Annotated in this window: 54 protein-coding genes, 2 tRNA genes, 1 rRNA gene and 1 pseudogene (1 of these 58 running past the window's edge); 31 read left to right on the forward strand and 27 right to left on the reverse strand. The window is 66.5% G+C overall.

Features of this window, described 5'->3' with window-relative positions:
- Positions 1-205: 205 nt before the first annotated feature.
- Together rrf and H0B54_RS03105 are read left to right on the forward strand one after the other, a co-directional pair.
- Positions 206-321: ribosomal RNA gene (gene rrf, locus H0B54_RS03100) — 5S ribosomal RNA — on the forward strand.
- A gap of 160 nt (positions 322-481) precedes the next feature.
- On the forward strand, positions 482-769 hold the full coding sequence (locus tag H0B54_RS03105; RefSeq protein ID WP_188259204.1) for a YkgJ family cysteine cluster protein: 288 nt from the start codon (positions 482-484) through the stop codon (positions 767-769).
- Here the strand turns inward: H0B54_RS03105 and H0B54_RS03110 are convergent.
- Positions 741-1,541, reverse strand: coding sequence for a hypothetical protein (locus tag H0B54_RS03110; protein WP_188259205.1), 801 nt, complete (start codon positions 1,539-1,541; stop codon positions 741-743). The two genes, H0B54_RS03105 and H0B54_RS03110, sit on opposite strands and share 29 nt — an antisense overlap.
- A 95-nt stretch (positions 1,542-1,636) precedes the next feature.
- On the opposite strand from H0B54_RS03110, the gene H0B54_RS03115 reads away from it, so the two are divergent.
- The 9 genes from H0B54_RS03115 to H0B54_RS03155 all read left to right on the forward strand — a co-directional run bounded on the left by H0B54_RS03115 (position 1,637) and on the right by H0B54_RS03155 (position 9,656).
- The gene (locus H0B54_RS03115; protein WP_188259206.1) at positions 1,637-2,407 is read left to right on the forward strand and encodes an SDR family oxidoreductase; all 771 of its coding nucleotides are present in this window, start codon (positions 1,637-1,639) and stop codon (positions 2,405-2,407) included.
- A 401-nt stretch (positions 2,408-2,808) separates the two neighbouring features.
- Positions 2,809-4,776 (forward strand): excinuclease ABC subunit UvrC, encoded by a 1,968-nt coding sequence (gene uvrC, locus H0B54_RS03120; RefSeq protein WP_188259207.1) that lies wholly within the window; start codon positions 2,809-2,811, stop codon positions 4,774-4,776.
- Positions 4,777-4,824: 48 nt separating this feature from the next.
- On the forward strand, positions 4,825-5,436 hold the full coding sequence (pgsA, locus tag H0B54_RS03125) for a CDP-diacylglycerol--glycerol-3-phosphate 3-phosphatidyltransferase (RefSeq protein ID WP_094302046.1): 612 nt from the start codon (positions 4,825-4,827) through the stop codon (positions 5,434-5,436).
- Positions 5,437-5,599: 163 nt separating this feature from the next.
- Entirely contained in the window at positions 5,600-6,127 is a 528-nt protein-coding gene (mobB, locus tag H0B54_RS03130) for a molybdopterin-guanine dinucleotide biosynthesis protein B (protein WP_094302047.1), read from the forward strand.
- 72 nt (positions 6,128-6,199) lie between these two features.
- Positions 6,200-7,453 carry a molybdopterin molybdotransferase MoeA gene (moeA, locus tag H0B54_RS03135; RefSeq protein ID WP_188259208.1) on the forward strand — a complete coding sequence of 418 codons (1,254 nt, stop codon included), beginning with the start codon at positions 6,200-6,202 and terminating at the stop codon, positions 7,451-7,453.
- Positions 7,453-7,704 (forward strand): molybdopterin converting factor subunit 1, encoded by a 252-nt coding sequence (gene moaD, locus H0B54_RS03140; protein ID WP_188259209.1) that lies wholly within the window; start codon positions 7,453-7,455, stop codon positions 7,702-7,704. Before moeA ends, moaD begins: the two co-directional genes overlap by 1 nt.
- Before the next feature lie 16 nt (positions 7,705-7,720).
- The gene (locus tag H0B54_RS03145; protein WP_094302050.1) at positions 7,721-8,179 is read left to right on the forward strand and encodes a molybdenum cofactor biosynthesis protein MoaE; all 459 of its coding nucleotides are present in this window, start codon (positions 7,721-7,723) and stop codon (positions 8,177-8,179) included.
- 89 nt (positions 8,180-8,268) lie between these two features.
- Positions 8,269-8,946, forward strand: coding sequence for an MORN repeat-containing protein (locus H0B54_RS03150; RefSeq protein ID WP_188259210.1), 678 nt, complete (start codon positions 8,269-8,271; stop codon positions 8,944-8,946).
- Between the two features lie 74 nt (positions 8,947-9,020).
- On the forward strand, positions 9,021-9,656 hold the full coding sequence (locus tag H0B54_RS03155) for a LysE family translocator (RefSeq protein ID WP_188259211.1): 636 nt from the start codon (positions 9,021-9,023) through the stop codon (positions 9,654-9,656).
- A gap of 13 nt (positions 9,657-9,669) precedes the next feature.
- On the opposite strand, the gene H0B54_RS03160 is transcribed toward H0B54_RS03155, so the two are convergent.
- Positions 9,670-10,824, reverse strand: a complete 1,155-nt coding sequence (locus H0B54_RS03160) for an alpha/beta fold hydrolase (RefSeq protein WP_188259212.1) — start codon at positions 10,822-10,824, stop codon at positions 9,670-9,672.
- Positions 10,825-11,046: 222 nt separating this feature from the next.
- On the opposite strand from H0B54_RS03160, the gene H0B54_RS03165 reads away from it, so the two are divergent.
- Positions 11,047-11,517 carry a hypothetical protein gene (locus H0B54_RS03165; protein ID WP_094302054.1) on the forward strand — a complete coding sequence of 157 codons (471 nt, stop codon included), beginning with the start codon at positions 11,047-11,049 and terminating at the stop codon, positions 11,515-11,517.
- Here H0B54_RS03165 and H0B54_RS03170 read toward each other — a convergent pair.
- Positions 11,495-12,070, reverse strand: coding sequence for a GNAT family N-acetyltransferase (locus tag H0B54_RS03170; protein ID WP_094302055.1), 576 nt, complete (start codon positions 12,068-12,070; stop codon positions 11,495-11,497). The two genes, H0B54_RS03165 and H0B54_RS03170, sit on opposite strands and share 23 nt — an antisense overlap.
- Before the next feature lie 317 nt (positions 12,071-12,387).
- On the opposite strand from H0B54_RS03170, the gene H0B54_RS03175 reads away from it, so the two are divergent.
- On the forward strand, positions 12,388-12,558 hold the full coding sequence (locus tag H0B54_RS03175) for a hypothetical protein (protein WP_188259213.1): 171 nt from the start codon (positions 12,388-12,390) through the stop codon (positions 12,556-12,558).
- A 97-nt stretch (positions 12,559-12,655) separates the two neighbouring features.
- Here the strand turns inward: H0B54_RS03175 and H0B54_RS03180 are convergent, their stop codons facing one another.
- Positions 12,656-14,002 (reverse strand): globin-coupled sensor protein, encoded by a 1,347-nt coding sequence (locus tag H0B54_RS03180; RefSeq protein WP_188259214.1) that lies wholly within the window; start codon positions 14,000-14,002, stop codon positions 12,656-12,658.
- Between the two features lie 231 nt (positions 14,003-14,233).
- Complete coding sequence (gene rpoH / locus H0B54_RS03185; RefSeq protein WP_038527871.1) at positions 14,234-15,124, reverse strand: RNA polymerase sigma factor RpoH; 891 nt, start codon at positions 15,122-15,124, stop codon at positions 14,234-14,236.
- Positions 15,125-15,635: 511 nt separating this feature from the next.
- Here rpoH and H0B54_RS03190 point away from each other — a divergent pair.
- Positions 15,636-16,160, forward strand: a complete 525-nt coding sequence (locus tag H0B54_RS03190; protein ID WP_188259215.1) for a GNAT family N-acetyltransferase — start codon at positions 15,636-15,638, stop codon at positions 16,158-16,160.
- A gap of 97 nt (positions 16,161-16,257) precedes the next feature.
- Here the strand turns inward: H0B54_RS03190 and H0B54_RS03195 are convergent, their stop codons facing one another.
- Positions 16,258-16,668 (reverse strand): Ros/MucR family transcriptional regulator, encoded by a 411-nt coding sequence (locus H0B54_RS03195; RefSeq protein ID WP_188259216.1) that lies wholly within the window; start codon positions 16,666-16,668, stop codon positions 16,258-16,260.
- A 68-nt stretch (positions 16,669-16,736) separates the two neighbouring features.
- A complete protein-coding gene (locus H0B54_RS03200) occupies positions 16,737-17,063 on the reverse strand; it encodes an HU family DNA-binding protein (protein WP_281389950.1) in 327 nt (108 codons plus the stop codon).
- Positions 17,064-17,384: 321 nt separating this feature from the next.
- Between H0B54_RS03200 and H0B54_RS03205 the strand changes: the two genes are divergently transcribed.
- On the forward strand, positions 17,385-18,374 hold the full coding sequence (locus H0B54_RS03205) for a TerC family protein (protein WP_188259217.1): 990 nt from the start codon (positions 17,385-17,387) through the stop codon (positions 18,372-18,374).
- A gap of 13 nt (positions 18,375-18,387) precedes the next feature.
- Here the strand turns inward: H0B54_RS03205 and H0B54_RS03210 are convergent, their stop codons facing one another.
- Positions 18,388-18,855, reverse strand: coding sequence for an HAD family hydrolase (locus H0B54_RS03210; RefSeq protein WP_094302060.1), 468 nt, complete (start codon positions 18,853-18,855; stop codon positions 18,388-18,390).
- A gap of 193 nt (positions 18,856-19,048) precedes the next feature.
- On the opposite strand from H0B54_RS03210, the gene H0B54_RS03215 reads away from it, so the two are divergent.
- Together H0B54_RS03215 and H0B54_RS03220 are read left to right on the forward strand one after the other, a co-directional pair.
- A complete protein-coding gene (locus tag H0B54_RS03215; protein ID WP_188259218.1) occupies positions 19,049-20,191 on the forward strand; it encodes a polysaccharide pyruvyl transferase family protein in 1,143 nt (380 codons plus the stop codon).
- Between the two features lie 15 nt (positions 20,192-20,206).
- Positions 20,207-21,631 (forward strand): FAD-dependent oxidoreductase, encoded by a 1,425-nt coding sequence (locus H0B54_RS03220; protein ID WP_246472297.1) that lies wholly within the window; start codon positions 20,207-20,209, stop codon positions 21,629-21,631.
- A 13-nt stretch (positions 21,632-21,644) separates the two neighbouring features.
- Here the strand turns inward: H0B54_RS03220 and H0B54_RS03225 are convergent, their stop codons facing one another.
- The 3 genes from H0B54_RS03225 to H0B54_RS03235 all read right to left on the reverse strand — a co-directional run bounded on the left by H0B54_RS03225 (position 21,645) and on the right by H0B54_RS03235 (position 25,471).
- Complete coding sequence (locus H0B54_RS03225; protein WP_188259219.1) at positions 21,645-22,985, reverse strand: ferredoxin reductase family protein; 1,341 nt, start codon at positions 22,983-22,985, stop codon at positions 21,645-21,647.
- 144 nt (positions 22,986-23,129) lie between these two features.
- Positions 23,130-24,122, reverse strand: a complete 993-nt coding sequence (locus H0B54_RS03230; protein WP_246472299.1) for a hypothetical protein — start codon at positions 24,120-24,122, stop codon at positions 23,130-23,132.
- A 68-nt stretch (positions 24,123-24,190) separates the two neighbouring features.
- The gene (locus H0B54_RS03235) at positions 24,191-25,471 is read right to left on the reverse strand and encodes an NAD(P)/FAD-dependent oxidoreductase (RefSeq protein ID WP_188259221.1); all 1,281 of its coding nucleotides are present in this window, start codon (positions 25,469-25,471) and stop codon (positions 24,191-24,193) included.
- Between the two features lie 165 nt (positions 25,472-25,636).
- Between H0B54_RS03235 and H0B54_RS03240 the strand changes: the two genes are divergently transcribed.
- The 8 genes from H0B54_RS03240 to H0B54_RS03275 all read left to right on the forward strand — a co-directional run bounded on the left by H0B54_RS03240 (position 25,637) and on the right by H0B54_RS03275 (position 34,088).
- Positions 25,637-26,980, forward strand: a complete 1,344-nt coding sequence (locus H0B54_RS03240) for a glutamine synthetase family protein (protein WP_094302065.1) — start codon at positions 25,637-25,639, stop codon at positions 26,978-26,980.
- 219 nt (positions 26,981-27,199) lie between these two features.
- Complete coding sequence (locus tag H0B54_RS03245) at positions 27,200-28,300, forward strand: extracellular solute-binding protein (RefSeq protein WP_188259222.1); 1,101 nt, start codon at positions 27,200-27,202, stop codon at positions 28,298-28,300.
- Between the two features lie 97 nt (positions 28,301-28,397).
- Entirely contained in the window at positions 28,398-29,561 is a 1,164-nt protein-coding gene (locus tag H0B54_RS03250; protein ID WP_038527850.1) for an ABC transporter ATP-binding protein, read from the forward strand.
- Positions 29,558-30,481 carry an ABC transporter permease subunit gene (locus H0B54_RS03255; RefSeq protein WP_094302068.1) on the forward strand — a complete coding sequence of 308 codons (924 nt, stop codon included), beginning with the start codon at positions 29,558-29,560 and terminating at the stop codon, positions 30,479-30,481. Before H0B54_RS03250 ends, H0B54_RS03255 begins: the two co-directional genes overlap by 4 nt.
- The gene (locus H0B54_RS03260; RefSeq protein WP_188259223.1) at positions 30,478-31,311 is read left to right on the forward strand and encodes an ABC transporter permease subunit; all 834 of its coding nucleotides are present in this window, start codon (positions 30,478-30,480) and stop codon (positions 31,309-31,311) included. Before H0B54_RS03255 ends, H0B54_RS03260 begins: the two co-directional genes overlap by 4 nt.
- A gap of 403 nt (positions 31,312-31,714) precedes the next feature.
- Entirely contained in the window at positions 31,715-32,731 is a 1,017-nt protein-coding gene (locus tag H0B54_RS03265; RefSeq protein ID WP_188259224.1) for an agmatine deiminase family protein, read from the forward strand.
- A gap of 149 nt (positions 32,732-32,880) precedes the next feature.
- On the forward strand, positions 32,881-33,150 hold the full coding sequence (locus H0B54_RS03270) for a hypothetical protein (protein WP_246472301.1): 270 nt from the start codon (positions 32,881-32,883) through the stop codon (positions 33,148-33,150).
- Positions 33,151-33,293: 143 nt separating this feature from the next.
- Complete coding sequence (locus tag H0B54_RS03275) at positions 33,294-34,088, forward strand: PP2C family protein-serine/threonine phosphatase (protein ID WP_188259225.1); 795 nt, start codon at positions 33,294-33,296, stop codon at positions 34,086-34,088.
- A 24-nt stretch (positions 34,089-34,112) separates the two neighbouring features.
- Here the strand turns inward: H0B54_RS03275 and H0B54_RS30390 are convergent, their stop codons facing one another.
- Complete coding sequence (locus H0B54_RS30390) at positions 34,113-34,976, reverse strand: DUF4384 domain-containing protein (protein WP_188259226.1); 864 nt, start codon at positions 34,974-34,976, stop codon at positions 34,113-34,115.
- Between the two features lie 234 nt (positions 34,977-35,210).
- Between H0B54_RS30390 and H0B54_RS03285 the strand changes: the two genes are divergently transcribed.
- On the forward strand, positions 35,211-36,389 hold the full coding sequence (locus H0B54_RS03285; RefSeq protein ID WP_188259227.1) for a lysozyme inhibitor LprI family protein: 1,179 nt from the start codon (positions 35,211-35,213) through the stop codon (positions 36,387-36,389).
- A gap of 35 nt (positions 36,390-36,424) precedes the next feature.
- On the opposite strand, the gene H0B54_RS03290 is transcribed toward H0B54_RS03285, so the two are convergent.
- The 8 genes from H0B54_RS03290 to H0B54_RS03325 all read right to left on the reverse strand — a co-directional run bounded on the left by H0B54_RS03290 (position 36,425) and on the right by H0B54_RS03325 (position 44,569).
- Positions 36,425-37,225 carry an MBL fold metallo-hydrolase gene (locus tag H0B54_RS03290; protein WP_188259228.1) on the reverse strand — a complete coding sequence of 267 codons (801 nt, stop codon included), beginning with the start codon at positions 37,223-37,225 and terminating at the stop codon, positions 36,425-36,427.
- Positions 37,222-38,019 (reverse strand): TatD family hydrolase, encoded by a 798-nt coding sequence (locus H0B54_RS03295; RefSeq protein WP_188259229.1) that lies wholly within the window; start codon positions 38,017-38,019, stop codon positions 37,222-37,224. The genes H0B54_RS03290 and H0B54_RS03295 overlap by 4 nt, the downstream gene beginning before the upstream one ends.
- A gap of 6 nt (positions 38,020-38,025) precedes the next feature.
- Positions 38,026-39,576, reverse strand: a complete 1,551-nt coding sequence (metG, locus tag H0B54_RS03300) for a methionine--tRNA ligase (protein WP_188259230.1) — start codon at positions 39,574-39,576, stop codon at positions 38,026-38,028.
- Between the two features lie 73 nt (positions 39,577-39,649).
- The gene (locus H0B54_RS03305; protein ID WP_188259231.1) at positions 39,650-40,768 is read right to left on the reverse strand and encodes a DNA polymerase III subunit delta'; all 1,119 of its coding nucleotides are present in this window, start codon (positions 40,766-40,768) and stop codon (positions 39,650-39,652) included.
- Between the two features lies 1 nt (position 40,769).
- Complete coding sequence (gene tmk / locus H0B54_RS03310; protein WP_188259232.1) at positions 40,770-41,402, reverse strand: dTMP kinase; 633 nt, start codon at positions 41,400-41,402, stop codon at positions 40,770-40,772.
- Positions 41,403-41,471: 69 nt separating this feature from the next.
- The gene (locus H0B54_RS03315) at positions 41,472-42,638 is read right to left on the reverse strand and encodes a D-alanyl-D-alanine carboxypeptidase family protein (protein WP_188259233.1); all 1,167 of its coding nucleotides are present in this window, start codon (positions 42,636-42,638) and stop codon (positions 41,472-41,474) included.
- A gap of 89 nt (positions 42,639-42,727) precedes the next feature.
- Positions 42,728-43,672: a septal ring lytic transglycosylase RlpA family protein gene (locus H0B54_RS03320; RefSeq protein ID WP_188259234.1), complete on the reverse strand. Its 945-nt coding sequence runs from the start codon at positions 43,670-43,672 to the stop codon at positions 42,728-42,730.
- Positions 43,673-43,744: 72 nt separating this feature from the next.
- Positions 43,745-44,569: a YdcF family protein gene (locus H0B54_RS03325; protein ID WP_343068899.1), complete on the reverse strand. Its 825-nt coding sequence runs from the start codon at positions 44,567-44,569 to the stop codon at positions 43,745-43,747.
- A gap of 1,077 nt (positions 44,570-45,646) precedes the next feature.
- Between H0B54_RS03325 and H0B54_RS30465 the strand changes: the two are divergent.
- Positions 45,647-46,696: pseudogene (locus tag H0B54_RS30465) on the forward strand (methyl-accepting chemotaxis protein); the annotation flags it as partial.
- A 94-nt stretch (positions 46,697-46,790) separates the two neighbouring features.
- Here the strand turns inward: H0B54_RS30465 and H0B54_RS03335 are convergent.
- From H0B54_RS03335 to H0B54_RS03355, 5 genes are all read right to left on the reverse strand, one after another.
- Positions 46,791-49,442, reverse strand: a complete 2,652-nt coding sequence (locus H0B54_RS03335; RefSeq protein ID WP_188259236.1) for a valine--tRNA ligase — start codon at positions 49,440-49,442, stop codon at positions 46,791-46,793.
- Between the two features lie 56 nt (positions 49,443-49,498).
- Positions 49,499-50,179: a DUF2497 domain-containing protein gene (locus H0B54_RS03340; RefSeq protein ID WP_188259237.1), complete on the reverse strand. Its 681-nt coding sequence runs from the start codon at positions 50,177-50,179 to the stop codon at positions 49,499-49,501.
- Between the two features lie 141 nt (positions 50,180-50,320).
- Positions 50,321-51,679 (reverse strand): TolC family outer membrane protein, encoded by a 1,359-nt coding sequence (locus tag H0B54_RS03345; protein WP_246472302.1) that lies wholly within the window; start codon positions 51,677-51,679, stop codon positions 50,321-50,323.
- A 35-nt stretch (positions 51,680-51,714) separates the two neighbouring features.
- Positions 51,715-52,023 (reverse strand): rhodanese-like domain-containing protein, encoded by a 309-nt coding sequence (locus H0B54_RS03350; RefSeq protein WP_246472303.1) that lies wholly within the window; start codon positions 52,021-52,023, stop codon positions 51,715-51,717.
- Positions 52,024-52,150: 127 nt separating this feature from the next.
- The gene (locus H0B54_RS03355; protein WP_188259239.1) at positions 52,151-52,807 is read right to left on the reverse strand and encodes a protein-L-isoaspartate O-methyltransferase family protein; all 657 of its coding nucleotides are present in this window, start codon (positions 52,805-52,807) and stop codon (positions 52,151-52,153) included.
- Between the two features lie 217 nt (positions 52,808-53,024).
- On the opposite strand from H0B54_RS03355, the gene H0B54_RS03360 reads away from it, so the two are divergent.
- The 3 genes from H0B54_RS03360 (at position 53,025) to H0B54_RS03370 (ending at position 53,819) form a co-directional block, all read left to right on the forward strand.
- A tRNA-Cys gene (locus H0B54_RS03360) sits at positions 53,025-53,098 on the forward strand.
- A 218-nt stretch (positions 53,099-53,316) separates the two neighbouring features.
- A tRNA-Asn gene (locus H0B54_RS03365) sits at positions 53,317-53,392 on the forward strand.
- Positions 53,393-53,588: 196 nt separating this feature from the next.
- Complete coding sequence (locus H0B54_RS03370; protein ID WP_188259240.1) at positions 53,589-53,819, forward strand: hypothetical protein; 231 nt, start codon at positions 53,589-53,591, stop codon at positions 53,817-53,819.
- Between the two features lie 62 nt (positions 53,820-53,881).
- Here H0B54_RS03370 and H0B54_RS03375 read toward each other — a convergent pair whose 3' ends face one another.
- A complete protein-coding gene (locus tag H0B54_RS03375) occupies positions 53,882-54,121 on the reverse strand; it encodes a hypothetical protein (RefSeq protein WP_188259241.1) in 240 nt (79 codons plus the stop codon).
- 131 nt (positions 54,122-54,252) lie between these two features.
- A complete protein-coding gene (locus H0B54_RS03380) occupies positions 54,253-54,429 on the reverse strand; it encodes a hypothetical protein (protein ID WP_188259242.1) in 177 nt (58 codons plus the stop codon).
- A gap of 189 nt (positions 54,430-54,618) precedes the next feature.
- Between H0B54_RS03380 and H0B54_RS03385 the strand changes: the two genes are divergently transcribed.
- Positions 54,619-55,448, forward strand: the 5' portion of a protein-coding gene (locus H0B54_RS03385) for a S1C family serine protease (protein WP_188259243.1). It continues 193 nt past the right edge of the window; the window shows 830 of its 1,023 coding nt (coding positions 1-830); it begins with the start codon at positions 54,619-54,621; the stop codon falls past the right edge of the window.

Raw genomic sequence — 55,448 nt, forward strand, 5'->3', positions numbered from 1 at the left:
GATAGGAGGCATGTGGACGGGCGGCAACGCCTGAAGCTGAGCCTTACTAATCGCTCGATCGGCTTGATCCTCTCCAGACGGCGGCCCGCGCGCAGCGGCAAGCCCTGGACGCAACGAGCCAACACCGCAAGAACAAGAACGCATACGTCCTCGCTCATTGACACCTCTGCCGTCCGGTCCGGATGGTTCGCGTGTGCCTTGGTGACCTGGTGGTCATGGCGAGGCTCCCAACACCCGATCCCATCCCGAACTCGGCCGTGAAACGCCTCAGCGCCGATGGTACTGCGTCTTAAGACGTGGGAGAGTAGGTCGCCGCCAGGTCACCACGGCACACGCCACACCACACCGGAGTGGACGCAGCAAGGCGTCAGTCACACTCGACAATCGGCTTCATGAACGGCAAAGCCGGCGCTTTCCCCCACGGAAGGCGCCGGCTTTTCGTCGTGTCCGGGGTGAACGGGGAAGAACGGGAGATGCTCTGATGACTGAGGATGGCGCACCGGATTGCGAGAGCTGCGGGGCCTGTTGTGCCTATTCCTGGGAATGGCCGACCTTCATCGGGGATTGGGATGGTGAGGGAATCATGGAGCACCTGAAAGAGGACGGTCGCATGCGATGCAACGGGAATCGCTGCGCCGCCTTAATGGGAACTCTCGGTGAGTCCGTCTTTTGCAGCGTTTATGAGCACCGTCCCCTGGTGTGCCGTGAATTCACGGCGGGAAGCGACGCCTGTCACACCGTCAGGTCCCAATTGGGGCTGCGAGATTGAACCACGCGCCGACCCGGTGACGCAGGCTGCGCCGACGGTCCTCCTCCGGGGCCGGGGCGATGTCCCAATCCCAGGCCCGGTCGGGACGAGGAAGGTCGAGGCCCAGAAGGGAGTCCTCGCGCTCCTGAATCGCTCCGTCCTCCAACCAGAGACTTTCCGTATCGGTGAAGAGCGTGGCCTGTTCGGCGACGCGGGCGAGCCAGGAGCGGTGCGTGTGCGCCAGGGTTCGGGCGAAGCGATCCCGCTCCGCCTCCGGTGTGTTCGGTGCCTTGCGGTCGATGGCGTCCAAGGGCAGAAGGGGCAGCTGCGACAGGAGATTGCAAGACACGCCGAACGCGAACCGCTCCCCCGGCAGGTTCGGCGGGGACGGAGAGGGAAGCGGCGAGCCGTCGGAGAGGGCGGCGTCCAGCGGCGCCAGCGCACCGGTGACGTCGAGAGTGAGCAGACGGACGTTGGAATGGCGCCGCGCTTGTCGGCGGGCGGTACGAGTGTGCACCATATCGATCAGCACCACTTCGTCGAATCGCTCGGCCAGGGCCGGCAGTGGGACCTCGATCAGCAAGCCGGACCCTGCAACCAGCGCCCGCCCGCCCCGCGGCGCTCGCTCGGCGGCCTCCTGGATGAAGTGGCGGCAGGCCTCGACGTGGGGCGCCCAGGCCCGCCGTTGGCGCCGGTGGCGGGCGCCGAGGGCCAGCGCTTCCGCCAGATAGCCGTAGCGGCGGGCCAGGGGCGGGCAGGGCGTGGTCAGATACTCGAAGGCTTCCCTCAGCATGGCCGTCTCCCACTCCGCGCGTCATTCGCAAGTCCGGGCCTTGACCCGAAGGGAACCCCCTTGACCGGAACGGGTGGCAGGGTACCTATGGCGGCATGGTGGAGATCAAGAGGAAAGCGGCCCTGGTCACCGGGGCAGGAAAGCGGATCGGACGCGCCATCGCGCTCGATCTCGCGGCGCGTGGCTGGCGGGTGGGGGTCCATTTCGGGCACTCGCGCAGTGAGGCCGACGCGGTGGTCGCGCAGATCGTCGGGCAAGGTGGCGTCGCCGTCGCGCTCCAGGCCGATCTGGAACGCGAACGGGATGCGCAGGCGCTCGTGCCTGAAGCGGTGGAGCGGCTGGGCACGCTGTCGCTGCTGGTCAACAACGCCTCCCGCTTCGAGCGGGACGAGGTCAGGGACGTGACCCGCGAGTCCTGGGACCGCCACATGGAGGCGAACCTTCGTGCCCCCTTCGTGCTGAGCCAAGCCTTTGCGGCGCAGGTGCCGGGCGACGCGGAGGGGCTGATCGTCAACATGATCGATCAGCGGGTGTGGAACCTGACCCCGCATTTCATCTCCTACACTCTGTCAAAGGCCGGTCTGTGGACGCTGACCCAAACGCTCGCCATGGCGCTTGCCCCGCGCATCCGGGTCAACGCCATCGGGCCGGGGCCGACGTTGAAGAATGTCCGGCAGACGGACGAGGAGTTCGCCGCGCAACGCGACGCAACCCCGCTCAAGCGCGGCCCTTCGCCCGAGGAGATTTGTGCGGCCCTGCGCTTCCTGATCGACGCGCCGTCGGTGACCGGGCAGATGGTCGCGCTCGACGGCGGTGAGCATCTGGGATGGGCGCAGCCGTCCCTGGGGTTTGTTCCCACGGAATAGGCGGTTTGGCCAGAGCGTGCTTCGCCGTTCAGCCGTCGGCGCCCCGATCGGTTGGGCACCCTGGCAGAAGGACCGCGCGTTGTACACACCCGGCCCGATTGGCGCAAGGGGCTGTTTGCGCGATACGGAAAAATGGCGGCACAGCGCCAAAGTGCCGACTTGACTCAAGGCGAATCCAAAGAAAACAGTAGCTTAGATGAAATGCCCAATTTTTATGCATAGCTTTGGAATCCCTTGGCTCGCCTTGGTTCCGATGGGGTAACCCTTGGGTTATCGACACACTTATCCACAGGAGTCGTGGATATCCTGATGAGTGACCGCCGATGAGGTGAGTCGTTCGTCTTAACCATTCAGGACAGGGGGTGGTTGACCCGCTCCCCGTACCCGACGACATTCGAGACATGGCCGACACCGCAGACACCCCCACGGACCTCATCCTCCCGGAGACGGACGGCGCCGACGCTCCAGGCACCGACACTCCAGGTGCGGACGCGTCTCCACGCCCACGCCGACGCCCGGCCGACCTCGCCCGCGGGGCGGAGGTGATCCGCGACCACCTGAAAACTCTGCCGCAGACGCCGGGCGTCTACCGCATGCTGGCGGGCGACGGGGCCGTACTCTATGTCGGCAAGGCCAAGAACCTGAAGCGGCGGGTGTTCAACTACACCCAGGTCAACCGCCTGCCCGTGCGGCTGCAACGCATGGTGTCGGAGACGGAGACCATGGAGTTCGTCACGACCCACACCGAGGTCGAGGCGCTGCTCCTCGAATCGAACCTGATCAAGCGGCTGATGCCGCGCTACAATGTGCTGCTGCGGGACGACAAGACCTTCCCGCACATCATGATCACCAAGGACCATGACTATCCGCAGTTGACCAAGCACCGGGGTGCGCGGTCGCGCGATGCCGATTACTTCGGCCCCTTCGCCTCCGCGGGGGCGGTCAACCGGACGATCACGGCGCTTCAGCGCGCCTTCCTGCTGCGCAACTGCGCCGACACCGTGTTCGCCGCACGCACACGGCCTTGTCTCCAGTTCCAGATCAAGCGTTGCACCGCGCCCTGCGTGGAGCGGGTCAGCCCGGCGGAGTATCAGGCGCAGGTCGATCAGGCTCGCGCCTTCCTGTCCGGCAAGAGCCGTGACATCCAGACGGAGTTCGTCGCCAGGATGACCGAGGCGGCGGAGAATCTCGACTATGAGACCGCAGCCCGCTACCGCGACCGCATCCGGGCGCTGACCGCGGTGCAGGCGCACCAGGACATCAATGTGGAAGGGGTGATCGAGGACGCCGACGTGATCGCCGCCTATGCGGAGGGCGGGATGACCTGCGTGCAGGTGTTCTTCTTCCGCGGCGGGCGCAACTATGGCAACCGCGCCTACTTCCCGAGCCACGACAAGAGCGCCGAGACTCCGGAGGTGCTGGCCGCCTTCATCGCCCAGTTCTACGAGAACAAGGCGGCTCCCGGCCTCGTCCTGGTCAGCCACGACCTGCCGGAACAGGAGTTGCTGACCGAGGCCCTGGCGCTGCGCGCCGGCCACCGGGTGGAACTGGCCGCGCCCAAGCGGGGCGACAAGCGCCGCATCGTCGAGCACGCCCTGACCAACGCGCGTGAGGCGCATGGGCGGCGGCTCGCCGAAAGCTCATCCCAGGCCCGGCTGCTCGACGGGGTGGCGTCCGTCTTCGGGTTGGACGGCCCGCCGCAACGGATCGAGGTGTACGACAACTCCCACGTCCAGGGCGCCCACGCCATCGGCGCCATGATCGTCGCCGGGCCGGAGGGCTTCATCAAGAACGCCTACCGCAAGTTCAACATCAAGACCGAGGGCGCCGCCGGCGACGACTTCGCGATGATGCGCGAGGTCATGGCCCGCCGCTTCGGTCGGGCGATCAAGGAGGACCCGGAGAGGACGCAGGGCACGTGGCCCGATCTGGTGCTGATCGACGGCGGCATCGGGCAGCTCAACATGGCGCTGGGTGTGCTGGCCGATCTGGGGATTGACGACGTGACGCTGGTCGGCATCGCCAAGGGGCCGGACCGCGACGCCGGGCGCGAGCGCTTCTTCATGCCGGACCGCGCGCCGTTCCAGCTGGAAATGCGGGACCCGGTGCTCTATTTCCTGCAACGGCTGCGGGACGAGGCGCACCGCTTCGCCATCGGCACCCATCGGGCGAAGCGCACCAAGGCGTTGGGCAAATCGATGATCGACGAGATTCCCGGAATCGGCCCCAGCCGGAAGAAGGCCCTCCTTCATCATTTCGGCAGCGCCGTCGCCGTTTCCCGCGCCGGTCTGGCGGATTTGGAGTCGGTCGAAGGGATCAGCAAGACAGTGGCGAAAAAGATATACGATCATTTCCATTCAGACGGTTAGAATGACGCCGCCCACCGCGCGTTCCCCCCGATTCCAGAGTTGCGACCGATGCTGACCAGCCTGCCGAACCTGCTCACCCTGTCGCGCATCGCGGTGATCCCCGTCGTGGTCGGGCTGTTCTACGTGCCGGAGGCGTGGGCCGCCTACACGGCCTGCGCGCTGTTCGCCGCGGCCTGCATCACCGACTGGTTCGACGGCTATCTGGCCCGCGCCTGGGAGCAGGAAAGCGTCATCGGCAAGTTCCTCGACCCCATCGCGGACAAGCTGCTGGTCGCCGCGACGCTGATCATGCTGGTCGCCTTCGCCCGCCTGTCCGGGCTGTCGGTGCTGGCGGCCGTGGTCATCCTGCTGCGCGAGGTCCTGGTGTCCGGCCTGCGCGAGTATCTGGCCGGGCTGAACGTCGGGGTGCCGGTCACCTGGATGGCCAAGTGGAAGACGACGATCCAGATGGTGGCGATCGGCTTTCTGATCGTCGGTGATTACGGCCCGGCCCACATCCCGGTCACGCTGATCGGCACGCTGGGCCTGTGGGTGGCGGCAATCCTCACCTTCGTCACCGGTTGGGATTACATGCGCGCCGGGCTGAAGCACATGATGGCCCACCAGCCGGCCAAGCCCCGGAAGGGCGCCCCGGGCAACCCGGCCCGCACGCCGGGCTGAGCCGCGTCTCGGGCCGTGTCGCCTTTCATCGCGAAGGCTTTCCGGCTGGCGGCAGAGCGGACCACAAATCCGGTTTGTCCGTTCGCATGCCCGTGTGTTTCTGCTATGTGACCGGGGAACGCCCGCGCAGCGATGGGCGGCAAGGCGGAGGATAGGGGCTTCCATGAAGATGTTCGGCCTGACGGGGTGGAGCGGCAGCGGCAAGACGACGCTGATCGTTCGCCTGATCCCGGCGCTGATCCGGCGCGGCCTGACCGTTTCGACCATGAAGCACGCGCACAAGGGCTTCGACATCGATCATCCCGGCAAGGACAGCCACAACCATCGCGAGGCCGGCGCCACGGAGGTCCTGGTCAGTTCGCCCCGCCGCTGGGCGCTGATGCACGAGATCCGCAACGACGAGCCGGAACTGTCCCTGGCGGAACTGCTGCCGAAGCTGTCGCCGGTCGATCTGCTGCTGATCGAGGGGTTCAAGCGCGAGCCGCACGAGAAGATCGAGGTGTGGCGCGCCTCGGTGGGCAAGTCGCTGATCGCGCGGGATGATCCGAGCATCGTCGCGATCGCCAGCGACGGGCCGGTGCCGGACGCCGGGGTGCCTGTCTTCGACCTGAACGACGAGGAGGCCATCGCGTCCTTCATCATCGAGCGATGCGCGCTGGACCGGTGCAAAGCAACGGGGCAGGCTGTCTGAGACGCCGGGTGGTCTGATCAAGGCGGACTGGAACAAGGCCGTCGGGCAGCGGTGTGCAGGGTGGAGTGGGCGATGGCTCAGCTTAGCGACGATTGCTTCGCCTTCGGCGGGGAGATGATGGCGGTGGACCGGGCGCTGGAGCTTCTCTCCGGCCGCCTCCATCCCGTCACGGAGACCCATCGGATCGGTCTTGCCGACGCGCTGGGCCATGTGCTGGCCGAGGACGTCGTCGCTCCGTTCAACGTGCCGCCCCACGACAATTCGGCGGTGGACGGCTACGCCGTGTTCTTCGACGATCTGACGCCCGACGCGGCCACGCTGCTGCCGGTCACGGCCCGCGTCGCCGCCGGCCATGCGCTGGACCGTCCGGCGCGGCGCGGGGAGGCGGTGCGCATCTTCACCGGCGCCCCGATGCCCGAGGGCTTCGACACGGTGCTGATGCAGGAGGACTGCAAGGTGGACGAGGGCTTCGTCGCCATTCCTCCCGGGATCCGCCGCGGCGCCAACCGCCGCCGCGCGGGGGAGGACATGGCACAGGGCAGCACCGTCCTGACCGCCGGCCGTCGGCTGCGGGCGGAGGACATCGGCCTGCTCGCCTCGCTGGGGCGGCGGGAGGTGACGGTGCGCACGGCCCTGCGCGTTGCCGTCTTCTCCACCGGGGACGAGGTGCGGGAGCCGGGCGTGCCGCTGGAACCCGGATGCATCTACGACGCCAACCGCTTTGCCCTGATCGCTTCGCTGCGCCAGCTCGGCTGCATTGTGACCGATCTGGGCATCCTGCCCGACCGGCTCGACGCCGTTCGCGGTGCTTTGGCCGAAGCGGCGGAGGCTCATGACGTTCTCATCACCTCCGGTGGCATGTCCACGGGGGAGGAGGACCACGTCAAGGCGGCGGTGGAGGTTCTGGGCGGGCTGCATTTCTGGCGGCTGGCGATCAAGCCGGGGCGCCCGGTGGCGCTGGGCACGGTCAAGGGGGCGGTTTTCGTCGGTCTGCCGGGCAACCCGGTGGCGGTCATGGTGACCTTCCTGCGCATCGCCCGCCCGATCCTGCTGCGCCTGATGGGGGCGGCCGACGAGGCGCCCGCCTTGTTCCCGCTGCGCGCGGGCTTTACCTACAAGAAGAAGGCGGGGCGGCGCGAATATGTGCGGGCCACGCTCGCCCACGCGGCCGACGGGGTTTTGACCGCGGTCAAGCACCCGCGCGACGGGGCGGGCATCCTGTCGTCGATGGTCGAGTCCGACGGGCTCGTCGAACTGCCGGAAGAGATCACCCGCGTCGAGCCGGGGATGATCGTGGATTTCCTGCCTTTCAGTGAGGTTCGGTGATGAAGATCCTCTATTTCGCCTGGCTGCGCACCAAGATCGGCGTGGCGACCGAGACGGTGGACCTGCCGGCGGAGGTCCGGGACGTCGGCGCTCTGGTGGAGTGGCTGAAGACCCGCAGCCCGAAGCACGCCGACGCGCTCGCCAACAGCACGGTGGTCAAGGTCGCGGTGAACCAGGAGCATGTGCCCTACGACCACCCGGTCGGCCCGGCCGACGAGGTGGCTCTGTTCCCGCCGGTGACCGGCGGCTGAAGAAGGACCGTATGCCGTGACCGTGAAGGTGCAGAGCGAGGATTTCGACGTCGGGGCGGAGCTGGCCGCGATGACCGGCGGCAAGACGGGAATCGGCGGAGTGACCCTGTTCGTCGGGCTGGTGCGCGACATGGCCGGCGGCGAATCCGTTAGCGCCATGACGCTGGAGCATTATCCCGGCATGACCGAGCGGCAACTGGAGGCCATCGAGGCGGAAGCGCGGGCGCGGTGGCCGCTGGACGATGCGCTGATCATCCACCGCTACGGGCGGTTGGAGCCGGGCGATCGGATCGTGCTGGTCGCCACCGCCAGCGCCCACCGCGAGGCGGCCTTCGAAAGCTGCCACTTCCTGATCGATTGGTTGAAGACCAAGGCGCCCTTCTGGAAGATGGAGGCCACTCCGGACGGCGAGCGCTGGGTGGAGGCCAAGGAGTCCGATGACGAGGCGGCGGCCCGCTGGGCGAAATCGCCGTGAGGTGAGAGGCAGGGCACAGACGGCGCCCTTCCCAAGGTGATTGGATCCGCTCCCGCGCAAGGCTGTGCGCGCATGCGGAGTGTCCGATCATGCGAACCCGGTTCCTGCTCACCGGATTGGCCGTGCTGCTGGGCGCGTTCCTGTCGTGCCCTGCCCAAGGAAAGGAGCGGCGACCAGCGGAGCGGGTTCTGACCGACCCGGTCAGCGGCTGCCGCGTCCGCGACCATGACCTGAGCCTGCGGAGGACCGTCCGATGGAACGGTTCCTGCCGCAACGGCTTCGCTCACGGTGCCGGTGTTCTTGAAGCGTTCGATGGTTCGGAACCGGCGGACTGGACTGAGGCGGTCTTTGTCGATGGCCGAGCCGAAGGGCCTGGACGCAGCGGGCGCGAGGACGGGACGATCTTCCAGGGCCGCTTCCGGCGCGGCCTCGCCACCGGCCCGGGGACGCTGACGCTGCCGGACGGTCACCGCTACGTCGGCGCATTCGCTTCCGGGCGCCCGACCGGGCAGGGGGAGTTCGTCGCCTCCATGGGGTTGCGCTACCGTGCGCGGGTCGACCGGGACGGGCGGGTGTGGCCCGGCGCGCTTCTCGGCGCGAAGGCTGCCGAGCCCATCCAGGCGGCCGAGCGGCCGGATAGGAAAGGTCCGGCGGCGCCGGGAAGCCTGGAGGAGTGGCTGCGCACGCCGCCGTGGGATTACCATGCTCCGGTTGGGAGCAATCCAGGCCGGCCCAATCGGGACCGGCCCAATCGGGACCGACGTTGACCTGCTCTGCACAGGCGGCGTTTGCCAGACGCGCCGCACCGTGGTGACATCGTGGCCCCCTTCGGAAGACGGCGATGACCTGGCAGACCCTCGGATTCTTCTTCGCGACGGCCTTCGTGCTGTCGATGACCCCCGGCCCCAACATGCTGCTGGCGATGAGCCTCGGCCTGCGCTACGGCGTCCGCCGCGCGGCCTGGGGCGGACTCGGCATGTGCGTGGCGCTGACGACGATGGCCACCCTGTCGGTGCTGGGCCTCGGCGCCCTGCTGGCGGCGTCGGAGCCGGCTTTCCAGGCGGTGAAGTGGGCGGGCGTGGCCTATCTGACCTGGCTCGGCATCGCCGCGTGGCGGGCGCCCGTGCCGGACGGCTCGCCGCGCGTCAACGGCGCCGCGGCGGCGGAGGAAGCCCCGGCCCATCGCCTGTTCCTGCGCGGGCTTCTGGTCGCCTTCAGCAACCCGAAGGCGCTGGTTTTCATGGCCGCCCTGTTTCCGCAGTTCATCGACCCGGCGGCCCCGCTGATGCCGCAACTGGTGGCGCTGGTGGCGATCATGGTGGTGATCGAGTTCGGCTGGATCATGGCCTATGCCACCGGCGGCAACAGCATCGGCGCCCGCCTGACCAGCGGGTCCGCCGCCCGCACCCTCAACCGTCTGACCGGCGGCCTGATGATCGGCGCCGGCGGGCTTCTGGCGCTCGCCCGCCGGCTGTGATCGGGCGCGGCGTTCAATCCATCCGGCGGAGGGTCGTTTCCAGACGGCCCTTGCCGGAGCGGTCCAGCCACGTGGCGGACAGGCGCCCGTCCGTCCGGACGCTGTAACGCAGCACGTTGCGTCCCTTCTCGTCGAACACCAGCTCGTCGTTCTCGATGCGGCCCTTGCGCTGCGCGCGCTCCATCGGCTGGTCGGCTTCCATGCCCGGTCCCAGCACATAGTCGGCATAGACGGCGTCGCCTTCGACGCGATCCACCGCCAGCGCAATCTCCCGCCCGTTGATGTAGGCGCCGTACCAGACGCCGAGGAAGGAGCGGGCGCCCGTTCCCGCCGGGGAGGAGGTGCCGCTGCCGGTGCGCGGCTCCGGGGCCGCTGCCCGCATCAGCTCGGCGCTCGGCGTGCGGCCCCAGGATTCGTCGCAGGACGGGTCGCCCCGGCGCGGCGGCGCTTCGGCGAACCGCAGGATGCAGGAGCCGAAGCGCCGAACGAACATGCCGGTCGTCGCCGCGCCGTGGCCGGTCAGCAGGGCCGGCTGATCCACCACGATGTGGTCCAACCCGCGCGAGGACAGGATGCTGCGCGCCGACTCCCCGCGTCCGCCGGGGTCGAAATCATCGCCGTGGAAGAAGAACAGCATCACGCGCGCGCTGTGGATGCCGCGCAGGATCGGCCAGAGCTGCGCCGCGTTGTCGCGGAAGCTGTCATAGGAGTCGGAGAAGTTGCCGAAGGCGGCGGGGGCGGTGCCGACGACGGCGTCGACGCGCTCGCTCTGCCCGGCGGCCATCAGCGAGATGAAGGCGCCGAAGGACTGGCCGGTCAGCACAACCTTGCGGTAGCCGCGGTCCTTCAACTGGTCGGCATAGCCCGCCAGAGCGCGGGAACTGTTCGGCAGCGTGTCGCTGACCCGCATGCGGTCCAGCCGGAACACGTCCCACCCCGCGTCCTTCATGGTTTTCATATAGAGCGGAGTGGGGGCGTTCGAATCCTCCACGTCCACCGACCGGCCATGGCTCCACACCACCGCGCCTCGGGCCGTCGTCGGGCCGAGCAGGGTGCCGTCGCCATAGGCCGGGTTCAGGTGAATCTGGGCCGCCGCCGTCTGCGCCGTGCCGAGCATCGCCAACGCCACCACCAATCCGAGCAGCGCCTGTCCGACTGTCCGCCTCATCCTTCCACGCTCCTGTCTGCGGGCGTGGAAAGGGTCCCGGAATATGGTTAACCCGACCTTTCCATCATGACGGGCCGGCTGTTGTCACGGTGCTTTGTCACAGCCTCCTGCGGTGGGCTTGCCCTGCGTCAGACGGTCCACGGGATGCAAATGCGAATGACTCGCAAATCTGGCCCGGATCGGTTAAGGTTGGCTCCGTCACTATAGTCGGGAGGGGTCAGCATGTGCGATTCGGTGGGCGAGGGGCGGCTGTCCCCTTGGACGGTGTCCGATCTGACAACGGCGGAGCGCGCGCTTCTGACCGGCTTCCGGCAGTGGTTCCGTCACGGCACCGCCGGCGCGATGGCCGCCATGCGGGCCAGCTTCGGCGTGGCCGGCGTGCCCTCGTCGGCTCTGTTGCCGCTGTTCGCCCTTTTGGGAAGCTTCGCCGTGACCAACGCCGGCCGGCCGGCCTTCCGCTGCCCGTCCTGCTCGCGGGTCGGTATGGACGAGATGGCGGTGCTGGACGCGCTGGCCGCCATGCAGGCCGGGGAGGGTGACGTGACGACCCAGGTGTTCGACCGCTGGCTTCCCCTGGTCGCCCTGACCATGGCCACCGATTCCGCAAGGGAGTTGGCGGATATTCTGGACGGCGCGCGCATCCGTCTGCCGCGGCGCCGTCCGGCTCGGCTCATAGCGCTGGCGGCGGAATGACCGGCGCGAAGCCGGCCCCGGTCTGCCACGCTGCCTGCCTGAACAGGGGCTTGCGCATAATCCATTGATCGATGGGCACCTGGACCAGTTCGCCGGCCGGGGTGCGGTAGGAATAGCGTCCCCGTTCGGTCCCGCGCAACTCGTAGCCCAGCCGTTCATAGAAGGCGAGAACCCCGGCGTTGTCACGGTCCACGCCCAGTTCCGATTCCGAATAGCCGTGGTCGAGCGCGGTGCCCTCGGCGGCGGCCATCAGCCGCGTGGCGATGCCCCGGTTGCGGAAGGGCTGGAACACGCGCAGCGCCCACAGGGTGGCGCGGCGCAGATGCCGTTTGCGCTGGAAGTCGATGCAGATCTGGCCGGCGGGAAAGCCGTTGACCTCCGCCACCAGAAGGGCGCCGCTTCCGCGTTCCTGGGCACGGAAGGCCGTGGCAAGGATCTCCCGATGCGGCGTGTGCAGCCCGAACCATTCGAGATCCGGCAGATCGGTCCGGCAGGCCGGACGAATTGTGACGGGCAGGCTGATGACATCCTGCGACGCGGTGGCGGCGTCCATTCCTCCTCCGGGCTTCAAACCATCTGATGAAATGAACGGACCGACGCTGGCGGCGTTCCTTGCGCCCGATGAAAGTCTTGCCGGGTAAAGCCTGTCGGCGAGCCGCAGTTCAAAGAGAGATGTTTAGAAAAATTTTCCAAAAAGGTGAATTTTCTACGCGCGCTTAACAACTCCCAGGATATGACGATCAGCCTTGTTGACGAATTACGATGGTTGTTGATAACCCTTTAAACGAATTGGAGTGAAGAGGCGGCCGTTCTGTGCTTGAGGCGCGATCCTCATGCCGAAACGTGCTGGCTGACAGGGAGGACCGTGCGATGATCAAGATTGTCAACCTGGGGCGCACCGGCCTTTTCGTGGCGATGCAGAACGGTGCTTTGACCACCATCAACGGCCGCAGCCATTGGCGCTCGCTCGACGATATCCGTTCGGCCGCCAAAGCGGCGAAGATCAAGGTCAGCGATACGGTTCTTCGCACCGTTCCCTGACGGCAACGCCTGCGCCCTCCGTCCACCACAGCGGGCTGGTCAATCCTATGAGCCGGCGGCACCGTCTCGGGCCGCCGGCTGCAACTCGTTTCGGCGATCAGCCGGCCCGAACCCGCGCCAGGAAACGGTCGACCTCTGCCCGCAGATTGTTCGATTGAAGGGACAGCTCGGTCGTTGCAGACAGGACGCTGCGCGCTTCCGAGCCCGTGTCCGATGCCGAAGAATTGACGCGCACGATGGTCTCGCTGACCTCGCGGGTGCCGATCGACGCCTGCTGGACGTTGCGAGCGATCTCGGTGGTGGCCGCACCCTGCTCCTCCATGGCCGAGGCGATGGAGGTCGAAATGTCGTTGATCCGCGCGATGGTTTCGGAAATCGAGCGGATGGCGAGCACCGCATCCTGCGTGGCTCCCTGAACCGCGCCGATCTGGGAGTTGATCTCCTCCGTCGCCTTGGCGGTCTGGTTGGCGAGGCTCTTGACCTCGCTCGCCACGACGGCGAAGCCCTTGCCGGCCTCGCCGGCGCGGGCCGCCTCGATGGTCGCGTTCAACGCCAGCAGGTTGGTTTGGCTGGCGATGTCGTGGATCAGCTTCACCACTTGGCCGATGCGGCTGGCGGCGTCGGCCAGCCCCTGTACGGTGGTGTTGGTGCGCTCCGCCTGTGACATGGCCTCGCCGGCGATGGACGCCGATTGGGTCACCTGATGGCTGATCTCGCTGATGGAGGCGGTCAGTTCCTCCGCCGCCGCGGCGACCGTCTGGATGTTGACGGAGGCTTCCTCCGCCGCCGCCGCGACCTGGGTGGATTGCGCGCTGGTTTCCTCGGCGGTGCGGCTCATGTTCTGGGCGGTGCCTTGGAGTTGATGCGCGGCCGAGGCCACGGCCTGCACCACGCTCTTCACTTCACGTTCGAACGAATCGGCGGTGGTTCCCAACTCGCGCGAGATGATCGCGGCGGTGTTCAGGTCGACGTAGACGGAGGTCGCCAGATCCATGTCCAGGAAGACGGCCTTGTTGATCGCCTGCATCAGCTGGGCGAGCTTCTCCGGCTTCTTGCGGTAGACTTGATAGGCGAGGTCGATCAGCTTGTTCAGCGTGAAGCAATAGGCACCCGTGTACCAGCGCGGTTCCAGACCGATGCGCTGGTGGGCCTGCCCGATCTTCAGCACCTGCACCATGTAGGCGTCGTCGAAGGTGCCGGTGAAAACGTTCTTCAGCCAATGCTGCTTCTGCATGTCGCGCGCCCGGCTGACCACCGTAGGATTGGCGAGCAGCGTCGCGACCTGCGGAACCGAGCGCAGATAGCCGTAGAAATCCTCAAGGATCTGATCGATGCGCTGAGCGAGATAAGGTTGGAATTCCCGAAGGACAGCCTTCGTGGGTTCGTCGATTCGCAAGAAGGAGATTCGGTCGAGAATGGATTGCGTCTGGGTAGAATGCGACATGGATCGACTTCCCCACGAAAATAGGACCGCATCAGATTAGCGCAATTTGTTTTTAATGCAAAGTAACTAACCTGCGGGCGGCACTATGGAGGGTTACGGTCGGTGTGAAAACCGGCAGCGTTGTCGCAGGTCGGCAAATCATTAAGCGCATATAAAAATAGAAAACCGGCGGAGCCGCTTGGCATCCGCCGGTATGTTGTGAGCCGTCGTGGAAATGTCTGCTTGTCTACATCAGGCGGCCATGTGGGCCGGCGCGCGACGCAGAGCCTGGGCGGCGCTCAGGACGGCCTTCTGGAGCTTCTCGAAGGCCCGCACCTCGATCTGGCGCACCCGCTCTCGCGACACGCAGAACTGCTGGCTCAACGATTCCAGGGTGGACGGATCGTCCTTCAGGCGGCGCTCGAACAGGATGCGGCGTTCACGATCGTCCAGACGCTCCAGGGCCTGTCCAACCAGCCGGCGGCGAAGCGCCAACTCGTCGGCGTCGGCGATCACGCTTTCCTGCGTCGGGCGGTCGTCGGCCAGAAGCTCCAGCCAGTTGGTTTCGCCGTCACTGGACAGAGCGGCGTCGAGCGAGCTGTCGTTGGACGAGAGCCGTCGGTTCATCTCGATCACCTCCTGCTCCGGCACATCCAGCTCGGTCGCAATGGCGGTGACGGTGGAGGGCGACAGGTCGCCCTGCTCCAGCTCCTGCATCTGGCTTTTCAGGCGGCGCAGGTTGAAGAACAGCTTCTTCTGGGCGGCGGTCGTGCCCATCTTCACCAGCGACCAGCTGTGCAGGATGTATTCCTGGATGGAGGCGCGAATCCACCAGGTGGCGTAGGTCGCGAAACGGAAGCCGCGTTCCGGATCGAACTTCTGGGCGGCCTGCATCAGACCCACATTGCCTTCCGCGACGAGGTCGGGCAGCGGGAGGCCATACCCGCCGAAACCGCGGGCGATCTTGATGACCAACCGCAGATGGCTGCCCACCAGACGTTCCAGCGCATGGCCGTTCCCGCGGTCGCGCCAAGCGACGGCCAGCTCGCGCTCTTCGTCGGGGGCCAGGATGGGGAACCGCTTCGACTCCTCGACGTAACGGGTCAGGCTGGCGTTTTCACCAGTCAGGAGTTTCTTGAGCACACCGGCCTCCTCTCTCCAACGCTCCACCGTCTCTTGCCGCGGAACCCTTTCGATGGTCGTTCACAGACGCCCACCGTTCCGGCATTTTTTTTGTGGGGGATTTGCCGAAATTATCCGGGAACACGTCAATCAGACATTGATACTGTGCCGCCACCACCAAGTCGGATCAAGCCTTGAAACGGCGCTGCAGCAATATTTTTCGGCCTATGTCCGGACTATTCGGTCCTTATGAATGCCGAAAAGATCGGAAGAACTTTTGGAAGATTGGCGAAAAGGTGACGATATTCGTTTGGAGTTAAGGCAGATACGGTTCTCTCCGCTTGGTCATCACTCAGCCGCATGGATGTGTCTTTTGCATGAGTCATGGCCATACAGGCTAGTTGATCCGGCTTCTTGGCATACGACGTTCCTCAGGGTGCGGCGGTGAGGCGCGATCCGAGAGCGGCAACGGCTGTGTTCCTCAGGGTTGCGGACATGCTATTCCAGGTCCGAACAAGGCGAGAGGCCATCCATGCACATCCGCGACAGCCGGCCGGACGATCTGCGGCGCATCCAGACGATCTACACTCATCATGTCCTGACCGGCACGGCCAGCTTCGAGGAGGCGCCTCCCGGCCTGGATGAGCTTGCCCGCCGGCGGGACGACGTGCTGGTGCGGGGCATGCCCTATGTCGTTGCGGAGACGGACGGCCGGGTCATAGGATACGCCTATGCGGGTCCCTACCGGCTGCGCAGCGCCTACCGTTACAGCGTTGAGGATTCGATCTATCTCGACCCGGAGTGCACAGGCCGCGGCGCCGGCCGGGCATTGCTCGCGGCGCTGATCGACCGCTGCACGGCGGCGGGCTGCCGCCAGATGATCGCGGTGATCGGCGACAGCGACAACGCGGCGTCCATTGGTTTGCACCGGAGCCTGGGTTTCGAATCGGCGGGCCTGCTGAGGGCCGTCGGGTTCAAGTTCGGGCGCTGGGTGGACAGCGTCCTGATGCAGCGTCCGCTCGGTTATGGGAACGCGACACCGCCTGACGATCGTTGACGGAGCCGCTTCCCGGCCGTCCAGCGGCAGTGCTGAAAGAAGAAAGGCGCATCCTGAGGATGCGCCTGCTGTTGGGTGCAGGGTGAAGGGCAGGGGGTCAGTCCTGCACGACCCGCTTGCGACCCAGTCCGAGCTTCGTGGCCATTTCCGACCGGGCCTTGGCGTAATTCGGGGCGACCATCGGATATTCCGCGGGCAAATTCCATTTGGTGCGGTAGTCGTCCGGAGACATGTCGTAAACGGTCTTCAGATGCCGCTTCAGCATCTTCAGCTTCTTTCCGTCCTCGAGGCAGACGATGTATTCCGGGGTCACCGATTTCTTGATCGGCACCGCGGGGACCAGTTCGGCCTTGGCCGGTGCGGCCTTTTCCTCGCCCAGGCCGTTGAAGGCCGCCTGCACGTTGAGGATCAGCGCCGGCAGGTCGGCGACGGGCACCGTGTTGTTGCCGACATAGGCCGCAACGACCTTGGCGGTCAGGGCCTGCAATTCCGATGCTTCGATGGTCATGGCCGCGTTCAGCTCCGTTCCCCTGTGAGTCGGCTGATTTGAATCAGCCTTGATTCGGGCAATGTCGATCAGACATTCACCACGTCGCGCAACTGCTTGGCTGGTTTGAATCGCGGCGCTTTGGACGCGGCGATCCGCACCGCCTCGCCGGTGCGCGGGTTTCGCCCTTCGCGGGCGGCGCGCTCGGCAACCTCAAAAATGCCGAACCCGGCAAGACGCACCTCTTCGCCGCGGGCGAGTGCCGAGGAAATGCCTTCGAACACCGACTGGACGACCTTCGCCGCGTCGGATTTGCGGATGCCGGCGTTGGTCGCGATGGTCTCGATGAGCTCAGCTTGGTTCATGCGAAACTCCTGGTGCCTTCGCGCGTGTGGATTTTCACGTGTTCTTGGCAGATCGAATCCATTAGCACAAGAGCGATGGCCGGAAAGGCAACCCTAAGTGTTTTTCCAGTCATGAGTTCTTGCGGTCACTGTGGCCCGGATGCATCAAAAGGACCATCCGGTGCGGCACAACGGTGCCGCGTGACTGCCAAAGGAAGGATGTTCTCTGGGAAAAGTCGATCGACTCGCGGACTGCGGATCTTGAACGGACTATGGGCAACACCATTTGCGTGGCGTTCGGGTCCGGGCCCCTCTGACGGCTGAGGCGTCGGCCGTGATGTCGGATACCGCTTGAATTCACTGCAGACGCAGCGCAATCAAGTGGGTCTTGTTATGGATTCCCTTATCGCTCCCGTCTTTCTCGATTTCATGGGAAAGCCGGCGTGGGTTTGGCTGACCTTCATCGGCCTCGTCCTGGCCCTGCTCGCCTTCGACCTCGGCATCCTCAGCCGCCGCGACCGTGAGATCGGCGTGAAGGAAAGCCTTCGCCTCTCCGCATTCTACATCTCCGTCGCCCTTCTGTTCGGCGGCTGGGTCTGGTGGTCGATGGGCGACACCGCGGCGGCGCAGTACTACACGGGCTTCTTCATCGAAAAGAGCCTGTCCCTCGACAATGTCTTCGTCATTTCGCTGATCTTCACCTACTTCGCGGTCCCGCGCGCCTACCAGCACCGCGTGCTGTTCTGGGGCATCCTGGGTGTGATCGTGATGCGTGGCCTGATGATCGCCGCCGGCGCCGCCCTGGTCAGCGAGTTCCACTGGGTGCTCTATGTCTTCGGCGCCTTCCTGCTGATCACCGGCTTGAAGATGCTGTTCGCAGTGGACAAGGAGCCGGACCTCGCCAACAACCCGGCGCTGCGCTTCCTGAACCGGCACCTGCGGATCACCGACGGCTTCCGCGGCCAGAACTTTTTCGTGCGGGAGACGGGTCCTGACGGGCGGTCCACGCTCTACGCCACGCCTCTCTTCCTGGCGCTGATGATGGTCGAATTCGCCGACCTGATCTTCGCGGTGGACAGCGTCCCCGCCATCTTCGCCATCACCACCGACCCCTACATCATCTACACCAGCAATATTTTCGCCATCCTCGGCCTGCGCGCGCTCTACTTCGCGCTGGCGGCGATGGTGCACCGCTTCCGTTACTTGAAATACGCGCTGGCGCTGGTGCTGGTCTTCATCGGCGGCAAGATCTTCTACACCCAGCTCTTCGGCAAGCCGGACCCGCTGATCTCGCTCGGCGTGACGCTGACCCTGATCGCGGGCGGCGTGGTCGTCTCGCTTCTCAAGACGCGCAGCGAGGGGAAGCGGCTGCCGGCGGAGTGACCACCGGCCTTCGTCAGCCGGTGAAGCCCAGGCGCTTCAGGGCGGCAATGCTCTCCTTCGCGCTGGTGTGGAGGATGAAGTCGCCGCCCGCCTGCGTCCAGGGGTCACGGGCCTTCTCGCGGTCGTCCACCAGAACGGTGCCCGGCCCGCCGTAGCGATGCTTGTCGCGGGCCATGCAGGTGATGACGCGCACATGGGAGCCCAGCATGTGGGCAACCCAGCGCCGCTTCTGCTCCGGCGCCCAGGAGCCGAGCGGCAGCCCGGTCAGGATGGTCGGCGCGTAAGGTTCGCAGAATCGCCAGAGGTCCTGCGCGTCGTGCATGAACTCCAGCGTTCCGAAAAAATCGGGGTGGCGGGACAACTCGCGCCACATGACCTTCATCGGGATCTCCTCGGGGCGTTTTCCGGTGACCGCCTTCACGCCGCGATCGAAATCCGCCAGAACGCCGTCAAGGTCGAGAAACAGATCGGGTCTTTGCATCGTCTGCCTTGTCTTGTCCTTCCAGCTCACCGCCCTTCCAACCCCGGGGCGGCCGGTGCGTCGCGCGGCGCCACGAACGGAAGGGTGTTGGCGACCGCGAAGGAAGAATACCGATCACCCGGAACCTTCGCCAGCCGGTCGGGTTGCACCCGAAGGCATAGGCGCATGGGACCGGCGCGGCAGGGGGGCATGGATGACGGTCATAGGCATTTCCGGATCTTACGGCGGCTTGAATCTGGGTGACGAGGCGATCCTCACCTCGGCCATCCAGCAGCTGCGCGCCACGGTGCCCGGGGTTGAGGTGGTTGTCTTCTCCCGCAACGCCGCCCACACGCGCGAGAATCACGCGGTGGACCGCGTATTGAATCCGCGGGAAGCCATGCGGGACGAGATCACTCCGGAGGTCGAGCGGCTCGACCTGCTCCTCCTGGGCGGCGGCGGCATCCTCTACGACAGCGAGGCGCAGACCTACCTGCGCGAGGTCACCATCGCGCAGAGGCTGGAGGTCCCGACCTACACCTTCGCCATCGGTGTCGGTCCGCTGAGTGACCGGGTGGAGCGCGACGCGGTGCGCGAGGGGCTGAACCGCATGACCGGCATCACCGTCCGCGAACCGAGCGCCAAGCGGCTGATCGAGGAGATCGGCGTGCAGGTGCCCGTGACGGTCACCGCCGATCCGGCGCTGCTTCTGAAGCCGGAGCCCTTCACCGAGGAGATGCTGGCCGAAGCCGGCATCCCGCGCGGCCGCCCACTGGTCGGCTTGTCGGTGCGCGAGCAGGGTGCCGCCGCGCCGGAACTCAGCGACGCGGCCTATCACCAGCTTCTGGCCGAGGCGGCGGACTACATCGTGCAGCGCTTCGGTGCCGACGTTGTGTTCGTTCCCATGGAGCGCGCCGACGTGCGGGAGGCGCACCGGGTGATGGGCCGCATGGCGGTGTCGGAGCGTGCCCATCTGCTGCAGTACCGCTACACGCCGCGCCAGATCATCGGATTGATGGATCACTTCGAAATGGCCGTGGGGATGCGGCTGCATTTCCTGATCTTCGCGGCCATCACCGGCACGCCGCTGATCGCGCTGCCCTACGCCTCCAAGGTGTCGGATTTCCTGTCCTCGGTGGGGCTGGAGCCGCGGGCGACCGTGTCCCACACCACCGCCGGAACCTTCCTCGCCGACCTCGACCGCCTGTGGGATCACCGCGCGGAGCAGAAGGGACTGCTGCGCGACCGGATTCCCGTGCTGATGGAGCGCGCCCGTGAGACGGCGCCGCTGGCCCTGCGGACGGTGGCGCCGCGCGCGGAAGCGGCGGCCAAGGCGGCGGTCGAGCCGGCGGAATGACGAAAGGAGTCAGTCTTGCCAGTCCTGCCATGTCCCCCGAACCCTGAAACCGTCACCCTGCCGCCGCGCCGCGCCATGAAGGTGGCGCGCTGCCACGTGCTCGTCGTCGGCGGCGGCCCGGCCGGCATGGGGGCGGCGATCGGCGCCGCCCAGTCGGGAGCCGACACCATCCTGGTGGAACGCTACGGTTTTCTCGGCGGCAACGCCACGGCGGCGCTCGTCATGCCCTGGATGAGCTTCTACACGCAGCGCGGTTCGGTGGCGGTGGTCGACAACACGCGCCTGATGCCGCAGGACCATGGACCCGGCGAGCCGGTGGTGGGCGGGGCGCTGGCCGTCTTCCTGGGGCGCCTCTACACCAACCAGGGGGCCATTCCGCCCTCGCCCGACACCGGCTTCACCGTTCCCTTCGATCCGGAGGTGCTCAAGGTCACCGCTCAGCAGATCCTCGACGAGGCCGGGGTGAGGGTGCTGCTGCACGCGTTCGCCTCCACCGTCCTCGGCGAGCCGGGGAAACCCGACGCGGTGGTCTTCGAGACGAAGTCCGGCCCGGTGGTCATCGAGGCCGACGTGATCGTGGACTGCACCGGGGACGGCGACATCGCGGCGCTGGCCGGCTGCGACTACGAGGTCGGGCGGGAGGAGGACGGGCTGACCCAGCCGATGACTCTGATGTTCCGCATGGTCGGCTTCGACCACGACGCCTTCAGCGGCTATGTGCGGGAGCATCCGACGCAATGGCGCGGCGTGCACGGGCTGTGGGACCTCGTGTCCAAGGCCACCGCCAACGGCGACCTCGATCTGGCGCGCGAGGACATCCTGTTCTTCGCCACCACCCACCCCGGAGAGATCGCCCTGAACTGCACGCGCGTGACCGGCGCTCTGGGCACCGACGTCTTCGACCTGACCCGCGCGGAGTGGGAGAGCCATCGGCAGGCCGCGCAGATCGCCAATTTCCTGCGCAGGTACGCCCCCGGATTCGCCGAAGCCTACACCTGCCAGACCGGCACTGGAATCGGCATCCGCGAGACGCGGCGCATCGTCGGCGACTATGCCATGACCGCGGACGACGTGCTGGGGGCGGCGAAGTTCAAGGACGCCATTGCGCGGGGCACCTATCCGGTGGACATCCACAGCCCCACGGGCCGCGGCACGGTGCTGAAGCGCGTGCCCTCCGGCGAATGGTACGAGGTGCCGATGCGCGCCCTGCTGCCCAAGGGAACGGAGAAGCTGCTGGTGGCCGGGCGCTGCATCTCCGGCAGCCACGAGGCCCACTCCTCCTACCGGGTGACGCCCACCTGCATGGCGACGGGGCAGGCCGCCGGGGTCTGCGCGTCGATGGCGGCGCGGCGCGGCGAGCGCACCCGCGACATTCCGGTCGGCGCCATCCAGCGCGAGCTGCTGCGCCAAGGCGCCCTGCTGCGCGAGCCGGAGGCGTAAGGCTTCCTTGGGATCAGCGCATCGCGAAGAGTTCCTGGTGGAAGCGCTGGTCCACCGGCAGGCCGTGGGCCGCGAAGTCCTGCCGCTGCGCCTGCCCGAAGCCGACCGGGCCGCAGAACCAGACGCTGGCGTCACGCCATTCCGGCGCCACGGCACGGATGCGCTCGCCATCCAGCCGGCCATCGCGGCTGTCGACCAGGACATGCGGGCGAACCCCCGCCGCCGCGGCGTCGGCGGTGAGCTTCGCCATCGCTCCTTCATCGTAATCGCTGGTGGTGTGGAAGAAATCGATGGTTTGCGGCGGCCGTTCAGGGAGTGTCGCCAGGAACTTCATGCGGGCGATGAAGGGCGTGACTCCGATGCCGCCGCCCACCCAGATCTGGCGCGGGCAGGAGTCGTCGAAGGTGAAACACCCATAAGGTCCCTCTATCGTCACCGCTTGGCCAACCGTCAGCCGCTCCCGCAGCCGCCGGGTGTGGTCGCCCAGTTCCTTGACCACGAAGGTGATGCGGCGGTCGGTGTCGCTCCAGGCCGAGGCGATGGTGTAGGGATGGGCGCCCTCCGCGGTGTCCGAGGTCGCAAAGGCGAATTGGCCCGTCTTGTGCCCCGGGCAGCCCTGGGGAACGTCGATCGCGACCTCAAGCGTGCGCACGCCCGGAAAGTAATGAAGCGCGCTGATGGTGCCGGAAATCCGCCGGTCGGCGGCGACACGGCCGAGAAGCACGACGGCGGCGGCCCAGGCGCTGGCGGTGAGCAACAGCGCCATGATCCAGCCGATCGGCGAACTCCAACAGGCGAATTTGGTCAGCACGACTGCGTGGAAAACCAGCACGAGATTGGCAATCGCCAGCAAACGGTGCGTCTTGAAGAACAGCCGGTAGGGAAGGCGCTTGAACAGCGCCAGCGCGATCAGCAGCACGGCCGCGTAGAAGGCCCATTCGCCGAGCCATTCGGCGGTGCCACGCAGACTCTGGAACGACTGCTCAAGGGGATTTTCGGGAATGGCACGCGGACCCCGTTGCGGCCGGGTCAGCCATCCCCAGCCCACCGCCCATTTCGGCCCCTGGGCCCAAAGCCAATGGACAATCGCACCAACGAGCGCGGCGATGCCCAGCCATTTGTGCAGGCGGTACATCTTGTCGAGACCGCCGAACCACGCTTCCGGCCATTGCGGCCGCAGCGCCAGGATCATCGCCATAGCCATGCAACCGATGGCAATGATCCCGCTGTACTGAACCAATTGGGCGCGAAGACCAAAAAATCCGTCCGGCAGAAACACTCCAGGTTCGGCGGCAAGCCACAGAATCGTCAAAAGCGCTAAAACACCCGATAAAGACAGTTTGATTCTTGTCATGGCGACATCCTCCGTGTCGGCCACCGTCAAGGTGTGGATGGAGGGGTGTTTTGCTGCGACCCTCGCGGTGACAAGCCAATTATGATCATCCCAGCCATTCGGATGTCTGGCCACGGCTCCAGCGGGGGATGTCGAAGAATCCGGCTACTTGCGAATCCAGACCTTGGTTTCCATGAAGCGGTTGGCGAGGAAGCGGTAGGTCTGCTTCTGCAGCTGCTCGATGGCGGTGGACTTTTCCAACGGGGTTGTGTCCCAGGCCTGGAGTATGTCCTCCCACTCCAGAAGCCGGGCGCGCAGGTCGTCGCGGATCTTGCGGATGAAGGTCACGGTGGTGTCGAACGCCTTCAGCGCGCCGAAGATCTCGCCGGTCTGCGCATCCGCCTGTTCGAAGACGGCGTCGTAGTCCTTCAGCGGCTTGCCCAGCAGGCCCTGCATGCGCGCGACCTCGTTGCACAGGGTGCGGTCGGTCCGGTAGATCTGGGTCAGCCGGTTCAGCTTGCCGCTGATGGCACGGATGGCGTTGAAGCGGTCACGCAGCGCCTCGATGTAGGACAGCTCCTGAGTCAGATCCTCGATGCGGTCGGTCAGATACTGTTCGTAATTGTCCTTGAGATCGAGCTTTGCCGCGATGTCCGTGAAGGCGGCTTTGACGCGCTGCTTGGTCTGGGGATCCTCGACAATCTGTTCCAGCTCGTCGGCGTTCACCACGATCATCTCGCTTCCGGAGATCGAGGAGACGAGCTGCACCGTCAGGCGTCCCCGCGCGATGTTCCGGTGCTTCTCCTCCACCGACCAGGAGGCGCGGCCGTCCAGCAGCTCTCCCGGAATCTGCTCGCCGGGGCGGATCTGCTTCACATAGGCCAAGCCCTTTTCCACCACGTCCAGCAGCTTGGAGTCGCGGCTGTCCTCCTTGATGTCGAAGGATTCCATCAGCGTGTTGAAGGGCAGGGCGGCCTTCAGATCGCCCAGCAGGATGTGGAGCACCGGTTGCTTGGAGGACGGGTCGATGCAGAAGAAGGCGCCGGATAGGCTGAACACTTTGTGTTCGAAATCGAAATGCGTATCCCGCATCGGCGCCGCGGGCGTTGCATCGGGCGGCGTTGCCGCGGCGGGTGTCGCCTCGGCGGCAGCTTCCATGCTTCCGGTTTCGGGATCGGGGACGTCGGGCATGAGCGGGGACCGGAAGCGGGAATGGGACGGGCAGGTTACAGCAGATCGCGCAGCCGGAACCAGAGCATCGCGAGGACAAGCGCCGGCGTGCGGAAACGTCGCCCTCCGGGGAAGGGGTGGTGAGGCAGGCGGGCGAACACGTCGAACCGCTCCGCCGTGCCTCGGATCGCCTCCGCCATCACCCGCCCGGCCATGCCGGCCAGCGCCACCCCGTGGCCGGAATAGCCGTGGGCGAAATAGGTGGTGGGCGTCAGCCGCCCGACATGCGGCAGGCGGTTCATGGTGATGGCGACGTGGCCACCCCAGAAATGATCGACGGCGGCGCCGCGGAGTTGCGGGAAAACCGCCAGCATCTTGGACCGCATGGCGATCTTCAAGCCCGGCGCGTCCAGCCCGGAATAGCTGACGCCGCCGCCGAACAGCAGCCGGTGGTCGGCGGAGCGGCGGAAGTAATTCAGCACGAAATTCATGTCGCTGGCCGCCACATTGGTCGGCAGCAGGGACGCCGCGGTCGTTTCCCCCAGCGGCTCGGTGGCGATCATGTAGGTGGCGACGGGCATCACCACGGCCGACAGGCGCGGCGCCAGCGCCCCCAGATAGGCGTTCCCGGCCAGCACGAGGAAGCGCGCCGTCACCTGTCCCTTCGCCGTGGTTGCGCCGGGACGGTCCCCGGTGTCGATGGCGGTGACTCGGCTGTCCTCGAAAATGCGCACGCCGGCCCGAGCGGCGGCGGCGGCGAGGCCCAGCGCGTAGTTCAGCGGGTGCAGATGGCCGCTTCCGTCGTCGGCCAGCCCGCCGACATAGGCGTCGCTGCGCACCACCGCCCGCATGGCCTCGCGGTCGAGCGCGCGGACCTTCCCATAGCCGTAGCGGTCGCGCATCTCGTGTTCCATCGCCGCCACGTCGTCCATGTGGCGCGGTTTCACGGCCGCGTGGACGAAGCCCCATGTGAGGTCGCAGGGAATGGCGTGCTTCGCCACCCGCTCCGCCAGCAACGCCTTGGACTCCTCGCCGAGGTCCCACAGCCGCCGGGCATCCTCCGCCCCGACCCAGCGCTCGATGGTGCTCATCGACTTGTTGTAGCCGGTGATGATCTGCCCGCCGTTGCGGCCCGACGCCCCCCAGCCGACGCGGTTGGCCTCCAGCAGAACCACGTCGTAGCCCCGCTCGGCCAGTTCCAGCGCGCTCATCAACCCGGTGTAGCCACCGCCGACCACGCAGACGTCGCAGGTCAGCGCTCCCTCCAGCACGGGGTGCTGCGGGTGCGGAGTCGCGGTGTCGGCGTACCACGAGCGAATGTGGGATGATGTCGGCATGACTGCCGAGTTAGGGGAGGGACCCCCGCCCCGTCAATGATTCCAGCGGTCATATGGGCAGGATCTTTGTTCCCCTCTGGCGCGAGGAGGGGGTGCGGGATCATAGTGTGCGGGTCATCCACTGCAGGGAGGGGCTGCCCACCGTCCGGTGCGGTCCATACGTTCATGGGTTTCATGGAAGACTTCATCAAGAAGAACCGCATCACCGAAGTGGAATGCCTCGTGCCCGACATGTCGGGCATCGCGCGCGGCAAGATCGTGCCCGCCGAGAAGTTCCTGCGCATCCTGCGCGACCGCGGTCTGCGGCTGCCCGAGGCAATCTTCGTCCAGACCGTGACCGGAGAGTATCCGGAGGACGACTCGGTCACCTCGGATGAGAATTCCGACATCTACATGATCCCGGACGAGCGGACGATCCGCTTCGTCCCCTGGTACGAGGAGCCGACCGCGCAGGTCATCACCGACTGCGTCTATGCCGACGGCAGCCCAGTGAACTTCTCCCCCCGCCATGTCCTGAAGCGGGTGCTGTCGCTCTACGAGGAGCGCGGCTGGAAGCCGATGGTGGCGCCGGAGTTGGAGTTCTTCCTCGTCCAGATCAACAAGGACCCCGACTATCCGCTGGTACCCCCGGTCGGGCGCAACGGGCGCGTGGAGAGCGGGCGGCAGGCCTTCGGCATCGACGCGGTGAACGAGTTCGATCCGATCTTCGAGATGGTCTACGATTTCTGCGAGGCGCAGGACATCGACATCGACACCCTGACCCACGAGGCCGGGGCGGCGCAGATCGAGATCAACTTCAACCACGGCGACGCGCTGGAGTTGGCCGACCAGGCCTTCCTGTTCAAGCGGACGGCGCGCGAAGCGGCGCTGCGCCATCAGGTCTACGCGACCTTCATGGCCAAGCCGATGCAGAACGAGCCGGGCAGCGCCATGCACATCCACCAGTCGGTGGTCGACGCGGATTCCGGGCGCAACCTGTTCTCCGACGCCAGCGGGGCGGACACGCCCCTGTTCATGTCCCACATCGCCGGGCTTCAGAAGTATCTGCCCTACGCGATGCCGCTGCTGGCGCCGAACGTGAACTCCTACCGGCGGCTGGTGCCGAACTCCGACGCTCCGATCAACGTGCATTGGGGTCGCGACAACCGCACCACCGGATTGCGCGTTCCTGTCTCGCCCGCCGATTCGCGCCGGGTGGAGAACCGGGTTGCCGGCGCGGACGCGAATCCGTACCTCGCCATCGCCGCGTCGCTGGCCTGCGGCTATCTCGGCATGGCGCAGGGGCTGGAGCCGACCGACCCGGTGAAGGGGTCCGCCTATCGGCTCGCCTTCACCCTGCCGCGCCATCAGGGCGACGCGCTCCAGAAGTTCAACGCCTGCAAGCCACTGAAGGAAGTGCTGGGCGAGAAGTTCTTCGACGCCGTGACCTGCGTGAAGGAGGCGGAGTACGAGGCCTATCACCGCGTGATCAGCTCCTGGGAACGCGAGAATCTTCTGCTGAACGTTTGAGCATTTTTCCGCCCCCTTCCGCCGCTGCCGCGGAAGGGGGCATTTCCGTTCCGCAAAACCCCGCGAACCACCGGCAAACCGTTGACAACCAACCTCCCCGTGAGTGCAATAGCGCTCGCGCCGGGGACGCCGTGCAACGCACGCCGCCCCTCACGTCGAATGGAAAAAAGTCGACCAGTTGCGAACTGACGAACGATCCAGAATTCGGGGGCTTTCTGCATGAAACGTTTCGCTCTCAGCGTCATCGGCGCCGTCGCGGCGATCGCCATCGCCGGCCCGGCGCTGGCCCAGGCCAAGAAGCCGGTCAACATCTACATCTGGAACGATTATCTGGGCGAGTCGACGCTGGCGGACTTCACCAAGGCCACCGGCTACGACACCAAGGTGGACCTGTACGACAGCCTGGAGCTGCTCGAGCAGAAGGTGCTGGTCGGCAAGTCGGGCTATGACGTGATCGTCCCCACCGCCGAACCGACCCTGTCGCGCATGATTCAGGCGAAGGTCGTGGCGCCGCTCGACAAGGCGAAGATCCCGAACCTGAAGAACGTCGATCCGAAGGTTCTCAAGCTCCTCGAGAACTCGGACCCCGGCAATAAGTTTGCCGTGCCCTATCTGGGCGGCACGGTCGGCATCGCCATCATCCCGGAGAAGATCAAGGCCGTCGCCCCCGACGTCCCGCTCGACAGCTGGGACCTGATCTTCAAGCCGGAGGTGGCGAAGAAGGTCGCGGCCTGCGGCATCACCGTGATGGATTCGGCCATCGACGTGATCCCGTCGGTGCTGAACTACCTCGGCCTTGATCCGAACTCCGAGAAGAAGGAGGATCTGGACAAGGTCGAGAAGACGTTGCTGGCGGTCCGCCCCTACATCAAGCAGTTCGTCACCGGCCAGAACATCAACATCCTGGCGGGCGGCGACGCCTGCGTCGTCATGGCCTACAACGGCGACGCCATCCAGGGTGCGGCCCGCGCCGAGGAAGCCAAGAACGGCGTGAAGGTCGAATTCATCACGCCGAAGGAAGGCGTGCAGGTGTGGTGGGACACGCTGGCCGTTCCGGCGGATGCGCCGAACAAGGACGGCGCGCACGCCTACATCAACTTCATCCTGGACCCGGCGAACATCGCGGCGGTGTCCAACACGGTCAGCTACGCCAACGCCGTTCCGGCCTCGCTGGCCTCGGTCGACGAGGGCGTGAAGACCAACCCCGCCGTCTTCCTGCCGGAGAACAGCAGCGTCAAGCTGTTCGCCCTGAAGTCGATCAAGCAGACCACCGACCGCGCCCGCACCCGCGTCTGGACCAAGGTCAAGACCGGCAAGTAAGCGCGCCGTCTACCGGCATGCGCGACACGCGCCCCGGTCGCTCCCTGTCGGGAACGGCCGGGGCGTTCCCATGAGAGAGGACGCCGAGAGGAGCCGCATGGCCGTCCAGCCGATCCGCAAGCCCACGCGCCTGGAACCCTGGCAGGACCCGGGACAGAAGCCTTATGTGCGAATCGAGAAGGTGACCAAGACCTTCGGCGATTTCGTCGCCGTGGACGAGGTCAGCCTGTCGATCTACCGGGGGGAGTTCTTTGCCCTGTTGGGCGGCTCCGGGTCCGGCAAGACGACCCTGCTGCGCATGCTGGCCGGGTTCGAGACGCCGACCGAGGGCAAGATCTTCATCGACGGCGTCGACATGGCCGGCATCCCGCCGTACGAGCGGCCGGTCAACATGATGTTCCAGTCCTACGCCCTGTTCCCGCACATGTCGGTGGAGCAGAACGTCGCCTTCGGCCTGAAGCAGGACGGCGTCGCCAAGGCCGAGATCAAGGAGCGGGTGGGGGCGATCCTCGACCTCGTCCAGCTCGGCCAGTTCGGCAAGCGCAAGCCACACCAGCTCTCCGGCGGCCAGCGGCAGCGCGTGGCGCTGGCCCGCTCTCTGGTCAAGCGGCCCAAGCTGTTGCTGCTGGACGAGCCGCTGGGCGCGCTGGACAAGCGGCTGCGCGAGCGGACCCAGTTCGAGCTGGTCAACATCCAGGAGAAACTGGGCGTCACCTTCATCGTGGTCACCCACGACCAGGAGGAGGCGATGACCATGTCCTCGCGCATCGCCGTCATGAACCATGGCGTCATCGCCCAGACCGGCACGCCGACCGAGATCTACGAGTACCCGCAGTCCCGCTTCGTCGCGGAGTTCATCGGATCGGTGAACATGTTCGAGGGCAGGGTGGTGGAGGATCAGGCCGACCATGTGCTGATCCGCTCCGAGGACGCCGGCTGCGACCTCTACATCAACCACGCTGTGGCGGTGCCCGCCGGCGCCACCGTGGGCGTCGCCGTCCGCCCGGAGAAGATCGCGCTGAGCAAGGAGCCGCCGGCCAACGCCGCGACCAACGCCGATGGGCGCAACGTCACCAGCGGGATCGTGCGCGAGATCGCCTATCTCGGCGACGTGTCGATCTATCTGGTCGAGCTGAAGACGGGCAAGACGGTGCGGGTCACGGCGCCCAACGTGGTGCGGCGGACCGAAATGCCCATCACCTGGGACGACGAGGTGTATCTGAGCTGGCGTCCCTTCGCCGGCGTGGTGCTGACGCAATGATCGATCTTCTGCGCCGGATCGGCCTGTGGGGGCGGGGGGCGGTGGTCGCCATCCCCTACCTGTGGCTTCTGCTGTTCTTCCTGGTGCCCTTCCTGATCGTGTTCGGCATCAGCCTGTCGGAGGCGATGCTGGCGCAGCCGCCCTATGCGCCGCTGATCGACTGGCTGGTGGACGAGGACGCGGGCACGACCAAGCTCCAGGTCCTGCTGAACCTCTCCAACTATCTGCGGCTGGGCGGGGACGACCTCTACATCCTGGCCTATCTGAACTCGGTGAAGATCGCGCTGGTCACCACCGTCTGCTGCCTGCTGCTGGGCTATCCCATGGCCTACGCCATCGCCCGGGCGGAGCCGTCGAAGCGCGGGCCGCTGATGATGCTGGTCATCCTGCCCTTCTGGACCAGCTTCCTGATCCGCATCTACGCCTGGATCGGCATCCTGAAGGCCAACGGGGTGGTGGACAACCTGCTGCAATGGACCGGCCTGACGACGGAGCCGTTCGAACTGCTCTATTCGGACTGGGCCGTCTACATCGGCATGACCTACTGCTATCTGCCCTTCATGGTGCTGCCGCTCTACGCGACGCTGGAGAAGCTCGACCCGACGCTGCTGGAGGCGGCGGCGGACCTCGGCTGCCGGCCCTGGAAGGCGTTCCTGACGGTGACTCTGCCGCTGTCGCTGCCGGGCATCATCGCCGGGTCGCTGCTGGTCTTCATCCCTTCGGTCGGCGAGTTCGTGACGCCGGAGTTGCTGGGCGGCCCGGACACGCTGATGATCGGCCGCGTGCTGTGGAACGAGTTCTTCGCCAACCGCGACTGGCCCGTCGCCTCGGCGGTGGCCATCGCGCTTCTGCTGTTCCTGGTGGTGCCGATCATGGTCTTCCAGCATGTCCAGGGACGCCAGACGGAGGCCGGGCGATGAAGCAGATGGGAAAACTGGCCTGGGCGCTGTGGTTCGGCTACGCCTTCCTCTACGTGCCGATCGCGCTGCTGATCTTCTACTCCTTCAACGAGTCGCGGCTGGTCACGGTGTGGGGCGGCTTCTCCACCAAATGGTACGCGGAGCTTCTGCAGAACGACCAGCTTCTCGGGGCGGCCTGGCTGTCGCTCAAGGTGGCGGCGATGTCGGCCACCGCGTCGGTCGTGCTCGGCACCGTCGCCGGTCTGGCGCTGGCCCGCTTCGGGCGGTTCCGCGGGCGGACGCTGTTCGGCGGCATGATCACCGCGCCGCTGGTCATGCCGGAGGTCATCACCGGCCTGTCGCTTCTGCTGCTGTTCGTGGCGCTGGAGCAGGCCATCGGCTGGCCGGACGGCCGCGGCATGACGACGATCACCATCGCCCACACCACCTTCACCATGGCCTATGTGGCGGTGATCATCCAGTCGCGCCTCGTCAGCCTGGACGAGAGCCTGGAGGAGGCGGCGATGGACCTGGGCGCCCGCCCGGCCAAGGTCTTCTTCGTCATCACGTTGCCGATCATCGCCCCGGCCATCGTGTCGGGCTGGCTGCTCGCCTTCACCCTGTCGCTCGACGACGTGGTGGTCGCCAGCTTCGTGTCGGGGCCTGGCTCCACCACGTTGCCGATGGTCATCTTCTCCAGCGTTAAGTTCGGCATCAGCCCGCAGATCAACGCGCTGGCGACGCTGATGATGGTGGTGGTCGCCACCGGCATCTTCATCGCCAGCCTGGTCATGGCGCGCCAGGAACGGCAGAAGACGCGGGACGAACAGATGGCGGTGCAGGGGGGCTGAAAAGAGCCCCTGCTACCCCCAAATATCGCCTCATAGGGGCTATGCCGTTAGGCCGCAGACGGCGGGGGTGGCCGTTCGCTGCTGTATTTGCTATCGTATGGGCATCTGCAACAGCGAATGAGGCCGTATCGTGCGCGCGCTCTTATGGTTCCCGATGCTTCGTCTTGGTTTTTCGATGCCTTTTTCGGCGCCCAAGCGCCGCTATTCGGATCGTCCGCCCTCCCGCCGTTGAGCGGTCGAGCGCGTTGCCCTTCCGGGCATTCCAGAGGCTACTTTGGTGGCCGTTGCCAAATCCTCCGCTCCGTGGTTAGGGTGACCGTGGGTCACGGGTGACGCCGTGACGACCCGCTCCGGCCACGCAACAAGAGCCGGACAGTTCAGGGATTTGGCAGGAGATTCAAAGATGACGACACCGGCGGCGGAAGGCTTCACCATGCCGGGCGAATGGGAACGGCACACCCGCTGTTGGATGGCGTGGCCGTGCCGGCCCGAGACGTGGCCCGAGGGGGTCTTCGACGCCGCCGCTGCCGCCTACACCGACGTCGCCCGCGCCATCAGCCGGTTCGAACCGGTGACCATGGTTTGCGATCCCACAGACGTTGCCGACGCTTCCCTGGCCTGCGGGCCGGGCGTCGAAATCCTGCCCTTGCCCATCAGCGATTCCTGGATTCGCGACACCGGACCCAGCTTCGTCACCGATGGGAAAGGGCAGCTGGCGGGCGTCCATTGGCGATTCAACGCCTGGGGCGGCAATTACCCGGACAGCGCCAAGGACCAACAGGTCGGGCGTCTGATGCTGGAGCATCTCGGCCTGCGCCGCTTCGAAGCTCCTCTGATCATGGAGGGCGGCTCCTTCCATGTGGACGGGGAGGGGACGCTGCTGACGACCGAGCAGTGCCTGCTGAATCCGAACCGCAACCCGAATCTCGGCAAGGCGGAGATCGAGGAGTTGCTGAAGGAGCATCTCGGCATCTCCAGCATCATCTGGCTGGGCGAGGGCTATCAGGACGACGAGACGGACGGTCACATCGACGAGATCGCCCTGTTCGTGAAGCCCGGCGTCGTCATGGCGATCACCACCGACGATCCCGGCGATGCCAATTTCAAGGCGTTCCAGGACAATCTGGACCGGCTGAAGCGCGCCCGCGACGCCCAGGGGCGAGAGCTGGAGGTCATCCCGGTCCGTCAGCCGGCGCGGCGCGACGAGAACGGCGTGCGGCTGACCCTATCCTACACGAATCTCTACATCGCCAACGGTGGCATCGTCATGCCGGCCTTTGAGGATCCGGCGGACGACGAGGCGTTCCGCATCGTGCGCCGGGCCTTCCCGGACCGCGAGGTGGTGCAGGTTCCGGCCCTGGACATCGTGCGCGGCGGCGGCGGCATCCACTGCATCACCCAGCAGCAGCCGGCGGTCTGACACACCTCATCGTTCCTTGATCGTGAAAAAGCGAAGGCTGTTGCAGCCTTCGCCTTTGAATCGGCCACTGCGTCGATTCGGATCTTGAATCGGCGGGTGAGCGGGCGCATCTTCTTAACATGCAGTTAAATCCGCTCAATATGCCGCCGATGGCGAAGCCTCAGCCGCCGATCACACCGGCGATGCAGATGGCCATGTCTCCGGCGGTTCAGGCGGCGCAGCAGACCACGCCCACCGTCCGCACCCAGACGGTCCAGGCGACCCAGGCGGTCGGCAAGTTGGACCAGACACGCGACACGCGCAACGCGACCCAGTCGGGGCAGGCGATCGACCCGCAGACGGCGGCCGTCCAGGCGCGGACCAATGGCACCGGCTACGGCGGCAAGCAGCGCGGCACGCTCCTGGACGTCAGCGTCTGAGGCGTTTTCACGCGTCCTTTCCCGCTGTTCAATCCACGTGCTCTCCGCCATTATCGTATGCAGAGCCGAGGCGGTTTTTCGCGTTGCCGAAGGCTGTTTCCAGGAAGCTGGTTCGGCTGTAACGCGCTGGAGCCGTTCGCGTGATGCAATCCGCCCTGATCGACATGATCGCCGCTGGACAGACGGATGTTGGTCGTGTCCGTTCGCGCAACGAGGACTCGTTCCACCTCGACCCGGCGCGCGGCTTGGCGGTGATCTGCGACGGCATGGGTGGACACGCTGGCGGCGACATCGCCAGCCGCACCGCGGTGGACGTCGTGGCCGCGGTTGTTGCTTCCCAGCACCATGCCGATGGCGGTCGGACGCCATCCCCGGCGGAGGAGGAGAGGGCGGCCGCGGACGCCGCATCGACGGTCCGCTCCGCGGTGGTGGCCGCCAATCGCCGGATCAATGCCCTGAACCGCCAGCGCGGATTTGCCGAGGGGCGCGGCATGGGAACGACGTTGGTGGGGCTCTGGCGAGTGCCGGGAACGGGGCGCGTGGTGGTGTTCCACGCCGGAGACAGCCGCCTGTATCGCCTGCGCGACGGGGAATTGCGCCTGCTGACGCGCGATCACAGCCTTTATCAAGTCTGGCTCGACAACGGGCGCCGCGGGCAGGCGCCCCATCGCAACATCATCGTTCGCGCGCTCGGCACCGCAGAGCAGGTGGAACCCGACATCGCCATCCACGATTTGCGGCCGGATGATCTTTACCTTTTGTGTTCGGATGGGTTGACCGGCATCGTACCGGAGGGTGTGATCCAGCGGATCCTTGCCCAACAGCCGCCGCCTGCTGCCGAAGACGCCTGTGCCCGGCTGATCGACCTCGCCAACAGGGCGGGTGGGCCGGACAACATCACCCTCATCCTCGCCCGCTTCGTCCTTCTTCCGGCCTGACCAAGCGGGTCATGGCGAGGTGTGTCAGGGCGCATTGGTCTTCACGAAACGCGCGGTGGCCACGGTGACCGGCGCGGCGGAGTCCAGAGCCTGCTTCAATGCGGGCAGATAGGACGCGGCCGCCTCGGCTTCGGGTCGGGGAGACGGGAAGAGCGGTGTGGGGCTGGCGATCACGACGATCAACTCGTGACCGTATGGCGGTCCGATGCTCCAGGATCGCCCGCCGGCGCCGCGCTCACCCAGTCGGCGAACCGCGCCGGACTCCACACGGCCGCTGATCTCCAACGGATTGGGCAACAGGTGAATCACGTCACCGTCTGACGTAAAGTAATCCACCTGCAGATGCGCCGGAAATTCAGGGGCGGTGATGTCGAACACCAAATCCTGGCCGCCCTCAAACGGCCTTTCGGCGGCATTCTTGAAGCGGATCGCCAAGGGTGCCGCCGAGCCGGCGTTGGCAGACCGGAAAGGGCCGATCAGGGTCAGGGGTTCGCACAGGGCAGGGGACGCCCGCTCGATCTCGACGGCGGCCCGCTGGCCGATGAGGAAGTCCTGAGCGAGCAGCGCGAGACTGTCCGGATCGGTGTCGCCCGCCGTCAATCCGGAGATTGCAACCCTATGGTCCTTGCCGATGGCGACATTCAGTTCGGCGCAATGGAACTCCGCCAAGGCCGTCCGCAGCGCCGATAGATCGGGCACGGTGGGAACAGGCGGATCGTCCGGCGCCGGATGCAGTTGTGCGGGGACGGTCTCGCTGTCCGCTGAGACGTCGGGCGCTGCGTCGGAATGGCCCGACCAAAAAACGGTTGCAACGACTCCCAGGACAGCGGCGAGCAGCGTGGTGCCGCATCGGTGCCGCCATGTCGTCGGCGTGTGGGAGTCCTTCACCGGAACCTGACCGTTGGCTATAAACTGCGATTTATGTAGCGTGCATTTTGGGCATCGCCAAGGGTGGAGGAAGGGTCCCTTTCGAGCAGCAATCGATCATATAATCTGTATTATGGAAAATAGCGTCACGGAGAAGCGAGCAGGGCACCAATCCGTCCCTTCCGGCGTTCCAGCCAATCGACTATCGTCGCGGCTCGCTCCCGCGTTCATTCCCTTCGATGAAGGCTGCGCCTTATGCCTCGTTCCTCGTGGCTTTTCGGCCCCGTGCTGTCGCTCTGTCTGATCCCGTTTGCCGCCATGGCCCAGACACCACCCGACTGCACCAAACCAGCTGGCCGGACCGACCGGACCATCTGCGCCAGCGCCGATCTGAAGGTTGCCGCCGAGGATATGGCGACGCTTCTGCGCGACACCCTGGGAAACACGCCCGCCGACGGCCGGGATGCCGTCGAGCGCGCGCAGAAGGCGTTTCTGGCCGAACGTGACGGTGCCTGCGCCGACAAATCCACCATCCCGGCCTGCCGGGCCCTGTATGAGGCGCGCGCCGCCGACCTCGCCGCCCAGAATTCGGCCGCCCAGAAGAAGCTTGCCGCGGTCGTCGCCGGCATTCCGAAGGACGCCAAGGTCGCCGCCACGGCGCTTCAACGCTACAACGGCGCGCCGGCAAAGGCATGGCTGGTCTATCTTTACCAGAGCGGCACGGTGACGGTGCCCGACAAGGACACGACGGTGCGCAGGCTGGTGGACGAGATCTTGAACCAAGGTCTTCCCAAAGATCCCTATCTCCTTGAAGAGATGGCCAACCTCGGCGACGTTTCGAGCGCACCGCTGGCCACGTCGCTGCTGTTCCTGCGCCATGTCCTGTCCACCACGGAAATGGACGCGCCCTGCTTCCTGTTCACCAAGCATGGGCAACCAGCCTTTGAGGCCTTTGGCGCCTTCTGGGGCAACGCGCGCGACGAGACGCCTGGTCTATGCACCCCTCCGTCTTCCGTGTTTGACCTGCCGGAATGGAGAGCCGTCTCAGCCCACATGGACCCGGCCATCGAACCGGCCCTGGCGGAGCGCGGCAGCATCCGTCACGGTTATGAACGCCAGTTCGAGGTGGACGATCTTCAGGCGTCGCTGGTGCCCAGCACCCTGCTCGAATCGCCCATGTCCGCTGAGGCCAAGAAGATGGCCGAGCAGCGCGGCCGGGCCGTCGCCGCCTTTCGATCCTGGAGCGATTTCGAGGTTTGGCCGGAGAAGGAATACCGCGCGACGGTCACCGCTCTGCCCGCAGCAATCAACGCCACATCAAAGCTTTACAGGGAAAAGTTCAAGTTGAATTCCCAGACGGCGGATCAGGCGGCCAAGGCGGCCGCGGACCGTTTCATCGCCGGGCGACTGGGCCTCATCATGCCGGATGACTGACCATCGCCCTGCCCCATTCCGTCATCAACCGATGGTCAAAGCTCGATGACGAGCCCGTCATAGGCGGGCTCGACACCGGGGGGAAGCAGCCGGCGGAGCGTGTCGTAATCCATGGTCTGGTCCATGTGCGTGAGGTAGGCCCGCTTGGGGCGCACCCGCGCGATCCATTCCAGCGTCAGGGCGAGATGGGCATGAACCGGATGCGGTGGCTCGATCCGGGCGCAGTCGACCACCCACACCTCGACTCCCTCCAACGCCGAGAAAGCGTCTTCATCCAAACTCACAACGTCGGTCGAATAGGCAAATTTATCAAAGCGATAGCCGAGAGTCTTCAGATAGCCGTGATCCTGCTCGAAGGGCACGATCCGGCGACCGCGCACCTCGAACGGGCCTTCCACGGCGCGAGGCGTCAACACCGGGCGGTAAAAGGGATCACCGGGGCGCAGAGGCTCGAAGCAATAGCCGAAACGCCGCTCCAGCTCCGCCAGATCATCGGCGCTGCCAAAGGCGTCGATGGGCGCGTGCATGGTGCGGCACAGTTCCCTGAGTTCGTCGATGCCATGGGAATGGTCGGCGTGCTGGTGCGTCCACAGCACGGCATCGAGCCGCCGCACATCGGCGTTGAGAAGCTGCTGGCGCAGGTCCGGCGAGGTGTCGACCAGGACGCTGACGTCACCGCCCTGCCCGGCCCTCTCCTGCTCCCACTCCACCAGGATGGACGGGCGCATCCGGCGGTTCCTGGGGTTCGCCGGGTCACAGGAGCCCCAGCCGAGACCGATCACGGGAACACCCCGCGATCCGCCGCAGCCGAGGATCGTGACCCGCTGGCCGGTCATGCGGCGGCCTGATGGGCCGTTCCGGCGCGGGGGAACAGGCGGAAGAAGTTCTCGGTGGAGATCCGGGCCATCTCCGCCGAGTCCACGCCCTTGACCCCGGCGACGCAGGCCGCCGTGTGGGCGACGTAAGCCGGCTCGTTGCGCTTGCCGCGGAACGGAATCGGCGCCAGATAGGGCGCGTCCGTCTCCACCAGAATCCGGTCCAGCGGAACGTCCTTCACGATGGCGCGAAGGTCCTCCGACTTCTTGAAGGTGACGATTCCGGACAAGGAGATGTAGAAGCCGAAATCCAGAGCCTCTTCAGCGAGTTGCCGCCCGGAGCTGAAGCAGTGCAGCAAGCCGTTGACCGGCTGGCCGGCGGCCTCCTCGCGGACGATCCGCATGGTGTCGTCGTCGGCGTCGCGGGTGTGCACGATCAGCGGCAGGCCGGTCTCCAGGCTGGCCCGGATGTGCCGGCGGAAGCAATCCTGCTGAACGTCCCGTGGGCTCTTGTCGTAAAAATAGTCGAGCCCGGTCTCGCCCAGCCCGATCACCTTCGGGTGCTTCGACAGCTCGACGAGGCGCTCGACGCTCACCCCGGCGATCTCCTCCGCCGCTTGATGCGGATGGACGCCGAGCGAACACAGGACATCGTCGTACCGCTCGGCGACCGCCAGGATACGGTCGAAGCGCGACAGGTAGGTGCAGATGGTCACCATCCGCCCCACCCCCGCCTGCCGGGCGCGGTCGACGACCGCGTCCAGTTCCTCGGCGAAATCGGGGAAGTCGAGATGGCAGTGGCTATCGACCAGCATCGTTCGTCAGCTCTTTGCTTCGTCCACATAGCGCGGGAACACGCCCTGCGGCGTGGGCAGCGGCGTGCCGGGGACCAGCGCCCCATCCGCCCCCAGCCGGTCGAACCCGCGGGCCTCCGGCCCCTGCGCCAGCTGGTCCAGGATCTTCGCCGAGGCTTCCGGCATGATCGGCTGGGTCAGGATGGCGAGGTGGCGGATGGTCTCGGCCAGCACGTACAGCACGGTGGCCATGCGCGCCGGATCGGTCTTTTTCAGCGCCCAGGGCGCCTGCTCGTCGACATAGCGGTTGCCGTCGCCGATCACCGCCCAGATGGCGTCCAGCGCCTTGTGGAAGGACTGCGACTGGATCTCCGCCCGGACGATCGGCAGCAGGTTGCGGGCGGCGCCGAGCAGGGCCTCGTCGGCCTCCGTGAAGGCACCCGGCTGCGGCACGGCGGCCCCGCAGTTCTTCCCGATCATCGACAGGGAGCGCTGGACGAGGTTCCCGTAATCGTTGGCGAGGTTGCCGTTGATCCGCTGCACCATCTGCTTGTGGGAGAAGTCGCCGTCGTTGCCGAAGGGCACCTCGCGCAGCAGGAAGTAGCGGGTCTGGTCCAGGCCGTAGGTGTTGACCAGCGTCTCCGGCGCGATGACGTTGCCCAGCGACTTCGACATCTTCTGGCCTTCGATGGTCCACCAGCCGTGCGCGAAGACGCGCTTCGGCGGGGCCAGTTTCGCGGCCATCAGGAAGGCCGGCCAGTAGACGGCGTGGAAGCGCAGGATGTCCTTGCCGACCATGTGCAGGTTGGCCGGCCAGTATTTGGCGTACTCGCCGCTCTCGTCCGGGAAGCCGACCGCGGTGATGTAGTTGGCGAGGGCGTCCAGCCAGACATACATGATGTGGTCGGGGTTGCCCGGCACCGGGATGCCCCACTTGAAGGTGGTGCGGCTGACCGACAGGTCCTTCAGCCCCGACTTGACGAAGGCGACGACCTCGTTGCGCTTGCCGGCGGGGGCGATGAAGTCCGGGTTCTGCTCATAGAACTCCAGCAGGCGGTCCTGCCACGCCGAGAGACGGAAGAAGTAGGACGGCTCCTCCACCCACTCGCACTCGGCGCCGGTCGGGGCGATCTTCTTGCCCGACGGCGACGTGGTCAACTCGTCCTCGCCGTAGAAGGCCTCGTCGCGCACCGAGTACCAGCCGGCGTAGCTGCCGAGATAGATTTCGCCGGCCGATTCCAGACGGCGCCACAGCTCCTGCACCGACGCGATGTGCCGCGGCTCGGTGGTGCGGATGAAGTCGTCGTTGGAGAAGTTCATCAGCGAGACGAGGTCGCGGAAGTTCTTCGACACGCGGTCGGTGAACTCCTGCGGCGCGATACCGGCGTTCAAGGCGGATTTCTCCACCTTCTGGCCGTGCTCGTCGGTGCCGGTGAGGAACTTCACGTCATAGCCGTCCAGCCGCATGAAGCGGGCCAGCACGTCGCAGGCGAGCGTGGTGTACGCATGCCCGATGTGGGGCACGTCGTTCACATAGTAGATCGGAGTCGTCAGGTAGAAGGTCTTCGACCCGGTCATGTCAGAGGCTCTCCCGAGAATGCGCCGGCCCGGCGCGTCGCCGGCCCAGGGTGGGCGTGGTGTGTCGTCCGTGTTAAGTAGCAGCCGCTTCCAGCGTCGCCAAGGCGTTCAGGACCACCTGTTTGCGGTCGAGATTGGCGGATTCCGCACGGGCGAAGTGGCGTTGGACCTTTTCCCACACCTCCACCCAACGTTCAAGGCCGCGGGCGTTGGCCAGACGGGTCATCAGGGCGGCCTCCCCGGCCACCACTTCCGCCGGCCATGCCCCACGGGCCAGCGACCGGACGAAGCGGGCCAGCCACCAGACGAGCAGGTCCGTGGCCGTCTCGTAGAGCCCGTCGTCCTGCTTGCGGGTCAGCTTGTCGCCGAAGGCGTGGGCGGCGGTGATGTCCAGTCGCGGCAAAGTGCCGAGCAGCCCGATCAGTTCCCGGTAGAGGTCGAGCCCGCCGGCCTCGGCCAACCCGATGGCCCGCCCGATGCTTCCCTCCGCCAGCCGGGCGAGCGCCGCCCGGTCTTCACTGCCCAGGTCCGGGCGATGCTGGGCCAACAGGTTGAGAACCGTTTCCTCAGGAAGTGGTTGAAGCGTCAGCTTGCGGCAGCGGGAGCGGATGGTGGGCAGCATGCCGCCAGGGTTGTCGCTGACCAGAAGCAGCAGGGCGCCGGTTGGCGGCTCTTCCAGAATCTTAAGAATGGCGTTCAAGCCGCTGAGATTCATACGGTCAGCGCCGTCGATCACGGCCACGCGCCAACCGCCCTCGGCGGCGGTCTTGCGCAGGAAGGGGCCGATCTTGCGCACATCGTCCACGGCGATGTCGCGCTTCAGCCGGTCGCGCTTCTCGTCGCGCTGGCGTTCCACGGTCAGCAGGTCGGCGTGCCCGCCCGACGCCACGCGGCGGAAGACCGGGGCGTCCGGGGACAGCGCCAGCGAGGCGGGCGGCGGCGGTGCGCCGAACAGGCCGGCGTCCGGCGGCTCGTGCCCCTGGGACAGGACGAAGCGGGCGAAGCGGAAGGCCAGCGTCGCCTTGCCGATCCCCGGCGGGCCGCCGATCAGCCAGGCGTGCGGCAGCCGCCCGGAGTTCCAGGCGTCGAGCAGCAGGCGCTCGGCGTCCTCGTGACCGGTCAGTTCGGGGTTGCGGCGCGGAGCGAAGGCATCCTCCTCCGCGACCGGTTCGGGCGCGCGGGCGCGGCTCACCTCAGGAGGCTCCCAGGCGACGGGTCACCGTGTCCAGAATGGCCGCCTGCACCGATTCCACGGGGTGTCCGGCGTCGACGACCACGCAGCGCTCCGGTTCCCGCGCGGCGATATCGAGGAAGCCGTCGCGCAGGCGATGGTGGAAGGCAACGTCCATGCGCTCGTAGCGGTCCTCCCCGCCGCGCCGCGCCGCGGCGCGGGCCAGACCGTCCTCCACCGGCAGATCGAGGATCAGGGTCAGGTCCGGCCGGAAATCGCCCAGAGCCGTGGCCTGGAGCGTGGCGACCATCTCGCGTCCCAGTCCCAGCCCATAGCCTTGATAGGCCATCGTGCTGTCGAAGAAGCGGTCGCAGATGACCCAGTGCCCGACCTCCAGCGCCGGCCAGACGGTGCGCTCCAGATGGTCGCGGCGGGCGGCGGTGTGCAGCAGCGCCTCGGTCACCGGCCCCCAGCGGCCGGTTTCCCCCGACACCAGAAGGCCGCGGATCTCCTCGGCCCCTGGCGAGCCGCCGGGCTCGCGGGTCAGCACGACCCGCTTCCCCCAACCGATCAGCGCGTCGGCGAGCAGGCGGATCTGGGTGGTCTTGCCCGCCCCCTCGCCGCCCTCCAGCGTGATGAACCGCCCGCGCGTCATGGTTTGCTCCCGATGGTGATGAGGCCGCCGCCTTCCGGATTCCGGCGGTGACGGGCCGGCTTACACCAATCAGCTCGCCCCGAAAATGAGGAACTTCGCCGCCGCCAGGGCGCGGCCAACGAAGCCCAGCTTCTCCACGTCCTGGGCGGCGACCACCGGGAACTCCTTGCCCGGGAAGCCCGGCGCGGAGACCACGACCTTGCCGACCACGTCGCCCTTCTTCACCGGGGCGGCGACCGGGGCGTTGCTGATCAGCGAGACCTTCATGCCGCTGCGGTCGGCGCGGGCCATGGTGACCTTCATGTCCTCCGGCACGGTGACCGGCACGCTGTCCTGCGCGCCAAGCCAGAGCGGCACCTGATCGACCGTCTCGCCCGCCTTGAACAGGGCGTAGGTGGCGAATTCGCGGAAGCCCCACTCGATCAGCCGGGCCGATTCGTCGGCGCGGGCCTGCATGTTCGGCAGTCCGTTGACCACCAGGACGAGGCGGCGCCCCTCCCGCTCCGCCGAGGCGGTCAGGCCGTAGCCACCGGCCTCGGTGTGGCCGGTCTTCATGCCGTCCACGTCCATGCCGCGGTAGAGCAGCGGGTTGCGGTTGCCCTGGTTGATGCCGTGGTACTTGAACTCCCGGATCGAATAGTAGTGATAGTATTCCGGAAAGTCCTTGATCAGATGCTCGGCCAGAATCGAGAGATCGCGGGCGGTCATGTAGTGATTCGGGTCGGGCCAGCCCGTCGCGTTGGTCAGGTTGGTGTCCTTCAGCCCCAAATCACGGGCGCGCTTGTTCATGCGCTCGGCAAAGGCCGATTCGGAGCCGGCGAGACCTTCGGCGAAGACGATGCAGGCGTCGTTTCCTGACTGGACGATCACGCCCTTGATGAGGTCGTCGACCTTGATGTTGTTGTGCAGCTCCACGAACATCTTGGAGCCCTGCATCCGCCACGCGCGCTCCGACACCGGCAGCGTGCTCTCCAGCGTCAGCCGGCCTTCCTTGATCGCGTCGAAGACCATGTACATCGTCATGATCTTGCTCATCGAGGACGGCGCCATGCGCTGATCCGGGTTCTTCTCGAACAGCACCGTGTTCGAGGTGATATCGACCAGGATCGCCTGCTTGGCGATGGTTTCGATGCTGGCGGCGTGAGCCACCGGCCCCACCCCCGCCGCGAACAGCGCGACCGCAAGGCCCATGGCGAAACGGGTGCGGGCAACGCGGGTGCGGACGACAGCGACCATGACAACTCCCTTCGGAACGCGGACTGGACAAGACGTGAAACGGAACGAGGCCCGACCTCGGGCCAAGCTTGGACTGGGCTCGCGGGTGATCAATCAACCACGATTTTGGCGTCGGTAAGGCCGGCTTGGATGATCTGGTTCAAAACGGCGTCGGCGGACTCCACGCTGGCCAGCGGCCCCACCCGCACCCGCTGCAGCCGCTGCCGTCCGGCGACCGTCTGGGTGACCTGGGCCTGCTGGCCGAGCGAGGCCAGACGGGCGCGCACGCGGGTGACGTTGTCCTGGCTGCCGAAGGCGCCGACCTGGACGTAGATCTGCTCGTAGGGCTTCACCGGCAGTTCGGCAACCACCGGGGCCGGAACGAAGCGGCCGTCCACCATGTCGCCGGCCACCGTCGTGGGCGGCGGCACCGGGGCGCGGGTGACCGCGGCCGGGGTCGGACGGGCGGAGCCGCTGACCTCCACCGAACCGCGCGGGGCGGCCTTCGGCGGCGGACCGTCCAGCTCGGCCAGCATCGGCGCCGGCGTGCCCTGGCGGGCCGCGGCGGCGACCGCCCGGCTTTCCTCCGCCAGAATCTGCACGCGCACCTTGGCCGTGCCCGTGCCTTCGAACCCAAGCAATTGCGCGCCGCGCCGCGACATGTCGATGATTCGCCCGTTGGCGTAGGGGCCGCGGTCGTTGATGCGAACAACCAGCGACCGGCCGTTGTCGAGATTGGTGACGCGCACGAGGCTTGGCATGGGCAAGGTCTTGTGCGCGGCCGTCAGCTCATTTTGGTCGTAAACCTCGCCGTTGGCGGTGACCTTTTGGTGGAATCCCGGCCCATACCAGGAGGCGATCCCGGTCTCGCTGTAGGAGTAATCCTCGGCGGGATAGTACCAGACCCCGTTGACCTGATAGGGCTTGCCGACCTTGTAGACGCCGCTGCGCGGCAGTCCGGACGGGGATGCCGCGGGCGGCGCGGACGCGCAGGCGGCGAGCGTCAGCGCTCCTGCGAGCAGCACCGCCCCCCTCAGCATATGCGCGCGTCGCATGGCCCCACCCCGCTAAATCTGGTGGCGCCACTCTAGCCGAGTTACCTCTCCGCGCCAACCGCGCAACGCCCTTCAGGAGCCCGCCTGCGCCGCAGCGCGCTCATGGGCGGGCCCTGGAAACAGCGACTCGGTCCGCCCCATCAGACGGTAGGCGACGAGGCCGATCCATTCGCGGACCGGGTCCTGAAGCGCGTCGATCTGCTTGTCGAACTCGAATCGGACGAAGGGCCGTCCACCGAAGCGCGTGCGGTAATCGACCGGATAGGGAATCACCTGCCAGCCGACCTGCCGGAAGATGCCGACCGAGCGTGGCATGTGCATGGCCGAGGTCACGAGGATCCAGGTCTCCCCCGGCTTCGGGCCGACGAGCCGCTGGCTGAACAGGGCGTTCTCCCAGGTGTTGCGGGACTCGTTCTCGTAGGTCACGCGATCCGGATCGATTCCGACCTGCCGAAGCGCGCCGCGGACGGCGAGGTCCTCGCGCAGTTCCAAGGCGTCCTGCCCGGTCAGCCGCCCCGAGCCGCCGGTGAAGACCGCATGCGCCTGGGGGTAGCGACGGATCAGTTCGGCAAAGCCGAGAACACGCTCCGCCGCGTCGTTGACGGACGGCTCGCCGCGGTCGCGGGTGATCGGCGGGTTCACTGCCCCGCCCAGCATGATGATGCCGTCCACCCGCTCCGGCAGGTCGGGGCGGGGAAAACGCTCTTCCAGCGGCAGCGCGACCCACGACGCGATCGGCGTGACCATGATGATGACGAAGCCGACGGTCACCGCCACGACCAGCCGCCGCCCCCAGTGAGCCAGACGGCGGGTGAACAGCAGCGCCGTCCCGGCGGTGAGGATGAGCACCAGCAGATTGCCCGGCGAAACCAGGAACCACAGCAGCTTCGACAGCACGAAGGACAACAGCCGACCTCCCCTTTCCATTTCCAGTGGTTTCTAGATACGGGTGTTCACCATGAATGCCCAGGGGCGACGGCACGGTAACGAATCCGCCATCAATCCGTAACAACGGCGTCTTCGGCGGCGGGTAAGGTCCGCGGCGCAACCAAGGATTTACCGCATATGCTGTCGAACATTTCCATCGGCACGCGAATCGCGCTGCTGGTCGCCGCGTCCGTGGTCACCTTGGGCCTTCTGGGCGGGACGGTCACCGTCGGTGCCCAGCGCATGTTCGAGGCAACCGCCGAACTGGACCAGTTCCGCGACGCCTATGAGCACACGGCAGCCATCGAGCGCCGGGCCAGCCGCCTGCGCTTCCAGGCGTTGCGCTTCGTGGCCGACCGGGACGAGACGGCGGCCGACGCCTTCGCGAAGAACGCGGAGGAGGCGTCCCGCCTGCTGGACACTCTCAAGGACCGTGGTGCGGAACGCCTTCCCAAGGAAGAGCTGGACAACCTCTCCCAAGGCATCGGCGCGCTGAAGGAGCGGTTCTCGTCGGTGGTCGCGCGGGCGAAGGAACTGGGTCTGTCCGACGACAGCGGCCTGCGCGGCGGCCTGCGCGCCTCGGCCCGCGCCATCGAGGATGAACTGAAGCAGTGGCCGAACGCCGACAAGCTGACTGGCCGCATGGAATCCATGCGGAAGATGGAAAAGGACTTCATCATCTACAGCGACGAATCGCTGCTGTCCGGCCATCGCAAGGCCTTCAACGAATTCACCTTCTTCCTGGCCGATTCGGGGCTGGACGCGGCCACTCAGACCAAGCTGGAGAAGCAGGCGCGCACCTATCGCACCGACTTGGGCCGGTTCGTGGATGCCACCAAGGCCTTCCGGGCCGAGGTGCAGACCTTCAACGACGCCTTCCAGGCGATGGTGCCCCGTTTCGAAGCCCTGCTGGAGTCGGCCAACGCCGGCATGGCCGGAGCGGTTGAGACTCAGAACCGGGTGCGCGGCGAGGTGATTGCCAACGTGCTCCAGGTCGGCTCCGTCCTGCTGGTCGGCTTCGCGATCATCAGCCTGCTCGTCGCCCGCAGCATCACCCGGCCCCTGCGCCTGATCGAGGGTGTGATGGAGCGGCTGGCCGGCGGCGACCGGACGGCCACCGTGCCGGAGACCGGGCGGCGCGACGAGATCGGCGCAATGGCCCGCGCCGTCAGCGTCTTCAAAGAGAATCTTCAGCGCACGCATGAACTGGAGCAGGAGTCCCGCCGGGCCGAACGGCGGGCGGAGGAGGAGCGGGAAACCGCGCTGCGCGCCATCGCCCAAGACTTCGATTCGGCCTTCGGGCGCGTGCTGCACACGGTCAGCCACGCCGCCGACCAGATCCGCAACGGCGCGCACATCCTGCGCGACACCGCGGAGAAGATGAAGGAGCAGGCGCTCGACACCTCGGAGAAGGCGGAGCAGACCTCCGAGGTGGTCGGCATCGTCAACAACGTGTCGCGCACCCTCTCCGCCTCCATCGGCGAGATCGGCGGGCGGGTGACCACCTCCAGCACGGCCATCCGCCGCGCCGTGGACCACGCCCGGCAGAGCGACTCGGCGGTGGCGGCGCTGGCCGACAGTTCGCAGCGGATCGGGGAGATCGTCCGGCTGATCAACGACATCGCCGGGCAGACGAACCTGCTGGCCCTGAACGCCACCATCGAGGCCGCCCGCGCCGGAGAGGCGGGCAAGGGCTTCGCCGTCGTCGCGTCGGAGGTCAAGGTGCTGGCCAACCAGACCGCCAAGGCGACCGAGGACATCGCCGGTCAGGTCGGCGCCATCCAGGAGGCCACCGGCTCCGTCGTCGAGGCGATCCGTGCCATCCGGACCACCGTGGAGGAGGTCGCCCACCTGTCGGAGGACGTGTCCGCCGCCGTGCGCGACCAGCTCGAGCAGACCGAGGAGATCGTCGGCGCGGTGGGCCGGGCCAACGACAACACCCACGAGGTGACCGAGAGCGTCAGCACCATGGCGATCACCGCCGCGGAAACCGGCAAGTCGGCCATCGAGATGATCTACTCCGCCGCACAGCTGGCGGACGAACTCCGGCAGCTCGAAGCCGACGCCGACCGCTTCGTGTCCTCCATCAAGATTTGAGTCCTCAAGCCATCAGGCATTCTTCAGACAAAGAGAAAGGGCAGGAGCCGAAGCCCCTGCCCTTTCTCGCTTTTTGGGGTCTGGATGACCGGCCTTACGCGGCCAGCATCTCCAGCGCCTTCTGCAGCTTGTCACGGGCCTGCTCCGCCGTGTCGCGGCGGTCGCGCTGCTCCTCGATCACCTCTTCCGGCGCCTTGGCGACGAACTGCTCGTTCGACAGCTTGGCGTCGATCTTCTTGATCTCGCCGGACAGCTTCTCGATTTCCTTGGTCAGGCGCGCCCGCTCCTTGTCGAGGTCGACGATGCCTTCCAGCGGCAGGATCAGCGTGGCCTCGTCCAGCACCGCCTGGACGGCGCTCTTCGGCACCGCGCCGGACAGCGGCTCTGCGCTGGACAGACGGCCCATGCGCAGGATCAGGTCACGGTGCGTGTCCAGCCGCTTCAGGCTCTCCGGAGCGGCGTCCTTCAGCTTCAGCTCGATCTGCGCCGCGGGCGGGACGTTCATCTCCGACCGCATGGAGCGGACCGAGGAGATCGCCCGGACCACCCAATCCATCTCGTCGCGGGCGGCGGGATCGATCAGCTCCGCGCCGTGCTCCGGCCAGCGGGCGGAGATCAGACGGTTCGCCCGGTCGGTGGACAGCTGCTCCCACAACTCCTCGGTGATGAAGGGCATCAGCGGGTGGAGCATGTGCAGGATCTCGTCCAGCACCCAGGCGGTGGTCGCCCGCGTCTCGGCGATGGCCGCCTCGTCGGCGCCGTTCAGGATCGGCTTGGTGAACTCCAGGTACCAGTCGCAGAAGGTGCCCCAGGTGAAGGCGTAGGCGGTGTTGGCGGCCTCGTTGAACTTGTAGGCCTCGATGGACTCGCCGACCTTCTTCGCCGCTTCCGCCAGGGCACCGACGATCCAGCGGTTCACCGTCTGGGTCAGTCCGACCGGCTTGAAGCCAGGGACCGGGGCCACCCCGTTCATCTGGGTGTAGCGCGCGGCGTTCCACAGCTTCGTCGCGAAGTTGCGGTAGCCCTCGACGCGGCTGACCGCCAGCTTGATGTCGCGACCCTGGGCGGCCATCGCCGTCAGGGTGAAGCGCAGGGCGTCGGTGCCGTACTGGTCGATCAGGTCCAGAGGGTCGATGACGTTGCCTTTCGACTTCGACATCTTCTGGCCCTTCTCGTCGCGGACCAGGGCGTGGATGTAGACCGTCCGGAAGGGCACGTCCTTCATGAAGTGCAGGCCCATCATCATCATCCGGGCGACCCAGAAGAAGATGATGTCGAAGCCCGTCACCAGCACGTCGGTCGGGTAATAGCGCGCCAGCTCCGGAGTCTCGTCCGGCCAGCCCAGCGTGGAGAAGGGCCACAGGGCCGACGAGAACCAGGTGTCCAGAACGTCCTGGTCGCGGGTCAGCGCCACGTCCTGGCCGTAATGGGCCTTGGCCGCGGCGATGGCCGCCTCCTCGGTCTCCTCGACGAAGAAATGGCCGTCCGGGCCGTACCAGGCGGGAATCTGATGGCCCCACCAGATCTGGCGGCTGATGCACCAGGGCTGGATGTTGCGCATCCATTCGAAATAGGTGTTCTCCCACTGCTTGGGAACGAACACGGTCTTACCGGTCTCGACCGCCTCGATGGCCGGCTTGGCGAGCGTGGCGGCGTCGACGTACCACTGGTCGGTCAGCCAGGGCTCGATGGCGACGCCGGAGCGATCGCCGTGCGGCACCATGTGGGTGTGCGGCTCGATCTTCTCCAGCAGGCCCAGCGCCTCCAGCTCGGCCACGACCTTCTTACGCGCCTCGTAGCGGTCGAGCCCGCGGTAGGCCTCGGGGACCTCCTCGCCGGTGATGCGGGCGTCGCGGTCCATGATGTTGATGGCCGCGAGGTTGTTGCGCCGCCCGACCTCGAAGTCGTTGAAGTCGTGGGCCGGGGTGATCTTCACCGCACCCGAGCCGGTTTCCGGATCGGCGTACTCGTCGCCGACGATGGGGATCAGGCGGCCGACCAGAGGCAGGACGACGTTCTTGCCGATCAGGTCCTTGTAGCGCTCATCCTCCGGATGCACGGCGACGCCGGTGTCGCCCAGCATCGTCTCGGGGCGCGTGGTGGCGACCACGATGAAGCGGTCGGCCTCGCCTTCAATCGGGTAGCGGAAGTGCCAGAGGTTGCCCTTGATCTCCTTCTGCTCGACCTCGAGGTCGGAGATGGCGGTGTGCAGCTTGGGGTCCCAGTTGACCAGCCGCTTGTCCTTGTAGATCAGCCCCTGCTTGTGCAGCTCCACGAACACCTTGCGGACGGCGCGGCTCAGCCCCTCGTCCATGGTGAAGCGCTCGCGCGGCCAGTCGGGCGAGGCGCCCAGCCGACGGAGCTGGCGGGTGATGGTGCCGCCCGATTCGGCCTTCCACTCCCACACCTTGTCGATGAAGGCGTCGCGGCCGAAGTCGTGGCGCGTCTTGCCTTCCTTGGCGAGGTTCCGTTCCACGACCATCTGGGTCGCGATGCCGGCGTGGTCGGTGCCGGGCTGCCACAGGGCGTCGCGCCCGCGCATCCGGTTGTAGCGGGTCAGAACGTCCTGGAGCGTGAAGGTCAGCGCGTGGCCCATGTGCAGGCTGCCGGTCACGTTCGGCGGCGGCATCATGATGGTGTAGGGCTTGCCGTTCGACTCGGTCTTCGCCGCGAACGCGCCCGTCTCTTCCCACAGCCGGTAGTGCTTTTCCTCGACCTCGGCGGGCCGGTACGTCTTTTCCAACATCACCAGGAACTTTCGCTTACGAATTCAAACGGAATGCGTGGCGGGCGTGACGCCGCTCAGAATTTCTGGGAGCGCCGGATCATCCGGTCGATTTCCTGCTGCACCAGCCGTTCGACGATGGTCGGCAGATTCTCGTCCAGCCACTCCTTCAGCAGCGGCTTCAACAGCTCGCGCACGACTTCCTCCACGGTGCGGATGCCGACGGGCATCGGGCCGATGGACAGGTCGTCGCCGAGCTGGCGCGCCAGATGCGTGAAGTGATGGGACGATTCCTCGGCCACCCGGCGAGAGATCAGCCCGTCGTCGAGATCCGACGCGCGGATGCGCGGCCGCGGCGGGGGCGGCTCGTCATCGTCGAAATCGTCGAAGGCCGGTGCCGGACGCTTCGCGGCAGGGCGCGGCGGCGGGGGCGGCGGCTCGGGGTCCGGTTCGTGGAACGCGGGTTCCGGGTCTGCCATTCCGCCGAAGGACGGCTCGTCGCGCCACGGATCGGGGTCGGGTTCATCGGGCTCATCCCTCCGCTCGTCCTGGAGCATCTGGGTGAGTTCCAGAACGTCGTCGTCATCCTCCTCCATGGGAGGCGGTGGCGGCGGGGGCGGAGGTGGCGGCGGTGGAGGAGGTGGGGGCGGCGGAGGCGCCGCTTCCGCCTTCGCGGGTTCGCCGTCCTCCGAGATGATGCGGCGGATGGAGGCGAGGATCTCCTCCATCGACGGTTCTTGCTGGCCTTTATCGCTCATCGTGGCAAACCCGGGGACGTCATCCTGACGCGGACACTAGGGCAGGAGTGGGCAAAAAGCCACCAGACAAAAACGGCCCGCCGAGGCGGGCCGTTTCGATCATCCGGGAATGATCCCCCTGGAAGGGGCATCCAAGTGCGATCACTCCGGCACGCCGGTTCCGATCCACTTGTTCCGCACCTGCTTGTAGTGCGTATCGGCGTCGTAATACTGGACCGGCAGGTTGAGCTGCCGCGCCGTCAACTGGCCGATGGCGCCAAGGACCGTGAATGCCTGGACCATCTCGGTCCGCTGGGCGCGGACGAGGTTGACGCGGGCGTTCAGCAGTTCCTGCTCCTGGTTCAGCACGTCGAGCACGGTGCGGGAGCCGACCTGGGCTTCCTGCCGCACGCCTTCCAGCGCGATCTCGGCGGCCCGGATCTGGGAGTTGTAGGACTCGATGCTCGCCCGCGCCGCCTGCAGCCCCTGCCACGCGCTGATCGCCGCCTCGACCGCCTGACGGCGGGTGTCGTCGATCTGCAGGCGGGCCTGATTCGCGGTGTGCTTCGCCTCGCGGGTCAGCGCTTCCGGCAGGCCGGCCTGATAGAGCGGGATGGTGATCTGCGCGGTGAGCTGCGCGCCGTCCTGCCGTTTGATGTCGATGCCCGACGAACGGCCGGCGTCGATGGTGCGGTTGGCCTGCGCCGACAGGTTGGCCGACGGGAGCAGGCGGCCGAACTGCTGGTCCACCGCCTCGCGCTGCGCCGCCTCCGTGTAGGTGGCCGACAGCACCGACGGGTTGTTGGAGCGGGCCATCTCGACGACCTCGTCGAGCGTCCCCGGAAGCTTGAACTTCGGCTTCGGCGCCTTCAGCTTGCCGGGCATCGAGCCGACGACGCGCTCGTAGGTGGCGCGCGACGCCTGGAGCGTGCCTTCGGCGGAGATGCGTGCGGCGATGGAGGCGGCCAGGCGCGATTCCGACTGGCTGACGTCGGTGCGGGTGTATTCGCCGACGCGGAAGCGGTCGCGGGCGGCGTCGAGCTGGCGGCGGAGAACCTGCTCGTTGTTGGCCTGAAGCTCCAGCACCGCCTGGTTCTGCACAACGTCCAGATAGGCCGCCGCGGCGTTCAGCAGGATCTGCTGCTCGTTGGCGAGCACGGTGGCGCGCTGGGCTTCAACGGTGCGCTCGGCGCGGCGTACGGCCGGACCTACGGTCGCGTCGTAGATCGGCTGGGTGGCGGTGACGCCGACGGTCTTGGCGTTGTTCTCGGAGCCGGTTTCCCCGCCCTGAAAGGTGCTGTTGGTGGCGTTGCGGGTGATGTCCGCCGTCGCCCGCACCGTCGGACGGTAGCCCGACAGGGCCTGCGGAACGCCTTCGTCCACGGCGCGCTGACGGGCGCGCTGGGCGGCGAGGGCCGGGTTGTTGGAATAGGCCTGCGCTAGCGCGTCTTCGAGGGATTGGGCCGACGCGGTGTCGATGCCCCCGACGAAGGCAACACCCAGCGTGAGGGCGGTTGCCATCAAATGGCGCGCGAAACGGCTTCGCACAGTCATGTTCAATAGACCTTCATGTTCGGGTCGATTCGGCGCGCCCAGGCATCCACCCCGCCATTCAGATTGGTGGCGCGGGAAAATCCCTGGGAACGCAACCACATGGTCACCTGCGCACTGCGCCCGCCGTGGTGACAGACGACCACGATGTCGCGGTCCCGCGGCAACTCCCCGACGCGGGCGGGCAGCGCCCCCATCGGAATGTGCAGACTGTCGGGAAGGGCGCAGATGGCCACCTCCCCCGGTTCCCGTACGTCGAGCACCAGCGGATCGCCACCCGATGTCCGGATGCGGTACAGGTCTTCGACTTCCATGTCAAACGGCGCCGGCATGCCTTGATTCTCCGCTGCGGGCCGCAGGTCCGCGGCCGGTGAAAGGCAAGGTGACAGGCTGGGGGCAGGTCGATAGGGGCCGAAGCCCCAAAGTTCGCTCTCTCTAAAATCAGAATACAAATTTCGGCTTGGCTTCGAAACCGGGCAGCGGGTGCGTGTGCGCCTCGAACAACGTGCGCGCCGAGGCGACTCCGCCGCTGCGCTGATAGAGCTTCACCTCGCCGACCCCACGATCGCCCAGAACGGCGGCGACCAGCCGCCCGCCCTCGGCCAGCTGGGCCAGGATGCCTTCCGGCACCTCCGACACCAGGCCCTCGATCACGATCACGTCGTAAGGGGCCTGCTGCGGGTAGCCTTCGGTCAGCGGAGCGGTGATGACGACGGCGTTGTCGACGCCGACCGCGCTCAGGGACTCCGTGGCCTGCCGGGCCAGCTCGGCGTCGGACTCGATGCCGACGACGGTCGCCGCGAGGCGGGCCAGCACGGCGGTCGAGTAGCCGGAGCCGCTGCCGATGTCCAGCACGACGTCGGTCGCGTCGATGGTCACTTCCTGGAGCATGCGTGCGAAGACCATCGGCTCCATCAGATAGCGGCCTTTGCCAATGGCGAGATCCTCGTCCACATAGGCGATGCCGCGCACCGCCTTCGGCACGAACTGTTCACGGGGAATGTCGAGCATGGCATCGACCAGACGCTGGTCGGTCACCTTGTTCGGTCGGATCTGCCCTTCGACCATGTTGAGACGGGCGGCGGCGTATTCGGACATGGCGGTCGCTTACAATCTGGTGGACGGAGCGCGGCGCCAAGCCGTGGTACGCGGCCTCGCTGCCTCGTCGCGTATATATCTTCAAAGTCTCACGAACACAACGCCGCACCGGTTCGTCAGAAAACGCCACGAAGGCGCTTGACCACCCAGGGGAACCGCAGTATACGTCCGCTCCCACGCCGCGGCGCTCCCGCTAGGGGGTGCCGGACGCAAGGATGGCGCGGTGGCAGAGTGGTGATGCAGCGGACTGCAAATCCGTGTACGTGGGTTCGATTCCCGCCCGTGCCTCCATCCTTGATCCGGCTGAGACATCAGCAAAATCAAAGCGTTTGACAAGCATCGCGCCCGAACGGCCCGATGCTTTTCCGCGTTTTCGCGTCGTGTGGGCTCGGCCCACCGCCCTGCTCCTTCGGTCGTTTTTTGCCATCAAAAGACTTGGCAAGCGTCGGAGGGTCCGCTATATAGCCGCCCACGCCGGACGTTGCGCCTCGCAAGGCCGGTCAGACTGATCCCGGTTAGCTCAGTCGGTAGAGCAGCGGACTGTTAATCCGCGTGTCGCTGGTTCGAGTCCAGCACCGGGAGCCACTTCGATGAAAAGACCGAGTCCTCGCGGGCTCGGTCTTTTTTCATATCGATCTTTCGCCGCCACCGCTTCCGGCATCATACGAAGGAACGAGCGTTCCGACCGAAGGCCCGATGCCGCCGCGGCTCTCCCAGCGTTACAATTCCATAGAATGTTTTTCGAGTCGTGATTGCGCCTGTTCAGCGGTGGAGGCGACCCATGACCATTCTGCCCCTCAACTTTCGATCCCTCACACCCAAGAGCGGGACTCCGCGGCCCGATGGCCGGCAGGAAAACGGTGGCTGGGTCGGCGCGGTGGCGATCATCGCTCTGTCCATGGCGGTGGCCATTGCCCTGCTCGGCGTCGATTGGCACCGGATGCTGGTTCGTGGCAACGCGGTGCTGCCGGAAAACCAGCGGTCCATGGTGGTCGCACCGATGCCCCGCTGAAATGCCCTGCTGAACCGAACGCCCGATGGCCCGATGACTGGTCGGGCCACCTTCGTGCCTGTCTATCGAGGTTGCGGGTCGTCGTAGATCAGGCGGTTGTCCGCCACCTCGCCGGCAGGATCGCCGATGTCGCGTTTCCATTCGCCACACCAGTCGGTGGACAGGGTGATCGGAAAGCGTCCTTCGGTGTCACGCGGCGTCACCTGCGGCGGATAGCGGCGGCACAGGCCCTTCGGTCCCCTCTGGCGGATGCCCTGCCCTTCCCAGAACAGGCAGGTGTAGCAGTTGTCGATTCGCTTCATCGTGGGGACGCGCTCCTTCCTTCAACGACGGCGCCCCGGAGCGGCGATCCGGTCCGGGAGCGGCGGCAGTGTCGGCCAGCCGCCCCCTCCGCGTCGATGAAGAAATGCGTGCCGGTGCCGGCCGCGGTGCCTCACTCGTGGCGCGGCTTGCCTTTGCGCATGTCGTCGGAGTGCTGGAGGTAGAAGGCCTTGATCTCCGCATCCAGTTCGAGCTTCCGGCGCTCGCCGGGCGAACCGGCCGGCTCGTCGGCAAGACGCTGGAACTCCGCCACCGCCTGTTCGAGTTCGCGTTCGCTGTTGATGGGCATCGGTCCCGTCCTTCGTGGTGTCGTTGATGCGGGTAACGTCGCCGACGGGTGGAGGTTTCACGGTCCGGACTGCAGCGCCCCGGTCGAATCGGAGAGCCACTTGATGGAAGCGCCCTGACGCTCATGTTTAGTTCGGGGATCGAGCAATCCGGCGTCCCGCCCGACTCGACTCCGGCAAGGGAGGGAAGCATGACGGGTCGCTGGCGCCGCATCCCCTGGACGTTGACCTTCTCTGCGACCTGCCTTGCAGCCTTCCTTTCCGTGATGCTTCCCATCGCCGCGGCGCGGGCGGACCAGCTCGACGCGGCGAAGCTGGCGGGTGCCCTGGTCCGCATCTCCGCAACCATCCTTCCCGACAGCCAGAGCGCCCGTTCGCTCGGCACGGAGCGCGAGGGAACCGGCGTCGTCATCGACGGGGCGGGACTGATCCTCACCATCGGCTACACGATTTTGGAGGCGTCCCAGCTCCAGGTCACCACCGGCGAGGGGCGCGGCTATCCCGCGGAATTCGTGGCCTACGACCAAGCCAGCGGATTCGGCCTGCTGCGCGCCGGCATGGGGTTCAGCGCCGCTCCCGTCCGGCTCGGCGACTCCGACGCGATCAAGGAGGGTGAGCGCGCCATCGTGCTCACCCGGCAGGGGTCCACCGGGGTGCAGCCGGTGCTGATCGCCGCGAAACGCGAGTTTGCCGGCTATTGGGAGTATCTGCTGGACGAGGCGATCTTCACCACCCCCCCGATCATGGGTTTCAACGGCGCCGCTCTGATCGACCGCAAGGGCGAACTGGTCGGGATCGGCTCGCTGATCGTGCGCGACGCTGTACCCGCCCATGGCGGTATTCCCGGCAACATGTTCGTTCCGGTCTCCGCGCTGAAGCCGATCCTGGCCGATCTGCTGGCGTTCGGACGGCGGCAGGAACCGGCGCGCCCTTGGCTGGGCGTCACGCTGCGCGAGGAGCAAGGCCGCCTGATGGTCGAAAAGGTCACACCGCAGAGCCCCGCGGCGACCGTGGGAATCCA

The organism is Azospirillum tabaci (genome assembly GCF_014596085.1).
GTDB classification, from domain to species: Bacteria; Pseudomonadota; Alphaproteobacteria; order Azospirillales; family Azospirillaceae; genus Azospirillum; species Azospirillum tabaci.

Coding starts and splice junctions, on each gene's coding strand:
- H0B54_RS03240 (WP_094302065.1), top strand. CDS start 25,637: ATGGGTTTCATGGAAGACTTCATCAAGAAGAACCGCATCACCGAAGTG.
- H0B54_RS03335 (WP_188259236.1), bottom strand. CDS start 49,442: ATGTTGGAAAAGACGTACCGGCCCGCCGAGGTCGAGGAAAAGCACTAC.
- H0B54_RS03205 (WP_188259217.1), top strand. CDS start 17,385: ATGGATTCCCTTATCGCTCCCGTCTTTCTCGATTTCATGGGAAAGCCG.
- H0B54_RS03110 (WP_188259205.1), bottom strand. CDS start 1,541: ATGCTGAGGGAAGCCTTCGAGTATCTGACCACGCCCTGCCCGCCCCTG.
- H0B54_RS03290 (WP_188259228.1), bottom strand. CDS start 37,225: ATGACCGGCCAGCGGGTCACGATCCTCGGCTGCGGCGGATCGCGGGGT.
- H0B54_RS03180 (WP_188259214.1), bottom strand. CDS start 14,002: ATGTCGCATTCTACCCAGACGCAATCCATTCTCGACCGAATCTCCTTC.
- H0B54_RS03275 (WP_188259225.1), top strand. CDS start 33,294: ATGCAATCCGCCCTGATCGACATGATCGCCGCTGGACAGACGGATGTT.
- H0B54_RS03105 (WP_188259204.1), top strand. CDS start 482: ATGACTGAGGATGGCGCACCGGATTGCGAGAGCTGCGGGGCCTGTTGT.
- H0B54_RS03350 (WP_246472303.1), bottom strand. CDS start 52,023: ATGGAAGTCGAAGACCTGTACCGCATCCGGACATCGGGTGGCGATCCG.
- H0B54_RS03195 (WP_188259216.1), bottom strand. CDS start 16,668: ATGACCATCGAAGCATCGGAATTGCAGGCCCTGACCGCCAAGGTCGTT.
- H0B54_RS03150 (WP_188259210.1), top strand. CDS start 8,269: ATGCGAACCCGGTTCCTGCTCACCGGATTGGCCGTGCTGCTGGGCGCG.
- tmk (WP_188259232.1), bottom strand. CDS start 41,402: ATGACGCGCGGGCGGTTCATCACGCTGGAGGGCGGCGAGGGGGCGGGC.
- H0B54_RS03160 (WP_188259212.1), bottom strand. CDS start 10,824: ATGAGGCGGACAGTCGGACAGGCGCTGCTCGGATTGGTGGTGGCGTTG.
- H0B54_RS03155 (WP_188259211.1), top strand. CDS start 9,021: ATGACCTGGCAGACCCTCGGATTCTTCTTCGCGACGGCCTTCGTGCTG.
- H0B54_RS03190 (WP_188259215.1), top strand. CDS start 15,636: ATGCACATCCGCGACAGCCGGCCGGACGATCTGCGGCGCATCCAGACG.
- H0B54_RS03345 (WP_246472302.1), bottom strand. CDS start 51,679: ATGGCAACCGCCCTCACGCTGGGTGTTGCCTTCGTCGGGGGCATCGAC.
- H0B54_RS03380 (WP_188259242.1), bottom strand. CDS start 54,429: ATGCCCATCAACAGCGAACGCGAACTCGAACAGGCGGTGGCGGAGTTC.
- H0B54_RS03370 (WP_188259240.1), top strand. CDS start 53,589: ATGACCATTCTGCCCCTCAACTTTCGATCCCTCACACCCAAGAGCGGG.
- H0B54_RS03175 (WP_188259213.1), top strand. CDS start 12,388: ATGATCAAGATTGTCAACCTGGGGCGCACCGGCCTTTTCGTGGCGATG.
- H0B54_RS03340 (WP_188259237.1), bottom strand. CDS start 50,179: ATGAGCGATAAAGGCCAGCAAGAACCGTCGATGGAGGAGATCCTCGCC.
- H0B54_RS03210 (WP_094302060.1), bottom strand. CDS start 18,855: ATGCAAAGACCCGATCTGTTTCTCGACCTTGACGGCGTTCTGGCGGAT.
- H0B54_RS03315 (WP_188259233.1), bottom strand. CDS start 42,638: ATGGTCGCTGTCGTCCGCACCCGCGTTGCCCGCACCCGTTTCGCCATG.
- H0B54_RS03165 (WP_094302054.1), top strand. CDS start 11,047: ATGTGCGATTCGGTGGGCGAGGGGCGGCTGTCCCCTTGGACGGTGTCC.
- H0B54_RS03115 (WP_188259206.1), top strand. CDS start 1,637: ATGGTGGAGATCAAGAGGAAAGCGGCCCTGGTCACCGGGGCAGGAAAG.
- H0B54_RS03295 (WP_188259229.1), bottom strand. CDS start 38,019: ATGCTGGTCGATAGCCACTGCCATCTCGACTTCCCCGATTTCGCCGAG.
- H0B54_RS03170 (WP_094302055.1), bottom strand. CDS start 12,070: ATGGACGCCGCCACCGCGTCGCAGGATGTCATCAGCCTGCCCGTCACA.
- uvrC (WP_188259207.1), top strand. CDS start 2,809: ATGGCCGACACCGCAGACACCCCCACGGACCTCATCCTCCCGGAGACG.
- H0B54_RS03250 (WP_038527850.1), top strand. CDS start 28,398: ATGGCCGTCCAGCCGATCCGCAAGCCCACGCGCCTGGAACCCTGGCAG.
- H0B54_RS03245 (WP_188259222.1), top strand. CDS start 27,200: ATGAAACGTTTCGCTCTCAGCGTCATCGGCGCCGTCGCGGCGATCGCC.
- H0B54_RS03285 (WP_188259227.1), top strand. CDS start 35,211: ATGCCTCGTTCCTCGTGGCTTTTCGGCCCCGTGCTGTCGCTCTGTCTG.
- pgsA (WP_094302046.1), top strand. CDS start 4,825: ATGCTGACCAGCCTGCCGAACCTGCTCACCCTGTCGCGCATCGCGGTG.
- H0B54_RS03320 (WP_188259234.1), bottom strand. CDS start 43,672: ATGCGACGCGCGCATATGCTGAGGGGGGCGGTGCTGCTCGCAGGAGCG.
- H0B54_RS03355 (WP_188259239.1), bottom strand. CDS start 52,807: ATGTCCGAATACGCCGCCGCCCGTCTCAACATGGTCGAAGGGCAGATC.
- H0B54_RS03375 (WP_188259241.1), bottom strand. CDS start 54,121: ATGAAGCGAATCGACAACTGCTACACCTGCCTGTTCTGGGAAGGGCAG.
- H0B54_RS03265 (WP_188259224.1), top strand. CDS start 31,715: ATGACGACACCGGCGGCGGAAGGCTTCACCATGCCGGGCGAATGGGAA.
- H0B54_RS03230 (WP_246472299.1), bottom strand. CDS start 24,122: ATGGAAGCTGCCGCCGAGGCGACACCCGCCGCGGCAACGCCGCCCGAT.
- metG (WP_188259230.1), bottom strand. CDS start 39,576: ATGACCGGGTCGAAGACCTTCTACCTGACGACTCCGATCTACTATGTG.
- H0B54_RS03215 (WP_188259218.1), top strand. CDS start 19,049: ATGACGGTCATAGGCATTTCCGGATCTTACGGCGGCTTGAATCTGGGT.
- H0B54_RS03260 (WP_188259223.1), top strand. CDS start 30,478: ATGAAGCAGATGGGAAAACTGGCCTGGGCGCTGTGGTTCGGCTACGCC.
- H0B54_RS03255 (WP_094302068.1), top strand. CDS start 29,558: ATGATCGATCTTCTGCGCCGGATCGGCCTGTGGGGGCGGGGGGCGGTG.
- H0B54_RS03235 (WP_188259221.1), bottom strand. CDS start 25,471: ATGCCGACATCATCCCACATTCGCTCGTGGTACGCCGACACCGCGACT.
- moaD (WP_188259209.1), top strand. CDS start 7,453: ATGAAGATCCTCTATTTCGCCTGGCTGCGCACCAAGATCGGCGTGGCG.
- moeA (WP_188259208.1), top strand. CDS start 6,200: ATGGCTCAGCTTAGCGACGATTGCTTCGCCTTCGGCGGGGAGATGATG.
- mobB (WP_094302047.1), top strand. CDS start 5,600: ATGAAGATGTTCGGCCTGACGGGGTGGAGCGGCAGCGGCAAGACGACG.
- H0B54_RS03225 (WP_188259219.1), bottom strand. CDS start 22,985: ATGACAAGAATCAAACTGTCTTTATCGGGTGTTTTAGCGCTTTTGACG.
- H0B54_RS03270 (WP_246472301.1), top strand. CDS start 32,881: ATGGCGAAGCCTCAGCCGCCGATCACACCGGCGATGCAGATGGCCATG.